Annotated in this window: 48 protein-coding genes, 1 tRNA gene and 2 pseudogenes (1 of these 51 cut by a window edge); 15 read left to right on the top strand and 36 right to left on the bottom strand. The window is 70.9% G+C overall.

What is annotated here, in order from left to right; all coding sequences use genetic code 11:
* Window positions 1-51: 51 nt before the first annotated feature.
* Window positions 52-693, top strand: a complete 642-nt coding sequence (locus tag IE273_RS34635) for a response regulator (protein WP_189819078.1) — start codon at window positions 52-54, stop codon at window positions 691-693.
* A 126-nt stretch (window positions 694-819) separates the two neighbouring features.
* On the top strand, window positions 820-2,640 hold the full coding sequence (locus IE273_RS34630) for a glycoside hydrolase family 18 chitinase (protein WP_189819077.1): 1,821 nt from the start codon (window positions 820-822) through the stop codon (window positions 2,638-2,640).
* A gap of 14 nt (window positions 2,641-2,654) precedes the next feature.
* On the opposite strand, the gene IE273_RS34625 is transcribed toward IE273_RS34630, so the two are convergent.
* The 25 genes and pseudogenes from IE273_RS34625 to IE273_RS34500 all read right to left on the bottom strand — a co-directional run.
* On the bottom strand, window positions 2,655-3,101 hold the full coding sequence (locus IE273_RS34625; RefSeq protein WP_189819076.1) for a DUF2550 domain-containing protein: 447 nt from the start codon (window positions 3,099-3,101) through the stop codon (window positions 2,655-2,657).
* Between the two features lie 151 nt (window positions 3,102-3,252).
* Window positions 3,253-3,627, bottom strand: a complete 375-nt coding sequence (locus IE273_RS34620; protein ID WP_189819075.1) for a F0F1 ATP synthase subunit epsilon — start codon at window positions 3,625-3,627, stop codon at window positions 3,253-3,255.
* A 119-nt stretch (window positions 3,628-3,746) separates the two neighbouring features.
* Complete coding sequence (gene atpD, locus IE273_RS34615; RefSeq protein WP_189819074.1) at window positions 3,747-5,183, bottom strand: F0F1 ATP synthase subunit beta; 1,437 nt, start codon at window positions 5,181-5,183, stop codon at window positions 3,747-3,749.
* The gene (locus IE273_RS34610; RefSeq protein ID WP_014675013.1) at window positions 5,184-6,101 is read right to left on the bottom strand and encodes a F0F1 ATP synthase subunit gamma; all 918 of its coding nucleotides are present in this window, start codon (window positions 6,099-6,101) and stop codon (window positions 5,184-5,186) included. It abuts the gene before it with no gap.
* A 21-nt stretch (window positions 6,102-6,122) separates the two neighbouring features.
* Window positions 6,123-7,715: a F0F1 ATP synthase subunit alpha gene (gene atpA, locus IE273_RS34605; protein WP_103812605.1), complete on the bottom strand. Its 1,593-nt coding sequence runs from the start codon at window positions 7,713-7,715 to the stop codon at window positions 6,123-6,125.
* Between the two features lie 132 nt (window positions 7,716-7,847).
* The gene (locus IE273_RS34600) at window positions 7,848-8,663 is read right to left on the bottom strand and encodes a F0F1 ATP synthase subunit delta (protein ID WP_189819073.1); all 816 of its coding nucleotides are present in this window, start codon (window positions 8,661-8,663) and stop codon (window positions 7,848-7,850) included.
* A complete protein-coding gene (locus tag IE273_RS34595) occupies window positions 8,660-9,208 on the bottom strand; it encodes a F0F1 ATP synthase subunit B (RefSeq protein ID WP_189819072.1) in 549 nt (182 codons plus the stop codon). Before IE273_RS34595 ends, IE273_RS34600 begins: the two co-directional genes overlap by 4 nt.
* Window positions 9,209-9,247: 39 nt before the next feature.
* Window positions 9,248-9,493 carry an ATP synthase F0 subunit C gene (gene atpE / locus IE273_RS34590; protein ID WP_014675009.1) on the bottom strand — a complete coding sequence of 82 codons (246 nt, stop codon included), beginning with the start codon at window positions 9,491-9,493 and terminating at the stop codon, window positions 9,248-9,250.
* Window positions 9,494-9,570: 77 nt separating this feature from the next.
* Window positions 9,571-10,389 (bottom strand): F0F1 ATP synthase subunit A, encoded by an 819-nt coding sequence (gene atpB / locus IE273_RS34585; protein WP_494487335.1) that lies wholly within the window; start codon window positions 10,387-10,389, stop codon window positions 9,571-9,573.
* A 225-nt stretch (window positions 10,390-10,614) separates the two neighbouring features.
* Complete coding sequence (locus IE273_RS34580) at window positions 10,615-11,052, bottom strand: Cg1360 family ATP-synthase-associated protein (RefSeq protein WP_014675007.1); 438 nt, start codon at window positions 11,050-11,052, stop codon at window positions 10,615-10,617.
* Window positions 11,053-11,353: 301 nt separating this feature from the next.
* Complete coding sequence (locus tag IE273_RS34575; protein ID WP_014675006.1) at window positions 11,354-12,679, bottom strand: MraY family glycosyltransferase; 1,326 nt, start codon at window positions 12,677-12,679, stop codon at window positions 11,354-11,356.
* A 128-nt stretch (window positions 12,680-12,807) separates the two neighbouring features.
* Window positions 12,808-14,046, bottom strand: coding sequence for a serine hydroxymethyltransferase (glyA, locus tag IE273_RS34570; RefSeq protein ID WP_189819071.1), 1,239 nt, complete (start codon window positions 14,044-14,046; stop codon window positions 12,808-12,810).
* An 85-nt stretch (window positions 14,047-14,131) separates the two neighbouring features.
* Window positions 14,132-14,809 carry an arsenate reductase/protein-tyrosine-phosphatase family protein gene (locus IE273_RS34565; protein ID WP_058081908.1) on the bottom strand — a complete coding sequence of 226 codons (678 nt, stop codon included), beginning with the start codon at window positions 14,807-14,809 and terminating at the stop codon, window positions 14,132-14,134.
* Window positions 14,806-15,453: an L-threonylcarbamoyladenylate synthase gene (locus IE273_RS34560; RefSeq protein WP_014675003.1), complete on the bottom strand. Its 648-nt coding sequence runs from the start codon at window positions 15,451-15,453 to the stop codon at window positions 14,806-14,808. Before IE273_RS34560 ends, IE273_RS34565 begins: the two co-directional genes overlap by 4 nt.
* A 52-nt stretch (window positions 15,454-15,505) precedes the next feature.
* Complete coding sequence (gene prmC, locus IE273_RS34555; protein WP_189819070.1) at window positions 15,506-16,351, bottom strand: peptide chain release factor N(5)-glutamine methyltransferase; 846 nt, start codon at window positions 16,349-16,351, stop codon at window positions 15,506-15,508.
* Window positions 16,352-16,396: 45 nt separating this feature from the next.
* Window positions 16,397-17,464, bottom strand: a complete 1,068-nt coding sequence (gene prfA, locus IE273_RS34550) for a peptide chain release factor 1 (protein ID WP_189819069.1) — start codon at window positions 17,462-17,464, stop codon at window positions 16,397-16,399.
* Window positions 17,465-17,569: 105 nt separating this feature from the next.
* On the bottom strand, window positions 17,570-17,794 hold the full coding sequence (gene rpmE, locus IE273_RS34545) for a 50S ribosomal protein L31 (protein ID WP_014675000.1): 225 nt from the start codon (window positions 17,792-17,794) through the stop codon (window positions 17,570-17,572).
* Between the two features lie 207 nt (window positions 17,795-18,001).
* Window positions 18,002-19,135: an LCP family protein gene (locus IE273_RS34540; protein WP_189819068.1), complete on the bottom strand. Its 1,134-nt coding sequence runs from the start codon at window positions 19,133-19,135 to the stop codon at window positions 18,002-18,004.
* 339 nt (window positions 19,136-19,474) lie between these two features.
* Window positions 19,475-21,487: a transcription termination factor Rho gene (gene rho / locus IE273_RS34535; protein WP_189819067.1), complete on the bottom strand. Its 2,013-nt coding sequence runs from the start codon at window positions 21,485-21,487 to the stop codon at window positions 19,475-19,477.
* Window positions 21,488-21,908: 421 nt separating this feature from the next.
* Entirely contained in the window at window positions 21,909-22,826 is a 918-nt protein-coding gene (gene thrB, locus IE273_RS34530; RefSeq protein ID WP_189819066.1) for a homoserine kinase, read from the bottom strand.
* A gap of 378 nt (window positions 22,827-23,204) precedes the next feature.
* Window positions 23,205-24,263: a threonine synthase gene (gene thrC / locus IE273_RS34525; RefSeq protein WP_189819065.1), complete on the bottom strand. Its 1,059-nt coding sequence runs from the start codon at window positions 24,261-24,263 to the stop codon at window positions 23,205-23,207.
* Between the two features lie 6 nt (window positions 24,264-24,269).
* Complete coding sequence (locus IE273_RS34520; protein WP_041665996.1) at window positions 24,270-25,559, bottom strand: homoserine dehydrogenase; 1,290 nt, start codon at window positions 25,557-25,559, stop codon at window positions 24,270-24,272.
* Window positions 25,560-25,718: 159 nt separating this feature from the next.
* Window positions 25,719-27,110: a diaminopimelate decarboxylase gene (gene lysA / locus IE273_RS34515; RefSeq protein ID WP_189819064.1), complete on the bottom strand. Its 1,392-nt coding sequence runs from the start codon at window positions 27,108-27,110 to the stop codon at window positions 25,719-25,721.
* A 53-nt stretch (window positions 27,111-27,163) separates the two neighbouring features.
* On the bottom strand, window positions 27,164-28,477 hold the full coding sequence (gene nrtL, locus IE273_RS34510; RefSeq protein WP_189819063.1) for an ArgS-related anticodon-binding protein NrtL: 1,314 nt from the start codon (window positions 28,475-28,477) through the stop codon (window positions 27,164-27,166).
* A gap of 506 nt (window positions 28,478-28,983) precedes the next feature.
* Window positions 28,984-29,502 (bottom strand): annotated as a pseudogene (locus tag IE273_RS34500) (response regulator); the annotation flags it as partial.
* A 111-nt stretch (window positions 29,503-29,613) separates the two neighbouring features.
* Between IE273_RS34500 and IE273_RS34495 the strand changes: the two are divergent.
* Window positions 29,614-29,685 (top strand) — tRNA-Arg (locus IE273_RS34495).
* A 221-nt stretch (window positions 29,686-29,906) separates the two neighbouring features.
* Here the strand turns inward: IE273_RS34495 and IE273_RS34490 are convergent.
* Window positions 29,907-30,329: a hypothetical protein gene (locus tag IE273_RS34490; RefSeq protein ID WP_189819062.1), complete on the bottom strand. Its 423-nt coding sequence runs from the start codon at window positions 30,327-30,329 to the stop codon at window positions 29,907-29,909.
* Window positions 30,330-30,462: 133 nt separating this feature from the next.
* Window positions 30,463-30,624 (bottom strand): annotated as a pseudogene (locus tag IE273_RS44050) (ATP-binding protein); the annotation flags it as partial.
* Window positions 30,625-30,774: 150 nt separating this feature from the next.
* Here IE273_RS44050 and IE273_RS34485 point away from each other — a divergent pair.
* Both IE273_RS34485 and IE273_RS34480 read left to right on the top strand, forming a co-directional pair.
* A complete protein-coding gene (locus tag IE273_RS34485) occupies window positions 30,775-31,275 on the top strand; it encodes a hypothetical protein (protein ID WP_229887839.1) in 501 nt (166 codons plus the stop codon).
* A 202-nt stretch (window positions 31,276-31,477) separates the two neighbouring features.
* The gene (locus IE273_RS34480; protein ID WP_229887838.1) at window positions 31,478-31,948 is read left to right on the top strand and encodes a GNAT family N-acetyltransferase; all 471 of its coding nucleotides are present in this window, start codon (window positions 31,478-31,480) and stop codon (window positions 31,946-31,948) included.
* A gap of 220 nt (window positions 31,949-32,168) precedes the next feature.
* Here the strand turns inward: IE273_RS34480 and ku are convergent, their stop codons facing one another.
* Window positions 32,169-33,224 carry a non-homologous end joining protein Ku gene (gene ku / locus IE273_RS34475; RefSeq protein ID WP_189819061.1) on the bottom strand — a complete coding sequence of 352 codons (1,056 nt, stop codon included), beginning with the start codon at window positions 33,222-33,224 and terminating at the stop codon, window positions 32,169-32,171.
* A 54-nt stretch (window positions 33,225-33,278) separates the two neighbouring features.
* On the opposite strand from ku, the gene ligD reads away from it, so the two are divergent.
* Window positions 33,279-34,166, top strand: coding sequence for a non-homologous end-joining DNA ligase (gene ligD, locus IE273_RS34470; RefSeq protein ID WP_189819060.1), 888 nt, complete (start codon window positions 33,279-33,281; stop codon window positions 34,164-34,166).
* A gap of 386 nt (window positions 34,167-34,552) precedes the next feature.
* On the opposite strand, the gene IE273_RS34465 is transcribed toward ligD, so the two are convergent.
* Window positions 34,553-35,356: a nuclease-related domain-containing protein gene (locus IE273_RS34465; RefSeq protein ID WP_189819059.1), complete on the bottom strand. Its 804-nt coding sequence runs from the start codon at window positions 35,354-35,356 to the stop codon at window positions 34,553-34,555.
* Between the two features lie 100 nt (window positions 35,357-35,456).
* On the opposite strand from IE273_RS34465, the gene IE273_RS34460 reads away from it, so the two are divergent.
* The 5 genes from IE273_RS34460 (at window position 35,457) to IE273_RS34440 (ending at window position 41,026) form a co-directional block, all read left to right on the top strand.
* Window positions 35,457-35,963, top strand: a complete 507-nt coding sequence (locus IE273_RS34460; protein WP_189819058.1) for a protein-tyrosine phosphatase family protein — start codon at window positions 35,457-35,459, stop codon at window positions 35,961-35,963.
* 91 nt (window positions 35,964-36,054) lie between these two features.
* Window positions 36,055-36,780 (top strand): hypothetical protein, encoded by a 726-nt coding sequence (locus IE273_RS34455; protein WP_189819057.1) that lies wholly within the window; start codon window positions 36,055-36,057, stop codon window positions 36,778-36,780.
* Complete coding sequence (locus IE273_RS34450; RefSeq protein ID WP_189819056.1) at window positions 36,780-38,024, top strand: ATP-binding protein; 1,245 nt, start codon at window positions 36,780-36,782, stop codon at window positions 38,022-38,024. Before IE273_RS34455 ends, IE273_RS34450 begins: the two co-directional genes overlap by 1 nt.
* Before the next feature lie 150 nt (window positions 38,025-38,174).
* Window positions 38,175-39,536, top strand: coding sequence for an FtsW/RodA/SpoVE family cell cycle protein (locus IE273_RS34445; RefSeq protein WP_189819055.1), 1,362 nt, complete (start codon window positions 38,175-38,177; stop codon window positions 39,534-39,536).
* A 32-nt stretch (window positions 39,537-39,568) separates the two neighbouring features.
* Complete coding sequence (locus IE273_RS34440; protein WP_189819087.1) at window positions 39,569-41,026, top strand: penicillin-binding transpeptidase domain-containing protein; 1,458 nt, start codon at window positions 39,569-39,571, stop codon at window positions 41,024-41,026.
* A 45-nt stretch (window positions 41,027-41,071) separates the two neighbouring features.
* On the opposite strand, the gene IE273_RS34435 is transcribed toward IE273_RS34440, so the two are convergent.
* Both IE273_RS34435 and IE273_RS34430 read right to left on the bottom strand, forming a co-directional pair.
* The gene (locus tag IE273_RS34435; protein WP_373309436.1) at window positions 41,072-41,893 is read right to left on the bottom strand and encodes a hypothetical protein; all 822 of its coding nucleotides are present in this window, start codon (window positions 41,891-41,893) and stop codon (window positions 41,072-41,074) included.
* Between the two features lie 59 nt (window positions 41,894-41,952).
* Entirely contained in the window at window positions 41,953-43,062 is a 1,110-nt protein-coding gene (locus IE273_RS34430; RefSeq protein WP_189819053.1) for a ferritin-like domain-containing protein, read from the bottom strand.
* Between the two features lie 124 nt (window positions 43,063-43,186).
* Here IE273_RS34430 and IE273_RS34425 point away from each other — a divergent pair, with 124 nt between their 5' ends.
* The 4 genes from IE273_RS34425 (at window position 43,187) to IE273_RS34410 (ending at window position 46,416) form a co-directional block, all read left to right on the top strand.
* Complete coding sequence (locus IE273_RS34425; protein ID WP_189819052.1) at window positions 43,187-44,125, top strand: AurF N-oxygenase family protein; 939 nt, start codon at window positions 43,187-43,189, stop codon at window positions 44,123-44,125.
* A gap of 126 nt (window positions 44,126-44,251) precedes the next feature.
* Window positions 44,252-44,902: a TetR/AcrR family transcriptional regulator gene (locus tag IE273_RS34420; RefSeq protein ID WP_189819051.1), complete on the top strand. Its 651-nt coding sequence runs from the start codon at window positions 44,252-44,254 to the stop codon at window positions 44,900-44,902.
* A gap of 10 nt (window positions 44,903-44,912) precedes the next feature.
* The gene (locus IE273_RS34415) at window positions 44,913-45,215 is read left to right on the top strand and encodes a DUF8847 domain-containing protein (protein WP_506005276.1); all 303 of its coding nucleotides are present in this window, start codon (window positions 44,913-44,915) and stop codon (window positions 45,213-45,215) included.
* Between the two features lie 112 nt (window positions 45,216-45,327).
* Complete coding sequence (locus tag IE273_RS34410) at window positions 45,328-46,416, top strand: C40 family peptidase (protein WP_229887836.1); 1,089 nt, start codon at window positions 45,328-45,330, stop codon at window positions 46,414-46,416.
* On the opposite strand, the gene IE273_RS34405 is transcribed toward IE273_RS34410, so the two are convergent.
* The 5 genes in view from IE273_RS34405 to IE273_RS34385 are tightly spaced (at most 41 nt apart) and all read right to left on the bottom strand, a layout consistent with a single transcriptional unit that may run on beyond the window.
* Complete coding sequence (locus IE273_RS34405; protein ID WP_189819049.1) at window positions 46,389-47,642, bottom strand: styrene monooxygenase/indole monooxygenase family protein; 1,254 nt, start codon at window positions 47,640-47,642, stop codon at window positions 46,389-46,391. The genes IE273_RS34410 and IE273_RS34405 overlap by 28 nt on opposite strands.
* Window positions 47,643-47,683: 41 nt before the next feature.
* Window positions 47,684-48,340: a GTP-binding protein gene (locus IE273_RS34400; RefSeq protein ID WP_189819048.1), complete on the bottom strand. Its 657-nt coding sequence runs from the start codon at window positions 48,338-48,340 to the stop codon at window positions 47,684-47,686.
* The gene (locus IE273_RS34395) at window positions 48,321-48,746 is read right to left on the bottom strand and encodes a DUF742 domain-containing protein (protein ID WP_189819047.1); all 426 of its coding nucleotides are present in this window, start codon (window positions 48,744-48,746) and stop codon (window positions 48,321-48,323) included. The genes IE273_RS34400 and IE273_RS34395 overlap by 20 nt, the downstream gene beginning before the upstream one ends.
* Window positions 48,743-49,246: a roadblock/LC7 domain-containing protein gene (locus tag IE273_RS34390; protein WP_189819046.1), complete on the bottom strand. Its 504-nt coding sequence runs from the start codon at window positions 49,244-49,246 to the stop codon at window positions 48,743-48,745. Before IE273_RS34390 ends, IE273_RS34395 begins: the two co-directional genes overlap by 4 nt.
* Window positions 49,243-49,449 carry the 3' portion of a sensor histidine kinase gene (locus tag IE273_RS34385; RefSeq protein WP_189819045.1) on the bottom strand. It continues 2,643 nt past the right edge of the window, so only the last 207 of its 2,850 coding nucleotides appear in the window; the start codon falls outside the window, past its right edge; the stop codon is at window positions 49,243-49,245. Before IE273_RS34385 ends, IE273_RS34390 begins: the two co-directional genes overlap by 4 nt.

The raw sequence follows: 49,449 nt of genomic DNA, 5'->3' as shown, positions 1-49,449 counted from the left end.
CATCAGCCACACCCGGTCCTTCCGGACCGCCAACATTCTTAAGGACCCCGCATGATCCGTGTCCTGGTCGCCGAGGACCAGTCCGCCGTCCGCGCCGGGCTCGTCCTGATCCTGCGCAGCGCGCCGGACATCGAGGTGGTCGGCGAGGCGGCGGACGGCGAGCAGGCGGTCGAGCTGACCCGCGGCCTCGGTCCGGATCTGGTCCTGATGGACGTGCAGATGCCCCGGCTGGACGGGGTGTCCGCGACCCGGCGGATCGTCGCCGAGCGGCTGGCGGACGTGCTCGTGCTGACCACCTTCGACCTCGACGAGTACGTCTTCGGGGCGCTGCGGGCGGGCGCGGCCGGGTTCCTGCTGAAGAACGCCGAGGCGGGGCAGCTGCTGGAGGCGGTGCGGACGGTGGCGCGCGGTGAGGGGATCGTCGCCCCGGCGGTGACCCGGCGGCTGATCGCCGAGTTCGCCGCGGCCCCGGCGCGGGAGGCGGAGGCCGACCCGGCCGTGCTGGAGGGGCTCACCCGGCGGGAGCGGGAGGTGCTGCGCTGTATCGGCGAGGGCCTGTCGAACGCGGAGATCGCGGCCCGGCTGGACATGGCAGAGGGCACGGTGAAGACGCACGTCAGCCGGTTGCTGGCCAAGCTGGGGCTGCGCAGCCGGGTGCAAGCGGCGGTGCTCGCCAGGGAGTTGGGGGTCTAGCGCGGCTTGCCACAGGAATGGTCCAGACCTATTGACGGGTGGTCCAGACCTTTCTACCCTCGCAGCACCGTGGGCGTGAAGGCTCAGTCATGCCCCTGACACCCCCGATGACGAGGGAGGCGCAGCATGCGCTTCAGACACAGAGCCGCGGCAGGGTTCGCGACCCTGTTGCTCCCCCTGGCCGGCCTGGTCGGACTCGCGAGCCCCGCCCAGGCGGCGGCCAACGCGACGGCCGGCTTCACCAAGACGAGCGACTGGGGCACCGGCTTCGGTGGTCAGTGGACCATCAAGAACACCGGTACCAGCAGCATCAGTTCCTGGACCGTCGAGTGGGACTTCCCCTCCGGCACGTCCGTCACCTCCGCCTGGGACGCGGACGTCACCGGCTCCGGCACCCACTGGACCGCGAAGAACAAGTCCTACAACGGCACCCTCGCCCCGGGCGCCTCCGTCTCCTTCGGCTTCAACGGCGCGGGCTCCGGCTCCCCGTCCAACTGCAAGCTGAACGGCGACAGTTGCGACGGCACGACGGTCCCCGGCGACGCGGCCCCCTCCGCCCCCGGCACCCCCACCGCCTCCTCGGTCACCGACACCTCGGTGAAGCTCTCCTGGAGCGCGGCCACCGACGACAAGGGCGTCAAGAACTACGACGTCCTGCGCGACGGCTCCAAGGTCGCCACGGTCACCACCACGTCGTACACCGACACGGGCCTGACCGCCGGCACCGACTACTCCTACACCGTGCAGGCCCGTGACACCGCCGACCAGACCGGCCCGGCCAGCGGCGCGGTCAAGGTGCACACCACCGGCGGCGGCACCACTCCCCCGCCCACCGGCGACAAGGTCAAGCTCGGCTACTTCACCGAGTGGGGCATCTACGGCCGCAACTACAACGTCAAGAACCTGGTGACGTCCGGCTCCGCGGCCAAGATCACACACATCAACTACGCCTTCGGCAACGTCACCGGCGGCAAGTGCGCGATCGGCGACTCCTACGCCGACTACGACAAGGCCTTCACCGCCGACCAGTCGGTCAGCGGCGTCGCCGACACCTGGGACCAGCCGCTGCGCGGCAACTTCAACCAGCTGCGGCAGCTGAAGGCCAAGTACCCGAACATCAAGGTGCTGTGGTCCTTCGGCGGCTGGACCTGGTCCGGCGGCTTCGCGGACGCGGCCAAGAACCCGGCCGCCTTCGCCCAGTCCTGCTACGACCTGGTCGAGGACCCGCGCTGGGCCGATGTCTTCGACGGCATCGACATCGACTGGGAGTACCCGAACGCCTGCGGTCTGACCTGTGACACCAGCGGGGCCGCGGCCTTCAAGAACGTGATGTCCGCGCTGCGCGCCAAGTTCGGCTCGAACAACCTGGTCACCGCGGCCACCACCGCCGACGGCTCGGCCGGCGGCAAGATCGAGGCCGCGGACTACGCGGGCGCCGCCCAGTACGTCGACTGGTACAACGTGATGACGTACGACTTCTTCGGCGCCTGGGACGCCAAGGGCCCCACCGCCCCCCACTCCCCGCTCACCTCGTACGACGGCATCCCGAAGGCGGGCTTCACCACCGCCGACGCGATGGCCAAGTTCAAGGCGATCGGCGTGCCCGCGAAGAAGCTGCTCATCGGCATCGGTTTCTACGGCCGCGGCTGGACCGGCGTCACCCAGGACGCCCCGGGCGGCACGGCCACCGGCCCGGCGACCGGCACCTACGAGCAGGGCATCGAGGACTACAAGGTCCTCAAGACGTCCTGCCCGGCCACCGGCACCGTCGCCGGCACCGCCTACGCGCACTGCGGCAGCAACTGGTGGTCGTACGACACCCCCGCCACCATCGCCTCGAAGATGGCGTGGGCCAAGAACCAGGGCCTCGGCGGCGCGTTCTTCTGGGAGTTCAGCGGCGACACCAGCAACGGTGAACTGGTGAACGCGATCAGCAGCAACCTGTAAGAGCGAACAGAGCACTAAGCGACATTGACGCGCTGACCCGGCGGGGCTGCCTCCAGCCACGCGAGGAAACCGGTCAGCGCGTCTTCGCTCATGGCGAGTTCCAGGCGCGTGCCCCGGTGCGTACAGGCCAGCACCACCGCGTCGGACAGCAGCGCCAGCTCCTCCTCGCCCTCGGGCAGCCGGCGCCCGGCCACCTCGATCTGACCGCGCTCCAGGACGCGGCGGGGGCGGGGGGCGTAGGAGAAGACCCGGTACCACTCGATCCGGTCGCCGTTGTAGCGGGCGACACCGTAGGACCAGCCCTTGCCGCCCGAGTCCGGATTCTCGGGCAGGTCCCAGCGCAGCGAACAGTCGAAGGTGCCACCGGAGCGCTGGATGAGCCTGCGGCGCAGCCCGAACAGGAACAGTCCCACCACCACGAGCGCGACCACGATCCCGCACACAGTCAGAGCGAGGACCATCGGCACCGACCTCCTCGTCTCCTAGGTAGAACTGCTTCTACGACTGAGTAATGAAACGGAAAAAACACCCACATCTGCCTCAGCCGCGACCGGCACCGGATTGCTCCGGGCCGGCCGCGGCTGAGTGACGTCAACGTACGGCGCGGCTGGTTCAGCGCGCCGTCGCAGCACGCAGTCGGACGTCCGCGCGGCGCTCGGCGACGGCGTCGCCCTCCGCCTTCGCACGCTCCAGTTCCCGCTCCGTGCGCTGGACATCGATCTCGTCCGACAGCTCGGCGATCTCGGCCAGCAGGGACAGCTTGTTGTCCGCGAACGAGACGAAACCGCCGTGCACCGCGGCGACGACCGTTCCACCTTCACTCGTACGGATGGTCACCGGGCCCGACTCCAGCACACCGAGCAGCGGCTGGTGACCGGGCATGACGCCGATGTCGCCGGACGTGGTGCGCGCGACGACCAGGGTGGCCTCGCCGGACCAGACCTGGCGGTCGGCGGCGACCAGCTCGACGTGCAGCTCAGCAGCCAAGGGTGGCTCCTCGGGTCACCACCCGGCAGGGGTGCCGGGTGTTGGGGTCAATTCTAGTGGGCGTGAGTGAGGGGGCGGGACGTACCCCGCCCCCTCACGACTCAGGCGAGTGCCCGAAGTCAGGAGACGCCCAGCTCCTTCGCGTTCTTCTTGAGGTCCTCAAGACCACCGCACATGAAGAACGCCTGCTCGGGGAAGTGGTCGTACTCGCCGTCGCAGATCGCGTTGAACGCGGCGATCGACTCGTCGAGCGGCACGTCCGAGCCGTCCACGCCGGTGAACTGCTTGGCGACGTGGGTGTTCTGGGACAGGAAGCGCTCCACACGACGGGCACGGTGGACGACGAGCTTGTCCTCCTCGCCGAGCTCGTCGATACCGAGGATCGCGATGATGTCCTGGAGGTCCTTGTACTTCTGCAGGATCGTCTTCACGCGCATGGCAGCGCTGTAGTGGTCCTGCGAGATGTAGCGCGGGTCCAGGATCCGGGACGTGGAGTCCAGCGGGTCCACGGCCGGGTAGATGCCCTTCTCGGAGATCGGACGGGACAGAACCGTCGTCGCGTCGAGGTGGGCGAAGGTGGTGGCCGGGGCCGGGTCGGTCAGGTCGTCGGCGGGGACGTAGATCGCCTGCATCGAGGTGATCGAGTGACCGCGGGTCGAGGTGATGCGCTCCTGGAGGAGGCCCATCTCGTCGGCCAGGTTCGGCTGGTAACCCACCGCGGACGGCATACGGCCGAGCAGCGTGGAGACCTCGGAACCGGCCTGCGTGAAGCGGAAGATGTTGTCGATGAAGAACAGCACGTCCTGCTTCTGGACGTCACGGAAGTACTCGGCCATGGTGAGGCCGGCCAGCGCGACGCGCAGACGGGTGCCCGGCGGCTCGTCCATCTGACCGAAGACCAGCGCGGTCTTGTCGATGACGCCCGAGTCGGACATCTCCTCGATCAGGTCGTTGCCCTCACGGGTGCGCTCACCGACACCGGCGAACACGGAGACACCGTCGTGGTTGTTGGCGACACGGTAGATCATCTCCTGGATGAGCACCGTCTTGCCGACGCCGGCGCCGCCGAACAGACCGATCTTGCCGCCCTTGACGTACGGGGTCAGCAGGTCGATGACCTTGACGCCGGTCTCGAACATCTCGGTCTTCGACTCAAGCTCGTCGAAGTTCGGGGCCTTGCGGTGGATGGACCAGCGCTCGCCCTCGTACTGCTCGTCGACGTTCAGCACCTCACCGAGGGTGTTGAACACCTTGCCCTTGGTGAAGTCACCGACCGGGACGGTGATGCCGTCGCCGGTGTCGACGACCGGGGCCTGGCGGACCAGACCGTCGGTCGGCTGCATGGAGATGGTGCGGACCAGGCCGTCACCCAGGTGCTGGGCGACCTCCAGGGTCAGCGTCTTCTTCTCGCCCGCGTTGGCCGGGTCGGCGACCTCGACGTGGAGGGCGTTGTAGATGTCCGGCATCGCGTCGACGGGGAACTCCACGTCGACGACCGGGCCGATGACCCGGGCGACGCGGCCCGTAGCCGTCGCGGTCTCAACAGTGGTGGTCATTTATCGGTCACTCCCCGCGGTCGCGTCGGCCAGGGCGCTCGCGCCACCGACGATCTCGCTGATTTCCTGGGTGATTTCGGCCTGGCGGGCCGCGTTGGCAAGACGGGAGAGCGTGTTGATCAGCTCGCCCGCGTTGTCGGTGGCCGACTTCATCGCGCGCCGCGTGGCGGCGTGCTTCGAAGCGGCCGACTGGAGCAGCGCGTTGTAGATACGGCTCTCCACGTAGCGCGGCAGCAGGGCGTCGAGGACGTCCTCCGCCGAGGGCTCGAAGTCGTACAGCGGGAGGATCTCGCCCTTGGGGTGAGCCTCCTCGGCGACCTCTTCGAGGCGCAGCGGCAGCAGCCGGGCGTCGAGCGCCGTCTGCGTCATCATCGAGACGAACTCGGTGAAGACGATGTGGAGTTCGTCCACGCCGCCCTCGGCCGTCTCCTTCTCGATGGCCTCGATCAGCGGCGCCGCCACCTTCTTGGCGTCCGCGTACGTGGGCTCGTCGGTGAAGCCGCTCCACGACTCCGCGATCTTGCGCTCACGGAAGTTGTAGTGGGCCACACCGCGCCGGCCGACGATGTACGTGTCGACCTGCTTGCCCTCGCGCTCCAGGCGCTCGGTCAGCTGCTCCGCCGCCTTGATGGCGTTGGAGTTGAAGGCGCCGGCCAGACCGCGGTCGCTCGTGAGGAGCAGGACCGCGGCACGGGTCGGGTTCTCCGTCTCCGTGGTGAGCGGATGCTTGGTGTTCGAACCCGTACCGACCGCCGTGACCGCGCGCGTGAGCTCCTGCGCGTACGGCGTGGAGGCCGCCACCTTGCGCTGCGCCTTGACGACGCGCGAGGCGGCGATCATCTCCATCGCCTTGGTGATCTTCTTGGTCGCGCTGACGGATCGGATGCGACGCTTGTAGACCCGGAGCTGGGCTCCCATGAGTCAGGTCCCTTCCTTACGTCACTTGGCGGCAGCGGCAGGAACGTCCTCGCCGAGCAGCTTGCCGTCGCTCGTCTCGAACTGCTTCTTGAACTCCGCCACGGCGTCGTCGATCGCCTGGATCGTGTCGTCCGACATCTTGGCGCCCTCGCGGATGGAGGTGAGCAGGCCCTGGTGCTTCCGGTGCAGGAAGTCCAGCAGCTCCTTCTCGAAGCGGCGGATGTCGGCGACCGGTACGTCGTCCATGCGGCCGTTGGTGCCGGCCCAGACGGAGACGACCTGGTCCTCGGTGGCCATCGGCTGGTACTGGTCCTGCTTCAGCAGCTCGACCATGCGCTGACCGCGCTCCAGCTGGGCCTTCGAGGCCGCGTCCAGGTCGGAACCGAAGGCGGCGAACGCCTCCAGCTCACGGAACTGGGCGAGGTCCACACGGAGGCGGCCGGAGACCTGGCGCATCGCCTTGTGCTGCGCGGAACCACCGACTCGGGAGACGGAGATACCGACGTTCAGCGCGGGGCGCTGACCGGCGTTGAACAGGTCCGACTCCAGGAAGCACTGGCCGTCGGTGATGGAGATGACGTTGGTCGGGATGAACGCCGAGACGTCGTTGGCCTTGGTCTCGACGATCGGCAGACCGGTCATCGAACCGGCACCCATGTCGTCGGAGAGCTTGGCGCAGCGCTCCAGCAGCCGGGAGTGCAGGTAGAAGACGTCACCCGGGTAGGCCTCACGGCCCGGCGGGCGGCGCAGCAGCAGCGACACGGCACGGTAGGCGTCGGCCTGCTTCGACAGGTCGTCGAAGATGATCAGGACGTGCTTGCCCTGGTACATCCAGTGCTGGCCGATGGCCGAACCGGTGTACGGCGCCAGGTACTTGAAGCCGGCCGGGTCGGACGCCGGGGCGGCGACGATGGTCGTGTACTCCAGCGCGCCGTTCTCCTCCAGCGCGCGGCGCACGCCGGCGATGGTGGAGCCCTTCTGGCCGATGGCGACGTAGATGCAGCGGACCTGCTTCTTCGGGTCGCCCGAGCGCCAGTTGTCACGCTGGTTGATGATCGTGTCGACGGCCAGGGCGGTCTTGCCGGTCTGGCGGTCGCCGATGATCAGCTGACGCTGACCACGGCCGATCGGGGTCATCGCGTCGACGGCCTTGTAACCCGTCTCCATCGGCTCGTGCACCGACTTGCGCTGCATGACCGTGGGGGCCTGCAGCTCAAGGGCGCGGCGGCCGTCGGTCTCGATCTCGCCGAGGCCGTCGATCGGGTTGCCGAGCGGATCGACGACACGGCCGAGGTAGCCCTCGCCGACCGCGACGGAGAGGACCTCACCGGTGCGCGTGACCGGCTGACCCTCCTCGATGCCGCTGAACTCACCGAGGACGATGGCACCGATCTCGCGCTCTTCCAGGTTCAGCGCGAGGCCGAGGGTGCCGTCCTCGAACTTCAGCAGTTCGTTGGCCATGGCCGAGGGCAGGCCCTCGACCTTCGCGATGCCGTCGCCGGCAAGGGTGACCGTACCGACCTCCTCGCGCGAGGCCGCGTCCGGCTTGTACGACTGGACGAAGTTCTCCAGCGCGTCCCGGATCTCCTCCGGCCGGATCGTGAGCTCCGCCATCTGGGTTCCCTGCTCTCCTTGTTGGGCCCGAAGTTTCACTTTGGGGGTCTGGGGGCGACCCCCAGGAATCCTCTGCACGGCCCAACCAGGGCCGTAAGTACGTACTGCTCTTCTCGAAATATCGAGTTGCTGCTAGCTCGCCATGCGGCGGGCGGCCTCGTCCAGCCGGTCCGCGAGGGAGCCGTTGATGACCTCGTCACCGACCTGCACCCGGATCCCGCCGACGACCTCGGGGTCGACGTCGAGGTTGAGGTGCATCCGACGTCCGTAGAGCTTGGTCAGGGCGGCACCGAGGCGCTCGCGCTGCCCGTCGCTCAGCGGCACCGCCGAGGTGACGACGGCGACCATGCGGTTCCGGCGCTCGGCGGCGAGCTTGGACAGGGACTCCAGTCCCGTCTCCAGGCTACGTCCACGCGGCGCGGTCGCGAGGCGCGTCACCAGCCGCTCGGTGACCGGCTTGGCCCGTCCGCCCAGGAGCCGGTGCAGCAGCTCGGTCTTGGCCGAAGTACCGGCGGCACGGTTGGTGAGCGCGGCGCGCAGCCCGGTGTTGGAGGAGACGATCCGGCCGAACCGGAACAGCTCGTCCTCGACGTCGTCGAGGGTGCCCGTCTTCTCCGCGGCCGTGAGGTCGGCGATGTTCGCCAGCTCCTCCAGCGCGTCCACCAGGTCGCGGGGCTGCGACCAGCGGGACCGGGCCAGTCCGGACACCAGGTCGGCGGCGGAGCCACTGACCTGGCCGCCGATCAGGCGCTGGACCAGCTGCGCCTTCGCCTCCCCGGGCTGCGCCGGGTCGGTGAGGACCCGGCGCAGGCCGGCCTCGCGGTCGAGCAGCGCGGTGACGGCCGCCAGCTCGTCCGCGAGCTTCGCGGCGTCGACGGACGTGGAGTCCGTCAGCGCGTCGAGACGCTCACGTGCGGCTGCCAGGGCCTCGCGGCTCGCTCCGTTCATCGCGCGGCCTCGGCCTTCTCCTCAAGCTCGTCGAGGAAGCGGTCGATCACACGGCTCTGGCGGGCGTGGTCCTCAAGGGACTCGCCGACGAGCTTGCCGGCCAGTTCGGTGGCGAGCTTGCCGACGTCCTGACGCAGCGCGGACGCGGCGACCTTGCGGTCGGCCTCGATCTGGGCGTGGCCGGCGGTGACGATCTCCTCGCGCTGGCGCTGGCCTTCGGCCCGCATCTCGGCGATGAGGGCGGCACCCTGCTCCTGCGCCTCCTGGCGCAGGCGCGCGGCCTCGTGCCGGGCCTCGGCGAGCTGGGCCTTGTACTGCTCAAGGACGCTCTGGGCCTCGACCTTCATGGCGTCGGCCTCTTCGATGCCGCCTTCGATCGCCGCGCGACGCTCCTCCAGAACCTTGTTGATGTTCGGAAGCAGCTTCTTCCAGAAGAAGAAGAACACGATGGCGAAGGCGATGGTGCCGACGAGCAGCTCGGGACCCGGAGGAACGAGCGGGTTCTGCTCCTCCTCGGCCGCGAGTGCAACCAGGTTGGCGATCACATCAGTGCCTTTCGTCGATTCGTGTCGGGTAAGCGCTGATTACTTACCGAACACGAACGGCATAACGATGCCGATGAGGGCGAGCGCCTCACAGAAGGCGAAGCCCAGGATCTGGTTGGCGCGGATCAGACCGGCGGCCTCGGGCTGACGGGCCAGGGCCTGGGTGCCGTTACCGAAGATGATGCCGACGCCGATGCCGGGGCCGATCGCGGCGAGGCCGTAACCGATGGAGCCGACGGAGCCGTGGACGCCGGTTTCAGCAGCAAGGGTCTGGAGAGCGGACATGCCGGTTCTTCCTTCTCTTTCATGGACCGGTGGGGGTTGGCCACCGGACGACTGGGGGTTGGGGGCGGTGGTACGACTCAGTGGTGCTCGGCGAGAGCGCCCTGAATGTAGGAGCAGGCCAGCAGGACGAAGACGTACGCCTGGACGGCCTGGACGAAGAGCTCGAAGCAGATCATGGCCATCGTCATCACGAAGGAGACGCCGGCGGCCGGGACCATCCAGCTGTTCAGCAGGTACCAGGAGGCGACGGTGAACATCACCAGCATCAGGTGACCGGCGAACATGTTGGCGAACAGTCGCACCGCGTGCGTGAACGGGCGGACCAGCAGGTTCGAGAAGAACTCGATGACCATGACCAGCGGCAGCACCGGGCCGAGCGACTTGTCGTAGCCGGTGACGTTCTTGAAGAAGCCGACGAAGCCGTGCTTCTTGAAGGTCAGCGCGACCCAGGTGACGTAGACGATCGCGGCGAGCACCGCCGGGTAGGCGATGATCGAGGAGACCGGGAACTGCGCGAGCGGGACCACGGACCACACGTTCATGATCCAGATGAAGAAGAAGAGGGAGACCATGAGCGGCACCCACTTCTCGCCCTCGCGCTTGCCGAGGGTCTCGTACACGATGCCGCGGCGGACGAAGTCGTAGCCTGCCTCGCCGATCATCTGGAGCTTGCCCGGGACGACCTTGGCTTTGCCGAAGGCGGCCCAGAAGAAGGCGACGACGAGCACGCTGGTGACGAGCGCGAGCAGCATCACCTTGTTGAACTCGAAGCCGCCGACCGTGGCGAGCGGCTTGAACAGGAAGGAGTGCAGGCCCGGAGCCGGGAAGCCACACCCGTTGTCGGACATGATCCGACAACTCCAGTCGAAGGCGAGCTGGGTCTGGTCAGCACTCACCGCGGGCTCCTTCGGCGTGACGCATGGGTTCGGCAACCTCGTTGTGTCGGCGCGGCACATGGCCGCGGATCGGCACCGGACTGGTGTTACGGATGTGGGGGCGGCTGGGGGGCATCGAGCCTCGCGATCGAGCAGGCGTCAGCTCAGATGCCCGCGCCCGCGATGCCGCAGTTGGCACCGGACGATAGCAGGAGATCTCACAAGCCTTTATCCCGCCCCTACCCCTCACGGCTTCCGCCCTGTCTTCTCGGGCTTCTCACTCTTCGCGGAGTCCGGGTCGATGTAGAAGATCTTGGCCTTCATGTGCGCGCGTGCCTGCGCGGCCATCCACACGACGGTCGCGACGACGAGCGACACGGCGAACGTCTTCGCGTTGAAGAGCGAGGTGTCCTTGAAGACGGCGACGAAGATCAGGAGGAGCAGCAGCTGGGCGACGTAGAGCAGCAGCCCCATCGCCTGGAAGAGCTGCGGGAGCGTTTTTGCCGTCCACTGGAGCACGTAGAGGCCGATTCCCATGAACAGGATGGCCAACACCGTGCCGACGACCGCGCCGAGCGCGCCCTTGCCCCCCGCGACCGCGGCGCTCACGGCGACGGCGATCACGCCGGCAGCCGCCGTGGGCACGGCGATCTGCGCAAGGTTCCGGACGTCATTGGACGGCATGGCGGCAACTCCGCTTTTCACAGGGGGCAGGGTGTCGTCATGGACGAGCGTAGTCCCGGGCTGAGTGATCGAGACCTCACACCAATGGACCGTCGCACTCGGGTCCTTCGGTTCTATCCGGGGTTCTCGTGAACCGTATCACAAACTATTTGATGAGGTCTTTACCTGGTGGGTGTGCTCGCTGTCACACATGAGAGTGACAGTGCGCGTCTGTGCAAAAACCGTGCCCACTTGTCTGGTATTAGGGGCGTTTGCTCCCCCACGAGTTGGCAATGCTCTAGTCAGATTCTTACCTTGGCCGTCAACGGCGATCGAGGAATCGTGACCTGGCGCCGATCGCGGTCGCCCCGTTGACGCCCGAGACACCGGCCGTGACCGGGGTCCGCTCCTCGCCGCCCGGAGCCTCCGCTTCCGTGCCGGTGGCGGCCTCCGCCGCCGCGGTGGCCTCGGGAGCCCGGCGCCGCCTGCGGTACCGCGGCGGCACGAACCGCTGGGCCCACACCGGCACGCGCGGGGTGAAGCGCGGGAGCAGCAGCAGGACCAGGCCGACCGCGCTCAGGAAGACCACGCCCAGCACGATCCACATCGACGCCGAGTTGACCGAGTACGCCAGCGCGCCGAAGCCGATCAGCGCCGACCAGAAGTACATGATCAGCACGGCCCGGCTGTGCGAGTGGCCGATCTCCAGCAGACGGTGGTGCAGATGGCCGCGGTCGGCGGCGAACGGCGACTGACCGCGCCAGGTGCGGCGCACGATCGCCAGCACCAGGTCGGCGGCCGGTACGGCGATGATCGTCAGCGGCAGCAGCAGCGGGATGTACACCGGGACCGTCTGGTGGACCGCCGCCTTCTCCGAACCCGCGTACAGGTTCAGCGCGTCCGGGTCCACCTGGCCGGTGATCGAGATCGCGCCGGCCGACAGCACCAGGCCGATGAGCATCGACCCCGAGTCGCCCATGAAGATCCGCGCCGGGTGCATGTTGTGCGGCAGGAAGCCCAGGCACATACCCATCAGGATCGCCGCGAACAGGGTGCCGGGGGCGGCGGCCTCGATGCCGTACGAGTACCAGATCCGGTACGCGTACAGGAAGAACGCGCCCGCCGCGATGCACACCATGCCGGCCGCGAGGCCGTCCAGGCCGTCCACGAAGTTCACCGCGTTGATCGTGATGACCACCAGGGCCACCGTCAGCAGCGTGCCCTGCCACTGGGTCAGGGCGACGTTGCCGACGCCCGGGATGGGCAGCCACAGGATCGTCAGACCCTGCATGACCATCACGCCCGCGGCGATCATCTGACCGCCCAGCTTGATCAGCGCGTCGATCTCGAACTTGTCGTCCAGGACACCGATCAGCCAGATCAGGGCCGCGCCGGAGAGCAGCGCCCGCGGCTCGTTGGACTTCGCGAAGACCTCGTTGAGGTTGGTCAGGTGGTCGGCGACCAGCAGACCCGCGCACAGCCCGAAGAACATCGCGATACCGCCGAGGCGCGGAGTGGGTTCCCGGTGCACGTCCCGGGCACGGATCTCCGGCATCGCCCCGGCCACGATCGCGAACTTCCGTACCGGTCCCGTCAGGAGGTACGTCACCGCAGCCGTGATGCAGAGCGTCAGCAGGTATTCACGCACGGGCTTCCCCACAGGTCTCGCTGGCCATCACAGCCCCACACCCTAGCGACGGACGCATACGGATGAGGACTTCCGGGTAGCGACGATGGTTGCACGAGTGGCTGTGCACCCCCGTCGGCTACCCCGGTTCAGCCGGGATACGGCGGAAACTGGCCGGTGAGCGCGCGCGCCTCCTCCCGCGCCGCGACCGGCTCCGTCTCGCCGCGCAGCACGGCCGCCAGCAGCGCCGCGATCCGCACCATCTCCGGCTCGCCCATGCCCTGGGTGGTCACCGCGGCCGTGCCCAGGCGCAGCCCGCGGCCGTCGCCGTGCGGCAGCGCGCAGCAGTCCAGCACCAGGCCGGCCGCCAGCAGCCGGCCGCGCGCGGTGCGGCCGTCCACGCCGAGCGGGGCGGGGTCGGCGGTGATCAGGTGGGTGTCCGTGCCGCCGGTGGTGACGGCCAGCCCCTCCGCGGCCAGATGACCGGCCAGCACGCGCGCGTTGGCGACCACCTGGTGGGCGTACACGGTGAACGCCGGGGTCGCCGCCTCGCCGAACGCGACGGCCTTGGCGGCGATGGTGTGCATCTGGGCGCCGCTCTGGGTGAAGGGGAAGACGGCCCGGTCCACGCGCTCGGCAAGCTCCGGGCCGCACAGGATCATCCCGCCGCGCGGACCGCGCAGCACCTTGTGCGTGGTCGCGCACACGATGTCCGCGTACGGCACCGGATTCGGTGCCGCTCCCCCGGCGACCAGGCCGATCGGATGCGCGGCGTCGGCGATCAGATAGGCCCCGACCTCGTCGGCGACCTCGCGGAAGAAGGCGTAGTCCAGGTGCCGGGGGTAGGCGATGGAGCCGCACACGATCGCCTTGGGCCGGTGGTTGCGGGCCAGGTGGCGCACCTGGTCGTGGTCGATCAGCCCGGTCTCGGCGTCGACGCCGTAGCCGACGAAGTCGAACCAGCGGCCGGAGAAGTTCGCCGGGGAGCCGTGGGTGAGGTGGCCGCCGTAGGGCAGGCCGAGGGCGAGGACGGTGTCACCGGGGCGCAGCAGGGCCGCGTAGGCGGCCAGGACGGCCGAGGAACCGGAGTGGGACTGGACATTGGCGTGCGCGGCGCCGAACAGGGCCTTGGCCCGGTCGATGGCCGCGCGTTCGGCGACGTCGACGAGCTCGCAGCCGCCGTGGTGCCGGGCGCCGGGGTAGCCCTCGGCGTACTTGTTGGCGAGCGCGGAGCCGAGGGCGGCGAGCACGGCCGGGGAGCAGAAGTTCTCGGCGGCGATCAGCTGGAGCGTGGTCGACTGCCTCTCCAGCTCGGCCAGGAGGATCTCGGCCATGGCCGGGTCCTGCCGGCGCAGGACGTCGGTCTCAAGGGAATGGGTGACCGACATGGCGGGCTCCCGGGGCGGTCGGCGGTGACGTATCCCCAATGTAGGCCGGGCAGGTGCGGGACGCCCGGTATTGCGGCCGCGCGCCCTACGTCCGTGCCGCGACCCCGGTCAGCGCCGTCACCACCGGGTCCAGGGCGTCCCGTATCTCGTCGCCGATCGACCGGAAGAAGGTGAGCGGGGCGCCGTACGGGTCGTACACCTCGTCGGCCTCCGCGGTCGGGGCCAGCAGCCAGCCGCGCAGTGCCGCCGCCGCGCGCACCAGCGCCCGGGCCCGCATGACCACGCCGTCCTCCAGGGGCGGCAGGGTGGCCGGATCTATCGCCCGGACCAGGCGGGTGAACTCCTTCAGGGTGAAGGTGCGCAGGCCCGCCGAATGGCCCATGGAGATGACCTGGGCGCGGTGGTCGCGGGTGGCGGTCAGCACCAGATCCGCCCTGATCACGTGCTCGTCCAGCAGCTCCCGGCCGACGAACCCGGAGGCGTCCGCCCCGAACTCGGCCAGCACGGTCTCCGCGTGGGACTCCATGGGCGCGCCCTCGTGGCCCCAGGTCCCGGCGCTCTCCACGATCAGCCCGCCACCGAGTACGCCGAGCCGCTCCGCGACGAAGTGGCGGGTCAGCCGCTCGGTGATGGGCGAGCGGCACACATTGCCGGTGCTGACGTGGAGGATGCGGAAGGTGTCGCGGGGGAACCCGAACGTCGTCGTCTCCTCCGCGCTGTAGCCCCCGCCGCCTATGCCACGCCCCGCTTCAGGGGCCGTCAATTCGCCACCTCAAGGTCGGGTACGACCTTGCGCAGCTCCTCCGCGGAGAGCGCGCCCGCGCGCAGCAGCACCGGCACCTCGCGGGAGACGTCCACGATGGACGACGGCACGTTGCCCGGGGTGGGGCCGCCGTCGAGGTAGACGGAGACGGAGTCGCCGAGCATCTCCTGCGCGGCGTCGCAGTCCTCCGGCGCCGGGTGGCCGGTGAGGTTCGCCGAGGAGACGGCCATCGGGCCGACCTCGGTGAGCAGTTCGATGGCGACCGGGTGCAGCGGCATGCGGACGGCGACCGTGCCGCGGGTGTCGCCGAGGTCCCACTGGAGGGACGGCTGGTGCTTGGCGACGAGCGTGAGGGCACCCGGCCAGAACGCGTCGACCAGCTCCCAGGCCAGCTCGGAGAAGTCCGTGACGAGGCCGTGCAGGGTGTTCGGGGAGCCGATGAGGACAGGGGTGGGCATGTTGCGGCCCCGGCCCTTGGCGGCGAGCAGGTCGGCGACGGCCTCCGAGGAGAACGCGTCGGCGCCGATGCCGTACACCGTGTCGGTCGGCAGGACCACCAGCTCGCCCCGGCGGACGGCGGACGCGGCCTCGCGCAGACCCGTCACACGGTCGGTCGCGTCGTTGGTGTCGTATCGCCGTGCCATGTCTAGCTGGCCTCCTCGTACACGTACTGCGGGGTTGAGAACTGGGGGGTGCTCACGGCAGCGCCTTGCGGGCGGTGGCGAACCGCGGGCGGTTGTTGAGGTCGGGGTGATCGGCCGCGTCGGCCCAGCCCCGCTCCTCGGTGAAGATCCACGGCACCTGGCCGCCCTGGGTGTCGGCGTGCTCGATCACGACGACCCCGCCCGGGCGCAGCAGCCGGTGCGCGGTGCGTTCGATGCCCCGGATGAGGTCCAGGCCGTCCTCGCCGGAGAACAGCGCCATCTCCGGGTCGTAGTCACGGGCCTCCGGGGCGACGTACTCCCACTCGGTGAGCGGGATGTACGGCGGGTTGGAGATGACCAGGTCGACCTGGCCGTCGAGGTCCGGGAAGGCGGTCAGCGCGTCGCCCTGGCGCAGGTCGACGCGGGAGCCGGCCATGTTCTTGCGGGTCCACACCAGGGCGTCCTCGGACAGCTCCACGGCGTGCACGCGCGAGCGCGGGACCTCCTGGGCGAGGGCCAGCGCGATGGCGCCGGAGCCGGTGCACAGGTCGACGATGCCGGGCTCGACCACGTCCATGGCACGCACGGCGTCTATGGCCCAGCCGACCACCGACTCGGTCTCCGGCCGGGGCACGAACACCCCCGGCCCGACCTGGAGCTCCAGGTACCGGAAGTAGGCCCGCCCGGTGATGTGCTGGAGCGGCTCGCGCTGCTCGCGCCGGGCGATGACCTCCCAGTACCGGGCGTCGAAGTCGGCGTCCTTCACGGAGTGCAGTTCGCCGCGCTTCACGCCGTGCACGAACGCGGCCAGCTCCTCCGCGTCGGTGCGCGGCGAGGGCACGCCGGCGTCGGCCAGCCGCTGGGTGGCCTGGGCCACCTCTGCGAGCAGCAGGTTCACGCGAGTCCTCCGTGTCGTACTCGTGCTCGTGCGTGCGGACGGCTCTCAGGCGGCGGCGAGCTTCGCCGCCGAGTCGGCGTCGACACAGGCCTGGATGACGGCGTCGAGGTCGCCGTCCAGGACCTGGACCAGGTTGTACGCCTTGAAGCCGACGCGGTGGTCCGAGATGCGGTTCTCCGGGAAGTTGTAGGTGCGGATCTTCTCGGAGCGGTCGACGGTGCGGACCTGGCTGCGGCGGGCGTCGGCCGCCTCCCTCTCCGCCTCCTCCTGCGCCATGGCGAGCAGCCTGGAGCGCAGGATACGCATCGCCTGCTCCTTGTTCTGCAACTGGCTCTTCTCGTTCTGGCAGGAGGCGACGACTCCGGTCGGGATGTGCGTGATGCGCACGGCGGAGTCGGTGGTGTTGACGGACTGGCCGCCCGGGCCGGAGGACCGGTAGACGTCGATGCGGAGGTCGTTGGGGTTGATCTCCACGTCCACCTCCTCGGCCTCTGGGGTCACGAGGACACCGGCGGCGGAGGTGTGGATACGGCCCTGGGACTCGGTGGCCGGGACCCGCTGCACGCGGTGCACCCCGCCCTCGTACTTCAGCCGGGCCCACACGCCCTGGCCGGGCTCGATCTGCCCGCGGGCCTTCACCGCGACCTGGACGTCCTTGTAGCCGCCCAGCTCGGACTCGGTGGCGTCGATGATCTCGGTCTTCCAGCCGACGCGCTCGGCGTAGCGCAGGTACATGCGCAGCAGGTCGCCCGCGAACAGCGCCGACTCGTCGCCGCCGGCACCCGCCTTGATCTCCAGGATGACGTCCTTGTCGTCACTGGGGTCGCGCGGGACGAGCAGCAGGCGCAGCTTGTCGGTCAGCTCCTCGCGCCGCTTCTCCAGGTCCTTGACCTCGGCCGCGAAGTCGGGGTCGTCGGCGGCCAGCTCGCGCGCGGTCTCGATGTCGTCGCCGTGCTGCTTCCAGGAGCGGTACGTGGCGACGATCGGGGTCAGCTCGGCGTAGCGCTTGTTCAGCTTGCGCGCGTTCGCCTGGTCGGCGTGGACCGACGGATCGGCGAGCTTCTTCTCCAGGTCGGCGTGCTCGGCGACGAGTTCCTCGACGGCCTCGAACATCTTGGGCTCCTGTACTGCGGTGGTGGGAAGGGCGGGCGACCAAAAACGCCGGTCCCGGGCACACCCCCGCGAGGGCGTGACCGTGGACCGGCGAAATGGGGCTCGCTACTTCTTGGAGCCGGCGGCAGCCTTGCCGAAGCGGGCCTCGAAGCGGGCCACACGGCCACCGGTGTCGAGGATCTTCTGCTTGCCCGTGTAGAACGGGTGGCACTCGGAGCAGACCTCGGCCCGGATGGTGCCGGACTCGATGGTGCTGCGCGTGGTGAACGACGCGCCGCAGGTGCAGCTGACCTGCGTCTCGACGTACGCGGGGTGGATGTCGCGCTTCAAGGTGTCTCCTAGGTTTCGGGAGGGCGCCGGGTCGCTGCCGCGGGATGCGGAGGCGTGAACCGGAACCGACGTACCAGTCTGCCAGGACTGGGGCCATCCCCCAAAACCAGGGGTGCGGTTGTTCTATTCCGGCTCAGGTGAGGGGTGGGTCCGCCCAGGGGTGAGCCGCTTGATCACCGCACGGTGAGCCGCTTGATCACCGCACCCCTAACCGGCGCTGACGACGCCCTTGGCCTCGCCCGTGGCCGTGCCTTCCGTGGCCGACTTCGGAATGGGGCGGTCGTTCTTCAGGGCGTTCCAGACCAGTTGGGCCTTGGTCTTGGCCAGGAGGACGCGGTTGGGGTTGGCCGGGTCGTACTGGACCGGCATCGTCACCATCTTCATGTGGGACGAGCCGATGCCCTTCAGGCCGCCGGCGAAGTCGATCAGGGAGTTGACCGAGCCGAGGTCGGAGTCGGTGGTGACGGCCTTGGTGGCGGTGTCGGCGAGGTCGTACAGCTTCTTCGGGTTCGTGAGGACGCCGACGTGCTTGACCTGGTCGATCAGGGCCTTGACGAACGCCTGCTGGAGCTGGATGCGGCCCAGGTCGGAGCCGTCGCCCACGCCGTGCCGGGTGCGGACCAGGCCGAGGGCCTGCTCACCGTTCAGGGAGTGGGTGCCGGCCTTGAGCTTCAGGTGGCTCTGCCGGTCGTCGATGTCCTTGGTGGTGGTGACCTGGACCCCGCCGAGGTCGTCGATGAGCTTCTGGAAGCCCTGGAAGTCGACCTCGAGGTAGTGGTCCATGCGGACGCCGCTGATGGACTCGACGGTCTTGACCGCGCAGGCCGCGCCGCCGGTGGAGTACGCCTCGTTGAACATCACGCCGGACGCGGCGGGGTGGGTGGTGCCCTTGGTGTCGGTGCACTGGGGCCGGTCCACCAGGGTGTCCCGGGGTATGGAGACCACGCTGGCCCGCTTGTGGCCCTCGTACAGGTGCACGATCATCGCCGTGTCGGAGCGGGCGCTGCCGTCGTCCGTGCCGCCGCCGAGCTTCTTGTTCGTGCCGGAGCGGGTGTCCGAGCCGAGGACCAGGATGTTCTCGGAGCCGTTGTCGACCTTCGAGGGCCGGTCGGTGCCGAGGGCCTGGTTGATGTCGACGCTGTGCAGGTTGCCGTTGAGCTTGAAGTACAGGTACCCGGCGCCGGACCCGCCCAGCACCACCACGCCGGCCGCCGTCCAGGCGGTCGCGCGCAGGGCCCTGCGTCCCGTGCTGGGCGCCTTGCGGCGGCGGCCCTTGGCCCGGCGGCGCGAGGTCGTGCCCGGCTCTGTCATGGCGGGCTGAGGCGTACTCTCGGCGGCCACGTCGCTCCTAGGTCTCGTAGGTCGGTTACCCCCTGAGGTCAGGGTCAGGCGCGGTCGTCACCGCTCCATCGTCACTCCGCCTGGTCAGACGGGGAAACTCGGGAAAGGGTTGCACGACGCACAGTGCCCACCGCGTACGGCGACGGACACTGTGCGTAGTCGTTCCATCCGTGGATATGGCGCTCACCTGCGGGTTCGAGGCCGGAGATCGTCCGCCCGGAAACCGGCGCCCACCGGGACCCTTGTGGCAAAGATCTCGCTTGCGGCCCCCATGCCAGAGGCCCGCCCCCGTCACGGTGGACGGGGGCGGGCCTCTGTTCTGTTCCCTGGGACGAACCGTCAGTCGCCGTTGCCGGGCGTCGGCGTCGTCTTCTGGATCTGCATCAGGAACTCGACGTTCGACTTGGTCTGCTTCATCTTGTCGAGAAGCAGCTCGATCGCCTGCTGCTGGTCCAGCGCGTGCAGCACCCGGCGCAGCTTCCAGACGATGCCCAGCTCCTCGGCGCCGAGCAGGATCTCTTCCTTACGGGTGCCGGACGCGTCGACGTCCACCGCCGGGAAGATGCGCTTGTCGGCGAGCTTCCGGTCGAGCTTGAGCTCCATGTTGCCGGTGCCCTTGAACTCCTCGAAGATCACCTCGTCCATGCGGGACCCGGTGTCCACGAGAGCCGTGGCCAGGATGGTCAGCGAGCCGCCGTCCTCGATGTTGCGCGCCGCACCGAAGAACCGCTTCGGCGGGTAGAGCGCGGTCGAGTCGACACCACCGGACAGGATGCGGCCGGAGGCGGGCGCCGCCAGGTTGTAGGCGCGGCCCAGACGCGTGATCGAGTCGAGCAGCACGACCACGTCGTGGCCCAGCTCCACCAGTCGCTTGGCCCGCTCGATGGCCAGCTCGGCGACGGTCGTGTGGTCCTCGGCCGGACGGTCGAAGGTCGAGGAGATGACCTCGCCCTTGACCGACCGCTGCATGTCGGTGACCTCTTCCGGACGCTCGTCGACGAGGACGACCATCAGGTGGCACTCGGGGTTGTTGTGCGTGATCGCGTTGGCGATCGCCTGCATGATCATGGTCTTACCGGTCTTCGGCGGGGCCACGATCAGACCGCGCTGGCCCTTACCGATCGGCGAGACCAGGTCGATGATCCGGGTGGTGAGCACACCCGGGTCGGTCTCCAGGCGGAGCCGGTCCTGCGGGTAGAGCGGGGTCAGCTTGTTGAACTCCGGGCGGCCACGGCCGTGTTCGGGCGCCATGCCGTTGACGGAGTCCAGGCGGACCAGCGCGTTGAACTTCTCGCGGCGCTCGCCCTCCTTCGGCTGGCGGACGGCACCGGTGACGTGGTCGCCCTTGCGCAGGCCGTTCTTGCGGACCTGGGCGAGGGAGACGTACACGTCGTTCGGGCCGGGCAGGTAGCCGGAGGTCCGGATGAAGGCGTAGTTGTCGAGGATGTCCAGGATGCCCGCGACCGGGATCAGGACGTCGTCCTCGGCGAGCTGCGGCTCGGCGATCTCGTCACGGCCACGGCGGCCACGGCGGTCGCGGTAGCGGCCACGACGGCCGCGACGGCCGCCCTCGAAGTCGTCGTCGTCCTGCGGACCGGTGTTGCGGTCCTGACGGCCGCCGCCCTGCTGCTGGCCCTGCTGCTGCCGGTCCTGGCGGTCCTGCCGGTCCTGCCGACCGCCGCCCTGGCCCTGCTGGTCGTCGCCCTTGTTGCGGCGGTCGCGGTCCCGGCCGCGCTCGCGGCGGTCGCGGCGGCCACGGCCATCGCCGTCGGCGTCGCCCCTGGCCTCGCCCTGCGGCTGCGCGGACGTCTCGGCCCTGGGCTCGCCCTTGGCCTCGGCGGCGACGGTCTCGGCGCCGCCCGCGGCCGGGCTGCCCGCCTCGGCGGTGGCGCGACGGCGACGGCGCTCGGCCGGGGCGTCGTCGGAGGCCGGCTGGCCGGGGATCTCGATCTGCTGCTGGGCCACGGCCTTCTCGGCGGGGGCCTCGGTCTTGGCCTCCGCCTTCTTCGCCGTGCTCTCGCCGTTCTCGGCGGACTCGCCGGTGCGGGCCTTGGAGGTGGCCCGGCGCTTCGGCTTGGTCTCGGTGGCGGTGTCGGCCTTGGCGGCGGGGGCACCCCCGGCGGCCTGCGCCTCCTTGATGACCTCGATCAGCTGGCTCTTGCGCATCCGCGCGGTGCCCCTGATCCCGAGGCCCGAGGCAACCTGCTGCAGCTCGGCCAGCACCATGCCCTCAAGGCCGGTACCGCGGCGCCGCCGGGAGCCGGCACCGGTGGCAGGCGCGGAGGCGTCCGTGGCGGGCGCGGCAGCGGTCTCCTCGACACGTGCGCCCATCAGATCGGTGGTGTCGCTCACGAAGGGTCCTTCCCTGGAGCGGACGTCGGCCTGTCTGGCTCGGCGACCGGTTGTGCTGTCCGGCTACGGTCCTGTCTTCTGTGGACCGTGCCGGGGCGGTGGTCCGCCAAAGCGGCGGAAGAAATGTGCGGTGATGGCGCTTCCGCGAGCCGTGGCACCCAGTGTCACGTGGCGTGGTAGCACCGATTCCGAAGCTCCCCCGGAGGGGGTACCCTCACCGGCGGCCCGCTCAGTGCTCGCATACGACGTACTGCCCAGGTACGACGCAAGGAACACGGAGTGGCGCGGGAGGTTCCCGGAAGAATGTCTGTCCCGGACGGGGACACGAGGCACCTCGCCATGGTGGGGTCGGGTGCAGACTTGAGATTAACACTACCGGATCCAACAAACATTCCCCCTCTCCAAATCCGGCAACCGTGTGTCAGGTCGCAAGCGGCAGCACGCTCGCTCCCTGGACGTCCAGGTCCAGCCGGTTGGCGGCCCATCCCTCACCCGCGAGGTGGGAGACCTTGTCGGCACTGTCCGCGTCGGCGAGCGCCATGACGGTGGGCCCGGCGCCCGAGATGACGGCCGGGATGCCGTCGGCCCGCAGCCGCTCCACCAGCGCGGCGCTCTCCGGCATGGCCGGCGCGCGGTACTCCTGGTGCAGACGGTCCTCGGTGGCGGGCAGCAGCAGCTCGGGGCGCCTGGTCAGGGCCTCGACGAGCAGGGCGGCGCGGCCCGCGTTGGCGGCGGCGTCGACGTGCGGCACGGAGCGCGGGAGCAGACCGCGCGCGGTCTCGGTCAGGACCGGCTTCCCGGGCACGAAAACCACCGGAACGATGGAATGGTGCGGCTGCATCCTGATGGCCCGGGCGGCACCGGCCTCCATCCAGGACAGGGTGAAGCCGCCGAGCAGACAGGCGGCCACGTTGTCCGGGTGGCCTTCGATCTCGGTGGCCAGCTCCAGCAGCGCCGCGTCGTCCAGACGGGCCTCGCCGCCTATGGTCACCGCGCGGGCGGCGACGATGCCGGCGCAGATGGCGGCGGAGGAGGAGCCGAGGCCCCGGCCGTGCGGGATGCGGTTGGCGCAGACGATCTCCAGGCCCCGGGGCTGCCCGCCCAGCAGGTCGAAGGCGGTGCGCAGGGAGCGGACGAGGAGGTGGCTCTCGTCCCGCGGCAGGGTCTCGCTGCCCTCTCCCGCGATGTCGATGTGCAGCCCGGAGTCGGCCACCCGGACGACCACGTCGTCGTACAGCCCCAGCGCGAGGCCCAGGGCGTCGAAGCCCGGACCGAGGTTGGCGCTGGTGGCGGGAACGCGCACCCGGACGGCGGCGGCGCGGAACGCTGGACCGGCCATCGCTCGTTGACTCTCCTTGAGCTGCGTGACTGTCGAAGACATTCGATACGTACGGGAGACCCTCAGGCCGCGCGGCCGGCGCGGCGCCGCCCATGTGCGAGGGCATGTGCCACGGGCGGGGTTCGGTACAGCCTATCGAAGGAAGGTTCTGTGGCGACATAGGGCGCACAGGAGGCGCACGATGCGTGTCGTATGCCCTCTGTGCACCCTGTCAGGGATTTCCCGGACCCCGAGCGCCCGGACCCGGCGCTCGGGCTCGGGCGCCGGTGCGCTCGGGCTCAGGCACCTCGGTGCTCCGGCTCGGGCACCCGGGCCCTCAAGCCCCGGTCCGGGCTCCGGCTCCGGTTGGTTCCGGCTCCCGGCTCCGGCTCCCGGCGCTCAGGCCAGGCCGAGGCGCTCGGCCGCGGTGGCCGCGTCGACCGGGACGGTGACCGGCTGCGGGGCACCGGCGACGGCCCAGTCGGGGTCCTTCAGGCCGTTGCCGGTGACGGTGCACACGATGCGCTGGCCCGGGTCCACCTTGCCCTGCTCGGCGGCCTTGAGCAGACCGGCCACGGAGGCGGCGGAGGCGGGCTCCACGAAGACGCCCTCCTGCGCGGCCAACAGGCGGTAGGCGCGCAGGATCTCACGGTCCGTCACCTCGTCGATGGCACCGCCGGACTCGTCCCGCGCGGCCAGGGCGTGGTTCCAGGACGCGGGGTTGCCGATGCGGATGGCGGTGGCGATGGTCGACGGGTCCTTGACGACCTCGCCCCGCACGATCGGGGCACTGCCGGACGCCTGGAAGCCCCACATACGAGGAGTCCTGCCGGAGACGCCGTCGGCGGCGTACTCCTTGTAACCCTTCCAGTAGGCCGTGATGTTGCCCGCGTTGCCGACCGGCAGGACGTGGATGTCGGGCGCGTCGCCGAGCATGTCCACGATCTCGAAGGCAGCCGTCTTCTGGCCCTCGATGCGCACCGGGTTGACCGAATTCACCAGCGCCACGGGGTAGTTCTCGCTCAGCGCGCGCGCCAGGGTGAGGCAGTCGTCGAAGTTGCCGTCGACCTGGAGGATCTTCGCGCCGTGCACGAGGGCCTGGCCCATCTTGCCGAGGGCGATCTTGCCCTGCGGCACGAGCACGGCGGAGACCATGCCGGCCCGCACGGCGTACGCGGCGGCGGAGGCGGACGTGTTGCCCGTGGAGGCGCAGATGACGGCCTTCGCCCCCTCCTCCTTGGCCTTGCTGATGGCCATGGTCATACCGCGGTCCTTGAAGGACCCGGTGGGGTTGGCTCCCTCCACCTTCAGGTGGACCTCACAGCCCGTGCGCTCGGAGAGCACCTGCGCGGGCACGAGGGGCGTGCCGCCCTCACGGAGCGTCACGACCGGCGTGGTGTCGGAAACCGGCAGCCTGTCCCGGTACTCCTCGATGATTCCGCGCCACTGGTGGGTCATTGCTGGTTACTCTCCTTCAACCCGCATGATGCTGGCGACACCCCGCACGGTGTCGAGCTTGCGCAGTGCCTCGACGGTCCCGGAGAGGGAGGCGTCGAAGGCCCGGTGGGTGACGACGACGAGGGAGGCCTCGCCGTCCTTGCCCTGCTGCCGAACGGTGTCGATCGACACGCCGTGCTCGGCGAAGACGGTGGCGACCTGGGCGAGCACGCCCGGTTTGTCGGCCACGTCAAGGCTGATGTGGTACCGGGTGACGACGTCGCCCATCGGGGAGACGGTCAGGTCGGCGTACGCCGACTCGCCCGGCCCGGTGGCGCCGTTCAGCCGGTTGCGGCAGACGGCGACCAGGTCGCCGAGCACGGCCGAGGCGGTGGGCGAACCGCCGGCGCCCGGGCCGTAGAACATCAGCTGCCCAGCGGCGTCGCTCTCCACGAAGACGGCGTTGTAGGCGCCGCGCACGGAGGCGAGCGGGTGGCTGAGCGGGATCATCGCGGGGTGCACGCGCGCGGTGACGGACGTACCGTCCGCGGACCGCTCGCAGATGGCGAGCAGCTTGATGGTGCAGCCCATCTCCTTGGCGGAGCGGAAGTCGGCGGCGGTGACCTCGGTCATGCCCTCGCGGTAGACGTCGTCGAGGCGCACGCGCGTGTGGAAGGCGATCCCGGCGAGGATGGCGGCCTTGGCGGCGGCGTCGAACCCTTCGACGTCGGCGGTCGGGTCGGCCTCGGCGTACCCGAGGGCGGTGGCCTCGTCGAGGGCCTCCTGGTACCCGGCGCCGGTCGAGTCCATCTTGTCGAGGATGAAGTTGGTCGTGCCGTTGACGATGCCGAGCACGCGGTTGACCTTGTCACCGGCGAGGGACTCGCGCAGCGGGCGGATCAGCGGGATGGCACCGGCGACGGCGGCCTCGTAGTAGAGGTCGCGGCCGTGCGCCCCGGCGGCGGCGTGCAGGGCGGCCCCGTCCTGGGCGAGCAGGGCCTTGTTGGCGGAGACGACGGAGGCGCCGTGCTCGAAGGCGGTGGTGATGAGGGACCGGGCGGGCTCGATCCCGCCGATGACCTCGACCACCACGTCGATGTCGCCGCGTTTGACGAGGGCGGTGGCGTCGGTGGTGACGAGGGAGGGGTCGATGCCCTCACGCACCTTGGCGGGCCGCCGTACGGCCACGCCCGCGAGCTCCACGGGCGCCCCGATCCTCGCGGCGAGGTCGTCGGCGTGCGTCGTCATGATGCGCGCCACCTCTGAGCCGACCACTCCACAGCCCAGCAGCGCCACCTTCAGCGGACGCGTACGCATCATCCGACCTCGTTTCCTCTTACCGTCTACGGTTGGACCAGTCTCACTCACCGGACGGGAGTTTCTACCCTTCGTCCGGATCGTGAGACATCTATTTCATTTGTACGAGACCGCAAGACCGCAGATCTTCCGGCCCCTGCCACGGGGCGGCCGTCCGGGTCACCCGACGTCGAGACGCAGGAGGTCCTCCTCCGTCTCCCGGCGGACGATCACCCGCGCCTCGCCGTCCCGCACGGCGACGACGGGCGGGCGCAGCACGTGGTTGTAGTTGCTGGCCATGGACCGGCAGTACGCCCCCGTGGCCGGTACGGCGATCAGGTCGCCCGGCGCCAGGTCCGAGGGCAGGAACGCGTCCTTGACCACGATGTCCCCGCTCTCGCAGTGCTTGCCGACGACACGGGCCAGCATCGGCTCGGCGTCGGACGCGCGGGACACGAGGGCGACGCTGTACTCGGCGTCGTACAGCGCGGTCCGGATGTTGTCCGACATGCCGCCGTCGACGGAGACGTACGTGCGCAGCCCGTCGAGCGGCTTGACCGTGCCGACCTCGTACAGCGTGAAGGCGGTCGGGCCGACGATGGCGCGCCCGGGCTCGACGGAGATCCGGGGCGTGCGCAGCCGGGCGGCCTCGCACTCCCGCGTGACGATCTCGGTGAGCGCCTTGGCGATCTCGTGCGGCTCCCGGGGGTCGTCGTCGCTGGTGTAGGCGATCCCGAGCCCGCCCCCCAGGTCGATCTCCGGCAGTTCGACCCCGTGCTCGTCCCGGATGTCCTTGAGCAGCCCGACGACACGGTGGGCGGCGACCTCGAAGCCCGACATGTCGAAGATCTGCGACCCGATGTGGGAGTGGATCCCGATCAGCTCCAGCCCGTCGAGCTGAAGGGCCCGCCGTACGGCCTCGGCGGCCTGCCCCCCGGCGAGCGGAATCCCGAACTTCTGGTCCTCGTGGGCGGTGGCGATGAACTCGTGGGTGTGCGCCTCGACTCCCACGGTGATCCGGATCTGGACCTTCTGCCGCTTGCCGAGCGACTGCGCGACATGGGCGACCCGCACGATCTCCTGGAAGGAGTCGAGCACGATCCGCCCGACACCGGCCTCGACGGCCCGGGTGATCTCCGCGACGGACTTGTTGTTGCCGTGGAAGGCGATGCGCTCGGCGGGCATCCCGGCGGACAGCGCGGTGGCCAGCTCGCCACCGGAACACACGTCCAGGTTGAGGCCCTCCTCGTTCAGCCACCGCACGACGGCCCGGGAGAGGAAGGCCTTCCCGGCGTAGAAGACATCGGCGTCCGGCCCGAACGCGGTGCGCCAGGCACGCGCGCGGGACCGGAAGTCGGCCTCGTCGAGGACGTAGGCGGGGGTGCCGAACTCCTCGGCGAGCCGGCTGACCGGGATCCCGCCGACGGTGACCACGCCGTCGTCGCCGCGCGTGACGGTCTGGGCCCACACCTTCTGGTCCAGGACGTTGAGGTCGGCGGGCGGCGCGGAGTAGTGCCCCTCGGGCAGGACGTCGGCGTGGCGGGGCCCGGCGGGGTGGGCGGAACGGCTCATGACGTGACTCTCAGACTCTCTGTCTCTCTCCGGGGCGCGTCTGCTCGCGCGCCTCAGAGGTGTTCGGGTGCGTCGATGCCGAGCAGGGACAGGCCGCCGGCCAGCACCGTCCCGGCAGCTTCGGCGAGGGCCAGCCGGGCGCGGTGGGCGGCCGAGGGTTTCTCCTCGCCGACGGGAAGCACGCAGGGCAACAGAGGCAGCACGGCATCGGCGACGGTGACGAGATGCCGGGCAAGCCGATCCGGGGCACGACGGGTGGCGGCCACGGCGAGGATGCGGGGGTGGGCGGCTAGGGGGGTGAGGAGGGGGGTGGGGGTGTCCGGGTGCGGGCGGAGGGGGGTGGGGCTTGCGGATGTGGGGATGGGGGTGTCCGCGTGCGGGCCGAGGGGGATGGCGTCGGCGGGGGTGGGGGGTACGGAGGGGGCGGTGCCGGTGTTCAGGGGGTTGAGGGGGCCGGGGCCGGGGCCGGCGTGCGCGGGGCCGTGGCTGACGAGGGGGCTGGCATCGGCGTGCGCGAGAGTGCCGAGGAGGCTGTGGCCACCGGCGCTCGCGCAGGTCCCGAAGGGGTCGCCGGCGGCCTCCGCGGAAACGCCCGGACGGCGTCCACCACTCCGCGCATAGGTGCCGGAGATCCCGGCGCCGGGCTGCGGGACGAGTCCGATCGGGCCGGGCTCGGCGGAGAAGCCGAGGCGGGCGGCGTTGCGGCTGAGGGCACGGATGCGGGCGTGGGCGTACCGCACGCGGAACAGCGGATTGCTCTCCCGCTGGATCAGGTGATCGGCGGTGATCCGGGGCCGGTCGTGCGGGGCGGGGTGGAGGAGGGCCCACCGGGCGGCGTCGGGCCCGAGCGGGGCGGGGTCCTCCGGCGCGGGCACGGGCCGCAGATTGACGGGCTCGCCGTGCTCGACGGTGGCGCGCCCGCCCTGGGTGTCCACGAGGCGTACGACGGCGTCGGCGACGACCTCGGCCCGCACCTCGTACGGCACGCGGAGCGCGACGACCTGTCCGGCGAGGGCGTCTCCGTAGCCGTACCGGGTGCCCTTCTCCCGGATCTCCCGGACCAGCCCGGCGACGGGATCGACCTGCTCGTCGAGGCTGATGTTGAGGAACCCGGGCCCGGTGACGACGACGTCCCGGACGCCCTCGGTCCCGGCGAGCCGGGCGCGCAGGATCTCGGCGACCCGCAGCGCCGGCTGCCCGGCCGGCCGGGCGAGCTGGAGCGCGATGGTGGTGGCGAAGTCCCCGCACCCTCCGGGCCCCGGCTCGGTCACCACGGCCCGCTCGGGCACGGTCACGCTCAGCTCCCCGTCATCGACAGCGCGACGCACCGCGTGCAGCACGGTGCGGGAGAGCTCGACGGGGGTCACGGGACAAGCGTAGGGGAGGAAGGGGGTGGGTATGCGAGGCGGTTATCACTACCCGGTCACCCCCACCCCCGGCCGACCTACCCTCCGAAGGGCCTCCCACCCGGCACACCGTCGGAGAGACCACCGTCCCGGGAGCCGCGACCGTCGAGCAGCGCGGGATCCGTGACGCTCCTGGAATCCTCGGAGGGCGCGGGACGAGGGGGGACTGGGTGAGTGGGGGTGACGCCTTGGGCGGGAGCGACTCCGTGAGCGTAGGTGGTGTCGTGAGCGAAGGCGGCTCCACGAGTGGAGGGGCCGTCGGGGGCAGAGGGGGCGTCGGGAGCGGTTGCGGCTAGATGAGCGGAGGGGACGTCGGGAGCGGAAGCGGCTCCATGAGCAGGAGAGCCCCCATCACGATCGACCTCTCCCTCACCACCCCCACCCCGATCTCCGCCACCGGGACTTCCCGCACCGGACCTTCCCTCACCGGGACTTCCGTCACCCGGGCTTCCCGCACTGGGACCACCCCCACGGCGATCTCCCCCGGAGCCCCCAAATCCCCCAGGCCACCCAGGCCCCCCAGACCCCACAAGACCTTCATGCCCCCCAGGCCCGATCCGCCGCTCCATGAGCTGCTTCACGAGCCGTACGAGCTCAGCCGGCTCGAAGGGCTTGGCGAGGAAGGCGTCCACGCCGACATCGAGGCCGGTCTCGACCTCGTACTGCGAACACGCGCTGATGATGGCGAGGGGCAGGTGGTGCGTACGGGGATCGGCCCGGAGGCGGGCGGCGGTGCGGAGCCCGTCCAGCCGGGGCATGACGACGTCGAGCGTCACGACGTCGGGCCGCACCTCGTGCACCACGTCCAGACACTCGGCACCATCGGCCGCGGTCACGACCTCAAGCCCTTCCAGTTCGAGGTTGACCCTGATCAGCTGCCGGATGACCTTGTTGTCGTCCACAACAAGCACCCGACCCGAAGCGCCTGGCACAAGTCGAGAGTAGGTCCGGACCGGCCACCGCGTCCGGGTTTTCCCCACTTCCACCCCGTACAGGGGACCCGCCGACCCCCACCCGGGGAAACGGGTTCCTGATCACCCCGCCGGACCTGCTAATGTTCTACCCGTCGCCGCAAGCGAGAGCTAAGCGCCCGACACGCCCCCGTAGCTCAGGGGATAGAGCAACGGCCTCCGGAGCCGTGTGCGCAGGTTCGAATCCTGCCGGGGGCACCCTGCATGAGGTGCCCAAAGACCCCGTCACCAGCGGAAACGCTGAGGCCGGGGTCTTCGCGTATGTGCAGGCATATGCCGCTCGGAGCGGGCGTATGACGGGGTCTGTGGACGAGGCGTGGACGGGATCTTGGAGCGTTCTCCCAGGTGAGCCCGCAAAACGATATGGCCCCGGACCCGGGACAGGTGTGGGGCCACAGCGCAAGGCGGTACCGACTCCCCTAGTCGGCGGTGACCCCCCAGTAGGCGATCTGCGCGGGCCTGCCGTCGCGGTAGAGCACTGTGCAGTTCCCCCGGGCGCGGCGTGGGAAATCCAACCGCTCGGAGTCGAGCGCGGCGTCCCACTCCTCGTAGGTGGGCCGACCGTGAGGAGCCCACGCTCGCACCTCGTCATCGGTCAGCGGCCGCATGAACGGACCGTCATCGGTGTCCGCGGCCTCGATCATGAGAGGGAAGTCCAATACGGAGCCCGTACCGCCGGTGAAGATGTACTCGTGCCACTCCGGGTCGCGCCACAGTTCCTCGACGGACCGCCCCTCGAAGCCGTGGTTGTCCCGCGCCAGCTCGTCTTCCTGCTCCTGCCGGAACGCGGCCGCCAGATCACGCTGATAAGGGCCCGTATGTGTCCATGCGTTGCCACCCATCCGCGTCCCCTCTCCACTCGAACTGCTTGTTCAAGAGCGGAGCGTAAGAGACGGCACTGACAGGGCACCCCGCCCCGACGACGGTCACACCCTGGAAACCACCCACAGGCCCCGCAGGAAGGCCGGCAGCAGCTCGCCCGTGTGCGTCATCGGCGTCCGGCCGGCGCAGGCGAACGTTCGCCGGGAATCCGGGGTTGTGCACCTCTACGCGCAGCGAGGTGCCGTCCTTGAACCACTCCACCCGTACGCACCATTGCTCGTCGGACCACCCGTAGAGGATCGCGCCGGTCACCACAGCTCAGTCCTCACCGTTGCCCGAGGCTCGCGGGTTGCGCTGTAGGAGTCGCACCGCTTCGCAACAGCACTGACCCAGTGGCCCGGCGCACGGGTTCGTCCTCGGAACGCATCTGGTGCCGCCGTTACGGCATGGCCCAAGCTGGCCCGCATGGATTGGTTGCCACTGCTCTCCACCCTGGTCGGGGCCGCGATCGGTATCGTCGCTCCTCTCATCGCCGATCGGAATCGGTGGAAGCGCGAGGATGCCAAAGAAGCCGTTCGGCTGCGGCTCGACGTCTACACGCAGTACACGACCACCGTGAAGGTCCTCGGTGAGACCCTGCGGGCCCTCGCCAAGCGCGAGTACCCGTCCGACGGCGAGCGGGCACTCGCGCTGCGGGAAGCCTTTCGGGAGTCCGGCATAGCCATCGCTTCGGAACGGATGTGGCTCATCGCGCCCCAACCCGTCGTGAAGGCCTCCAACAGTGTGTTCCACTGCCTTCGGAGCATCTGTGACGGCTACGTCGACGGCACCGCCGCCGGCAGTCCCGAGGACCGCGCTCGCTGGGAGGCACGCGGCAAAGCAGCCGCCGAGACGCGCAAGCTCATGCGTGAAGACCTCGGCGTCGGCCCGCTCACCGAACGCCACAGCCCCTTGCTCGACGACTAGAACTACCCCACGGCACAGTGACCTGCTTCTGCCCAGGTCAGAGCAGTTGTCCCGGAGCGGCCACCGCTCGGCGTGCCGGTCCCGCTCCGGATTCGCGGCCTCGCATACGCTGCCAGGGCGTCCGACCTGACGTCCTCGCCAGTGCGTGCACACGACCCCCCGGCCGGGCCGATGCGAGGAGCAGCCAAGGAAGGGGTGTGGCATGAGGCCTCCAGGCGTGCACCTGCGGGAGATCACCGACGACAACCGTGATGCCGTTCGTGCCCTCCGCGTCCGGCGTGATCAGAAGCAGTTCGTCGCCTCCGTGTCCAAGTCGCTCAAGCAGGCGGCACAGCATCCGGAGGCCAATCCCTGGTACCGCGCCGTGTACGTCGGCGACGAGCCGGTCGGCTTCGTGATGCTGTCGTGGAAGCCGCCGGCGGGTCCTTACGAAGGGCGGCACTTCATCTGGCGCCTCCTCGTCGACAAGCGGCACCAGCGGCGGGGGATCGGCCGGGAGACTCTCACACAGATCGCCGCCCTGGTTCGCGCGGACGGCGCCACCGAACTGCTGACCAGCTACGATCCCGGCGACGGTGAACCGTGGCCCTTCTACCAGAAGTTCGGGTTCGAGCCCACCGGGGACATCGACGATGGCGAGATCGTTCTGCGGCTCACCTTCCCCGCTCAGTAAGCCCGCACGGGAAGGCGCAGCAAGTTGGCGCGTGCGTACCTCGGTCTAATCGTTGGGCCCTGCCGCCCTGGTGTGCGGGTCTGACGAGGGGCGACATCTGGTCAGGTAGGCGATGCTGGCGCAACCCTGGGCAACTGAGAGACCGGCGCGAGGGCCGAGCCGTTGGGTGTGCCGAGGGTGCGGGAACCGCGCGGTCAGCCCTCACGGGCCCGCGCATCCCTCACGCCGTCCTCTTCCGTGACGCCGTCTTCTTCGTCGTCGCCTTCTTCGCCGCCGCGCTCTTCCCGGTCCCCGTGCTCTTCGCGGAAGCCGTGCTCTTGGCGCTCGCCGCCCTCTTCGTTCCCTCCGCCGTCTTGGCCGTCGACTTGCGGGCGGGTGCCGCCTTCTTCGCGGCGGCCGTCTTCTTCGTCGACGTCGACTTCTTGCCCTCCGTCTCCTTCGGCTCGGCCCGGCCCTGGCGCAGGGGTCTGACCTCGGCCTCCTCGCCGGGGGGCGGGGTGCCGCGGGACTCGCGGGCCGCTCGGACGCTGCTCTCCAGCGCGGCCATCAGGTCCAGCACCTTGCCGCCGGTGGCGGGCTCCGGGGTCTCGGGCGGGGCCTCGCCGGAGGCCTTCGCGGCGATGACCTCCTCCAGCGCCTCCCGGTACTCGTCGTGCAGGTCCTCCAGGTCGACCTCGCCGAGGGTGTCCATCAGGGCGTCGGCGAGGTCGAGTTCCTTGTCGCGGATGGTGACGGCGGTGTCGGGGGCGACGCCCTCCGGGGACCGGACCTCGTCCGGCCAGAGCAGGCCGTGCATGGCGATGGCGTCGCCGACCACGCGGAGCATGCCGAGGCGTTCCCGGCCGCGCAGGGCGTACTTGGCGATGGCGACCTTGTTGCTGCGTTTGAGGGCCTCGCGCAGGAGGGTGTACGGCTTGGCGGCGGGGGCTCCGCCGGCGGCCAGGTAGTAGGCCGCGCCCATCTGGAGCGGGTCGATCCGCTCGGCCGGGACGAAGGCGACGATGTCGATGGTGCGGGCGGTCGGGATCGGGAGGTGGGAGAGGTCCTCGTCGGTGATCGGGATGATCGAGCCGTCGGCGTCCTCGTACGCCTTGCCGATCTCGCCCTGGCTGACCTCGCGGTCCTCCAGTTCGCACACCTTGCGGTAGCGGATGCGGCCGTTGTCCTCGGTGTGGATCTGCCGGAAGGAGATGGCGTGGCTCTCCGTGGCGTTCACCAGCTTGATCGGGATGCTGACCAGCCCGAAGGAGATGGCGCCGTTCCATATCGATCGCACGTGCCGCACCCTTCCCTTTGCCGAATCTTCCGGTTCGTCTGGGATTGTCATCCTATGACGCCTATCACAGAGGTGGAGGGGCGCCGGGTCGCGCTCAGCAACCTGGAGAAGGTGCTGTATCCGGAGACCGGCTTCACCAAAGGGGAGCTGCTGCACTACTACGCGACCACCGCCACGGCCCTGCTGCCGCACCTGCGCGACCGGGCGGTGTCCTTCCTGCGCTATCCGGACGGGCCCGAAGGGCAGCTCTTCTTCACGAAGAACGTGCCGCCGGGTACGCCCGAGTGGGTCACGACGGCCGAGGTCCCGCGGTCGTCGGCGGACAGCCCGGCCCGGATGGTCGTGGTGCAGGACCTGCCGAGCCTGGTCTGGGCGGCGAACCTCGTCACCGAGTTCCACACCCACCAGTGGCTGGTGCGGTCCCCGCAGGAGGCGGACCGGCTGGTCTTCGACCTCGATCCGGGCGCGCCCGCGACGATCGTGCACTGCTGCGAGGTCGCCCTGTGGCTGCGGGAGCGGCTCGCGGCGGACGGGATCATGGCGTACCCGAAGACGGCGGGGTCGAAGGGGCTGCATCTGCTGGCGGCGGTGCGCGGGAGTTCCTCCGAGGGGACCTCCGAGTACGCGAAGGCGCTGGCGGTGGAGGCCGAGCGGGCGATGCCCCGGCTGGTGGTGCACCGGATGACGAAGAGCCTGCGGCCGGGGAAGGTGTTCGTCGACTGGAGCCAGAACGCGGCGCGCAAGACCACGGCCACCCCGTACACCGTGCGCGCCCGCCGCCTCCCCCTGGTGTCCGCGCCGGTGACCTGGGAGGAGGTGGCCGACTGCCGGAGCCCCGGGCAGCTGGAGATCCACGCGGAGGACATGGCGCCGCGCTTGCAGGACCACGGGGACCTGATGGAGCCGTTGCTGGACCGGCGGTCGGCGGCCCCGTTGCCGTAACGGCACGCCAGCCCGTGCGGGCCGCCCCCGCCGGAGATCCCGGGCCATCCGTGCAGCGCTTCCACGTCCCCCGGCGTGAGCACCCCGCCCAGCCGGGCCAGGCCCGCCGGCCCCATGTCCGCCAGGACCCGCACCCCACGCGGGCCACCCTCACTACAGCCAGCGCCTCCACGCCCCCGGCATAGGCACCCCGGCCCGCCGGCCCCGCGTCCGCCATGATCCGCACCCCACGCCGGCCGCCCTCACTACAGCCAGCGCCTCCACGCCCCCGGCATAGGCACCCCGACCCGCCGGCCCCGCGCCCACCATGACCCGCACCCCCCGCGGGCCGCCCTCACTCAGCCGGCGCCTCCACGCCCCCGGCTCAGGGGCCCCACCCAGCGTCGCTACAGCCTCCCCCACGTCTTCCGGTCCCGGGCCATCCCGTGCAGCGCCTCCACGTCCCCCGGCTTGAGCACCCCGCCCAGCCGGGCCAGGCCCGCCAGCTCCGTGTCCGTCATGATCCGCAGGCCGCGCGGCCGGGCCGTCACGGTCACCTCGGACGGGCCGACGAGGGCCAGCAGCGGGCGGACCTCGGCGGTCAGGGCGTAGGAGGCGCGGTCGGCGTCGGCGCGCAGCCGGCGCAGCAGCGGGTCGGCCTCGCGGCGGCCCAGGGTGACCATGGGGTCGGCGACCAGGACCCGGCTCTTGCGGGCGTACAGGGCGTGGACGGCGTACAGACCGCCAGGGCCGATCACCAGGTGGTGGATGCGGTCGCCGCCGGGCAGGGGGAGGGAGTGCAGGGTGTGCCAGCCGGCCCCCTCCAGGCCGTCCAGGGCCTCGCCGACGGTCTGCTCGGCGGTCAGGGCGCGCCGGCGCGGGTCGGGGCGCAGCCGGTGGACGGGGCCGGGGTCGCGGTCGAGGGCGACGAGCAGGGCCTCGCCGGGGCGGTTGGGGGCCAGGTCGTCGTCCGGGTGCAGGGTCAGCCGGGCGAGTTCGGCGGGGGTCGGGACCGGGGGCGGGCCTATGGTCACCGGGCCGGTCAGGAAGGGCTTCAGGGCGTGGAGCACATCGTCCCTGCTGTCCTCGCCGAGCAGGTTGACCCGGCCTGTCTCACGGTCGTACCAGGCGATATTGCTGCCGTCCTCGCGGCAGACGTACAGCCGCTCCCGGCCGTGCCGGAAGGCCGGCACCACGCGCAGTCCGCTCATCCGCCATCACCCCTCGACCATGGGAACAGGCGGGGTGCTCCCGGGGCAAGACCGGTTACCGTGGAGGGCGGCCCGGTGAGGGGGAGTTGGGGAGGCGCCGTTGCGGACCCGCGGAAAGCAGCCCGACGTACCGGCTCCGGACAGCCCGTGGAGCGAGATCGTGCCCGGCCTGTGGATGGGCGGGCACGAGTTCCGGGGCCGGTCCGGACGCCTGGAGTTCGCCGTCGTCCATGACGAGTTCGACGTGGTGCAGTCGTTGCTGCGGCTGCCGGGGTACGGCCCTGATCCGGGCGTGGAGCACCATGTGTGGCCGATCCCGGACGGTCCGCTGGACGGGACGCAGCTCGCCGGGGTGATCCGGCTGGCGCGCGCGGCGAACGAGGCGCTGGACGCCGGCCGCCGGGTGCTCGTGCGCTGTTACCACGGGTACAACCGCTCGGGGCTGGTGATCGCGCACGCCCTGGCGCAGCGCGGTGACTCCGCCGACCAGGCGATCCAGCTGATCCGGGCCCGGCGCTCGGCCTGGGCGCTGCACAACGAGCTGTTCGTGGAGTACCTGCGGGCGGGGCTGACGACCGCGCGGCTGCTGGAGGAGCTGGCCGAGTAGCCTCGCCGGGCGCCGGGCACGACCAGCCGGTCCCCTGCCCCGCTGCCGACCCCCGAAGCAGCGCAAGGCTCATTTCCGTCAGAATGTGACCATGCCAGTCCGCCGTCCCGCGCGCACCGCCCTCGCCGTGGCCGCCGTCGCCCTGCTCTCGGTGACCGCGGCGGCCTGCGGGGACACCGGTGAGCTGCGCGGCGCCGGGCCGACCCCCACCGCCGTCAGCCCCGCCAAGCTCTGGCCCGATCTGCGCCCGGCGTCCAGCCCGGCCTACCCGTACGACGTGGCGACCCGGGCGACCGTGCGGGGCGTCGCGGTCCCCGGTGACGACATCCGCGCGGTCGACCCGGTGGACGTCGTGGAGGCGGAGCTGAAGGCGCACCCCGACGACTACGGGTCGAAGGGCGCCTACCACGGGACCGTGGACCGGATGAAGGAGTGCGGGCCGGGCGGGGACCGGGCCCGGTGCCCGCTGCTGAAGCCGTACTACCGGGACCTCACCGGGGACGGCCGGGCCGATCTGACGCTCGGCTTCCGGCTGTACCCGACCAACCAGACGGCCGTACGGGTCTACACCGTCGAGCGGCACAGGCTGGTGCAGGTGCTGGCGGACAACGACGCGATCATCGGGGTGGAGCTGGCCGGCCGGGCGCTGATCGAACGCTCGCCGGCCGACATCTCCGGCTACGAGTACCGCACCACCTGGCTGTGGGACCCGGGGCAGCGCGCGATGGTGTTCTCCCGCGACGAGTACCTGCACGTCGGCGACGGCAGGCACAGCAAGACGCCGTCCCCGTCGCCCTCTCCCGCGCAGAGCCCGTGATGAGGCTCGCGCTCCCCCAGTGGGCCGGGACCCTCGCCGTCAAGGCCGCCGCGTTCATCACGGTGATGTGCTGCGCGCTGGCCGCGCTGCTCGGCGTGCTGGTGCATGTGTCGGTGCGGAACCAGACCGTCGGCCAGGCCCGTGACCTGGCGCTGTCCCGGCTCGCGGACGCCACCGAGGCGTACGAGGCCGGGGACACGTTGCTGCCGGGCGCCGGCGTGGACCCGCAGGGGCTGCCGGCGTCGCTGCGGACGCTGGCGCTGGCCGGGAAGCGCGGCACGATGGTCGCCTCGCACCAGGGGCGCCCGACCATGTGGGCGGCGGGACCGGCGGCCGGACACCGGGCGCTGGCCGTGGAGGTCGACTACTCGCAGCAGTCCCGCACCATCGCCGGTCTCGACCAGTCGATCCTGTGGTCGTCGGGGCTGGCGATCGGCGCGACCGTGCTGGTCGGCGTGTTCGCGGTGACCCGGGTGACCCGGCGGCTGCACGGCACCGCGCGGGTGGCCCGGCGGATCAGCGCGGGTGACCTGGACGCCCGGGTGGACGACCCCCGGACGAAGGACCCGACCCGCCCGCAGGACGAGGTGGCGGCGGTGGCCGCGGCACTGGACTCGATGGCGGCGAGCTTGCAGGGCAAGCTGCTGAGCGAGCAGCGATTCACCGCGGATGTCGCGCACGAGCTGCGCACTCCGCTGACGGGGCTGCACGCGGCGGCGGAGTTGTTGCCTCCGGGGCGGCCGACGGAGCTGGTCCGGGACCGGGTGGCGGCGCTGCGCACGCTGACCGAGGACCTGCTGGAGATCTCGCGGCTGGACACCGGGCGGGAGCGGCTGGAGGTCGACACGGAGGAGCTGGGCGCGCTGGTCGGGCGGGTGGTGCGGGCGTCCGGTACGGAGACGGAGGTGCGGATCCTGCGGGACGCGCGGGTGGAGACCGACCGGCGGCGGCTGGAGCGGGTGCTGGGGAACCTGGTGGCCAACGCGCACAGGCACGGGGCGCCTCCGGTGGTGCTGACCGTGGACGGGCCCGTGGTGACCGTGCGGGATCACGGGGGCGGGTATCCGGGGTACCTCGTCGCGCACGGGCCGCAGCGGTTCCGTACGGAGGGCGGTGCCACGGGGCACGGGCTGGGGCTCACCATCGCGGTGGGGCAGGCGGAGGTGCTGGGGGCGCGGCTCTCCTTCGCCAACGCGGTGGACGGGGGCGCGGTGGCGACGTTGACGTTGCCCGTGGCCGAGTAGAGCTCGGGGCCGCCGGTGGTTTCCGGGCCTCCGCCGTGTGTGGTTGCTCGCGCACGCGACGGAGCCGCATGTCGACGCGGCCCCGCGCTCCTTCGGGGGCGCGGCCCCGCCCTCCCCACACAAGACGCCCCATTTAGGTAGGTTCCGGGCATGACGAAGGCCGGAACCACCCTGGCGGCGGCTCCCGCTCCCGCGCGTGCCGTGCGCCTCACCCGGCGCCGGGGCGTCGAGCTGTCCCTGCTCGTGCTGGCCGTCCTGCTGTCCGTGTACGGCTACTGCGCGGTGGGGCTGGCGCGGGCCGGTACCGTGCCGCCCGGTGCCGTCGGTTACGGCGCCGGGCTCGGCGTGCTCGCCCTGTTCGCCCATGTCGCGGTCCGTGTCCGGGCGCCGTACGCCGATCCGCTGCCGCTGCCCATCGGCGTGCTGCTCAACGGGCTCGGGCTGGTCCTGATCTACCGGCTGGACCTGGAGACACCGGGTGACCGGGCGGCCCCTACGCAGCTGGTGTGGTCCACGCTGGGGGTGGGTCTGTTCATCGCCGTCGTGCTGGTGCTGCGCGACCACCGGGTGCTCCAGCGGTACGCGTACGTCTGTGTGGTGGCCGCCCTGGTGCTGCTGGCGCTGCCGATCCTGTTCCCGCCGGTCAACGGGGCCCGGATCTGGATCCGGATCGCCGGGTTCTCCATCCAGCCGGGCGAGTTCGCGAAGGTGCTGCTCGCGGTGTTCTTCGCCGCCTACCTGGCCGCCAACCGCAGCGCGCTCGCGTACACCGGGCGCCGGCTGTGGCGGTTGCAGTTCCCGACCGGGCGGGTGCTCGGGCCGATCCTGACGATCTGGCTGGTGAGCGTGGGCGTGCTGGTGCTGGAGCGGGACCTCGGGACCTCGCTGCTGTTCTTCGGGCTGTTCGTGGTGCTGCTGTACGTGGCGACCGGGCGGACCGGCTGGATCGCGGTCGGGCTGCTGCTGGCCGTGCTCGGCGCGTTCGCCGTGGGGCGCCTGGAACCGCATGTGGGCGCGCGGATCGAGGACTGGCTGCACCCGTTCGCCACCATCGAGGCCGGGCAGGGTCCCAACCAGCTCTCCCAGTCGCTGTTCGCCTTCGCCGCCGGCGGGTTCCTCGGCACCGGGCTCGGGCTCGGCCACTCCATCCTGATCGGCTTCGCCGCCAAGTCGGACTTCATCCTGGCGACCGCCGGCGAGGAGCTGGGCCTGGCGGGTCTGGCGGGGATCGTGCTGCTGTACGCCCTGCTGGTGGAGCGCGGCTACCGGGCGGGGCTGGCGCTGCGCGAGCCGTTCGGCCGGCTGCTCGCGGTCGGGCTCGCCTCGATCGTGGCGTTGCAGGTGTTCGTGATCGCGGGCGGGGTCACCGGGCTGATCCCGCTGACCGGCATGGCGATGCCGTTCCTCGCCCAGGGCGGCTCGTCGGTGGTCACCAACTGGGCGATCGTGGCGCTGCTGGTCCGGGTGAGCGATTCGGCGCGCAGCCAGTACGACGGCCGGGAGGCGCGGTGACCGAGTACGGCCTTCCCGACGGCGGGCGCCCGATGGGGAAGTACATCCGGCACGCCTGCGTGTTCTGCGCGCTGCTGCTGGCGGCCCTGCTGGCCAACGCGACCCGGGTGCAGGTCGTGCGGTCCGAGGATTACAACGGCAGTCCGGCGAACCGCCGGGCCGCGATCGCCCGGTACCAGGTGCCGCGCGGGAACATCCTGGTGGACGGCGAGCCGGTCACCGGGTCCGTGGACACCGGCGAGCAGCTCCGCTACGAACGCACCTACGGCAACGGCCCGTTGTACGCGCCGGTCACCGGCTTCTCCTCGCAGAAGTACGGCACCACGTACCTGGAGCACGCCGCGGACGGGGTGCTCTCCGGCACCGACCCGATGCTCGCGCCGCTGCCGCTGTGGAGCGACGTGGCGCGGGCGCCGAACCGCGGCGGGGATGTCGTCACGACCCTGAACCGGCAGGCGCAGGAGGCCGCGTTCCGGGGGCTCGCCGGGCGGAAGGGCGCGGTGGCCGCGATCGAGCCGGCCACGGGCCGGGTGCTGGCGCTGGTGAGCAGCCCGTCGTACGACCCCTCGGAGCTGTCCGGCAACAGCGAGGCGGTGACGTCGGCGTGGGCGCGGCTCAACCAGGACCCGGAGAAGCCGATGCTCAACCGGGCGGTGCGGCAGACCTATCCGCCGGGGTCGACGTTCAAGGTGGTCACCGCGGCGGCGGCGCTGGACGCGGGCGTGGTGACCGACCTGGACGGGCGCACCGACTCCCCCGACCCCTACCGGCTGCCCGGCACCACGACCCGGCTGACCAACGAGGGCGACGGCTGCCGGGACGCCTCGGTGCGGGACGCCTTCGAGTGGTCCTGCAACACGGTCTTCGCCAAGCTGGGCGTGGACGTGGGGGTGCGGGACATGGCGGCCACGGCCCAGGCGTTCGGGTTCAACGACACCGGGGTGCGCATCCCCTTCGCCGTGGCGCCCAGCACCTTCGACACACGGGTGGACAAGGCGCAGCTCGCGCTGTCCTCGATCGGGCAGTACAACACGCGGGCCACGCCGTTGCAGATGGCGATGGTCGCGGCGGCGGTCGCGGACGGCGGCCTGCTGCGTCCGCCGTACCTGGTGGAGCGGACCACCCGGCACGGCGGCGAGCCGGTCTCGGGCAGCGCGGCCCGGCCGGGGCGGCAGGTGATGCGACCGTCCACGGCGGCCCTGATGAAGGAGCTGATGGCCGGCGTGGTGCAGGACGGCACCGGCACCAACGCGGCCATCCCCGGCGCGCTGGTCGGCGGCAAGACCGGCACCGCCCAGCACGGCGTCGGCAACGCCGGGGTGCCCTACGCCTGGTTCGTCTCCTGGGCGCAGGCCGAGGACGCCCCGGAGCCGCAGGTGGCGGTCGCGGTGGTGGTGGAGGACGCCTCGGCGGACCGGGGCGAGATCAGCGGCGGCGGGGACGCGGCGCCGATCGCGCGGGAGGTGATGCGGGCGGTGCTGGGGCGGTGAGGGGCCGGCAGGCCGGCCCCCGCGTCTCCGAGCGGACCGTGAGGGTCAGCCGATCGGCCGGCGCATCTCCGAGCGGATCGTGAGGGTCTTGCGCGCGAACGCCTCCAGGTCGACGTCCGAGGGGTCCTGGTCCATGGCCGCCGTGGCCACCTCGGCGACCGTGGCCCCGGTGTTGCCGTCGGCCCAGGCGCACACCGGCACCGTGATCTTCGTGCCGAGATGCTCCTCGGTCATCACCTCGCAGCTGATGGTGACGCCGTCCAGCTCGAACTCCTTCGGCGGTACGGCGATCGTCGCGCTGTCGCCCTCGCCGGCGCCCTTCATCATGTTCTTGCGGGCCTCTTCGGCGTTCTTGAACCGGCCGTACATGCCGGACACCACCAGGGTGCCCTTGGCCTCGTCGCCGCCGGGGCTGTAGGTGCCGACCACGCCGTGGATGTCCTTGGCGTCCCAGGCCCCGTCGGCCTCCTCACTGATCTTCTTGCCCTCGGACCCGGAGAGGTCGTCGACGAGTGCGTACGTCCCGTCGAGCAGCTTGCCGGGCAGGGTCAGCTTGTGCTCCGCCGCGGGGAAACCGCTCTCGGCCACCATCCCGAGCACGATGAGCAGCACCACGACGGCCGCGACGACACCGCCCACGATGCCGAGCACCAGCCCGACCCGCCGCTTCTTCGGGGGCGGGGCCATCGGCGGCACGCCCCAGCCGGGGTACGGCTGCTGCTGCGGGTAGGGCTGCTGGGCCGGGTACGGCTGCTGCTGGGGATAGGGCTGCTGGGGCGGGTACGGCGAGCCGTACGGACCCGGAGGCTGCTGACCGTAAGGCGGCTGCTGGCCGTAGGGGCCGGGATTCTGCGGCGGTGGAGGCATGGACACGCCAGCACGCTACTGCACCCGGGTGACGGACCGGCACCGCGTTCCGCGCCCGGTCAGTCCTCCGCCGCCCCCGACTCGATCGCCGTCTCCACCTCGGCCACCCGTTCCCGCTCCTCGGCGGCGAAGCGCTCGGCGTCCAGCCGCTCGGCCAACTCCTCGTCCTGGGCCATCAGCAGGTCCAGGTCGGAGTCGCCCAACTCCAGCACGCCCATGTCCACATAGGCCCGCTGGAGCCGCTCGCCCCACAGGCCGATGTCCTTGACGCACGGGACGATGCGGCTGAACAGCAGCTTCCGGAAGAGCCGGAGGAACTCGGACCGCTCGCTCAGCGCCTCCGCCTCGGCCTTGGGGATGCCGAAGTTCTCCAGCACCTCCACCCCGCGCAGCCGGTCGCGCATCAGGTAGCAGCCCTCGATGACGAACTCCTCGCGCTCGCGCAGTTCGGCGTCGGTGAGCTGCTGGTAGTAGTCGCGCAGCGCCATCCGGCCGAAGGCCACGTGCCGGGCCTCGTCCTGCATGACGTACGTGAGGATCTGCTTGGGCAGCGGCTTGTCCGTGGTGTCGCGGATCATGCCGAAGGCGGCCAGCGCCAGGCCCTCGATGAGCACCTGCATGCCGAGGTAGGGCATGTCCCAGCGGCTGTCGCGCAGGGTGTCGTCGAGCAGCGACCGGAGGTTGTCGTTGATCGGGTAGACGAGGCCCATCTTCTCGTGCAGGAACCGGCCGTAGATCTCGGCGTGCCGGGCCTCGTCCATGGTCTGGGTCGCGGAGTAGAACTTGGCGTCCAGGTCGGGCACCGACTCCACGATCCGCGCCGCGCAGATCATCGCGCCCTGCTCGCCGTGCAGGAACTGGCTGAACTGCCAGGAGGCGTAGTGCCGGCGCAGCTCGCCCTTGTCCCTGAGCGAGAGCTTGTCCCAGTACGGGGTGCCGTACAGGGACATCGCCTCGTCGGGCGTGCCGAGGGCGTCGTACGGGTCGACCTCCAGGTCCCAGTCGATCCGCGTCCGCCCGTCCCACTGCTTGTCCTTGCCCTTCTGGTACAGGGCGAGGAGGCGGTCGCGGCCGTCGTCGTACTCCCAGCTGAACCGGGCCGCGCCGGCGGCGGGGACCTGCCAGGGGGAGTCTCCCGGCTCGTTGGCGTAGAGCTCATGGGTCGGCATACTCCGCAGGCTCACACGTAGACGCCGGGTCAACAAGTCATGCGCCAGGGATTGACGGGCCTTGCTGACAGGCAGTCTCATAAGAGGCAGGACGACTACCACCGGGTAACGAGGTGAGGGAGCCATGACGACCCTGACGGAAGCGGACGCGCTGGACGGGCTGCGCGACGCGCTCGGCCTGCTCAAGGACCGGGAACAGGTGGCCGAACGGCTGCTCGTCTCTTCCGCCAAGCACTCCTTCGACCCGGACGAGGAGCTGGACTGGGACGCGCCCTTCGAGGAGGGCAAGTGGTTCTGGCCGCCGGAGCTGGTGTCGCTGTACGACACGCCGATGTGGAAGCGGATGAGCGAGGAACAGCGCATCCTGCTCTCCCGGCACGAGGCCGCCGCGCTGGCCTCGCTCGGCATCTGGTTCGAGATCATCCTCATGCAGTTGCTCGTCCGGCACATCTACGACAAGGCGGCGACGAGCGCGCACGTGCGGTACGCCCTCACCGAGATCGAGGACGAGTGCCGGCACTCGAAGATGTTCGCCCGGCTCATCGCGCACGGCGGCACGCCCTGGTACCCGGTGAGCCGGGCCCACCAGAACCTCGGCCGCCTGTTCAAGACGATCTCCACCACCCCCGGTTCCTTCACCGCCACGCTGCTCGGCGAGGAGGTGCTGGACTGGATGCAGCGGCTGACGTTCCCCGACGAGCGGGTGCAGCCGCTGATCCGGGGGGTCACGCGGATCCACGTGGTGGAGGAGGCGCGGCACGTCCGGTACGCCCGTGAGGAGCTGCGGCGCCAGATGGTGACCGCGCCGAAGTGGTCCCAGGAGTTCACCCGGGTCACGTCGGGCGAGTTCGCCCGCGTCTTCTCGGTCGCCTTCGTCAACCCGGAGGTCTACACCAACGTCGGCCTGGACAAGCGGGAGGCGATGGCGCAGATGAAGGCCAGTGCGCACCGGCGGGAGGTCATGCAGACGGGCGCGAAGCGGCTGACGGACTTCCTGGACGACATCGGGGTGCTGCGGGGTGTGGGGCGGCGCCTGTGGAGGTCCTCCGGTCTCCTGGCCTAGCGAACCGCGCCGGCGGAAGGGGCGCGGGGTGCGTCGATATGCGGCTCCGCCGCACGGGCGCGGGCAACCACTGCCGACCGGCAGCTGGACGACGGCCGAAGCCGCGCGGCGATTAGGCTGCGGGGCATGACCCCGTCGGCCACCCCCGCATACCGTCGGCTCAGCGTCGAGGAGCGACGAAGTCAGCTTCTCGACGCCGCCCTCGGGCTCTTCGCGCACCGCGCGCCCGAGGACGTCTCCCTGGACGACGTGGCGGAGGCGGCCGGGGTGTCGCGCCCGCTGGTGTACCGGTACTTCCCCGGCGGCAAGCAGCAGCTCTACGAGGCCGCGCTGCGCTCCGCCGCCGAGGAACTGCGGCAGTGCTTCGACGAGCCCCGCGAGGGGCCCCTGCTGTCCCGGCTGTCCCGCGCCCTGGACCGCTACCTGGCCTTCGTGGACGAGCACGACACCGGCTTCAGCGCGCTGCTCCAGGGCGGCAGCGTGGTGGAGACCTCCCGCACCACCGCCATCGTGGACGGGGTGCGCCGGTCCGCCGCCGAGCACATCCACCAGCACCTCGGCGTCACCGATCCGGGCCCCCGGCTGCGCATGACCGTCCGGATGTGGATCACGGCCGTGGAGGCGGCCTCCCTGATCTGGCTGGACGAGGGCAAGCAGCCCCCGGTGGAGGAGCTGCGCGACTGGCTGGTGGAGCAGTTCCTGGCCGTCCTCACGGTCACCGCGGGCCGGGACCCGCAGACGGCCGCACTGGTCACCGCGCTGTCGGCGGATGGCTGAGACTGGACCCGTGAAGAGCCAGGACACCCCCTTCGAGGGCGGCCCCATGGACGGGCGCGTGCTGCCCGTCCTGGTCGGCCCCACCGGGCACCCCCCGAAGACGTACCGCATCCCCGTCCCGGACCCCCAGGGCGGCCCGCCCACGGTGCTGGTCTACCGCCGCGTGCCCCGCGGGCACAGCAGGCGGCTGGGGCTGATCCAGGGGTGGAAGTACCGGTACGACCCGGACGACAGGTCGGGCGGGAAGCTCCGCTGGCCCTGGTCCAGGCCGGACGCCACGCCGCCCGTCAAGCCGGACGACGCGAACGGGTGAAACCACTGCGCCGAACCGCGCACGCTTCGTACCCAGCCGGCACCGACACGTCTGATTATCGGGTTGCGCTGGGAAGTGGAGATTCCGCTTCCCTCGCAGCGGAGGTGATGACGTGTCAGGAAGGCTTCTGCGTCTGGCCTGTACGACGGCGGTGGCGGCCCAGGCCGTCCTCGCGCCCGTGCCCGCCGCGGCCACCCCGGACCCCCGGCGGTCCGTGGCCGAGCTGCTGACGGACCTTCAGCAGCTCTACCGGAAGACCGAGCAGGCCACCGAGACCTACAACGCCACGACCGTGGCGCTGGAGCGGCAGCGCGCCGAGGTGGCCCGGCTCGACGGCGAACTCGCCGGCGCCCGGCTCCTCCTGCGGGACAGCCGGACCGAGGCCGGGCGCCTGGCCCGGCAGCAGTACCAGAGCAGCGGCGGCCTCGGGCCGTACGTGCGCGTGCTCCTCGCGCCCGACCCGCAGCACGCGCTGGACGAGGGCCACGTCCTCGGCGAGCTGGCACGCCAACGGGCCCGTACGGTGGCCCGGCTCACCGCCGCGGAGCAGCGCAAGGACGCGCTGGCCCGCGCGGCCCGCAAGGCCCTGGACACCCAGCTCGGCCTGGCCGCCCGGCAGAAGCGGCAGCGCGACGACGTCCAGGGGAAACTCGCCGACGTGGAACGCCTGCTGGCCGGTCTCACCCCGGCCCAGCTCGCGGCCGTGGCCCGGCTGGAACAGCAGGGGGTCACCGCGGCCCAGCAGCGCCTGACCACCGCGGGCGCCCTGCCCGCCGACCGCGCGGCCACCCCGGCCGGCGACCGTGCCGTCCGCTACGCCATGGACCAGGTGGGCAAGCCGTACCAGTGGGGCGCGCAGGGCCCCGACGCGTACGACTGTTCGGGCCTGACGTCACAGGCCTGGTCCCATGCGGGGACACCGATCCCGCGCACCAGCCAGGAGCAGTGGGACCGGCTGCGCAGGGTCCCGCTGAACCAGCTCCGGCCGGGCGACCTGGTGGTGTACTTCCCGGAGGCGACGCACGTGGCGATGTACGTGGGCGGCGGGAAGGTCGTACAGGCGCCCAGACCGGGTGAGAAGGTCACGGTGTCACCGATCGCCAGCTATCCGGTCCTGGGCGCCGTGCGTCCCGGTACGGACGGGCGCGGTTGGTCCTCGCGGGGGCGAACCCGTCAGGCTCCGGCGACCGAGGCCAGATAGGCGGCCGTCTTCTCCGGGTCGTAGAAGAAGTTCTCGAAGTCGGCCGGATCGTTGAACCCGTTGGCGAATCGATTCGCCACGGGCTGCGACTGCCCGGCCGCGCCGATGAGGTTCAGGATATGCTCCGGCGGCGGCGCCAGCATCGCGTTCGTCCACTTGGTCACGTGCTGGGCGGTGGCCCAGTACCGGTCGAACGTCTGCCGCATCCACTCCTCGTCGAACGGCTTGTCACCGCGCTCCAGGATCGACGCGAGGTACGCGGCGGCGCACTTGGCCGCCGAGTTGGACCCCTGGCCGGTGATCGGGTCGTTGGCGACGACCACGTCGGCCACGCCCAGCACCAGGCCGCCCGAGGGCAGCCGGCCGATGGGGTTGCGGACGGTCGGGGCGTAGCGGCCGGACAGGGTGCCGCCCGCGTCCGTGAGTTCGGCCTTCGTGGCCCGCGCGTACTCCCAGGGCGTGAACCTCTCCATGAGTTCCAGGGTCAGGGAGAGGTGCGCCGCCGGGTCCTTGACGCCCTGGAAGACGTCGAGCGGGCCGCCGGGTACGCCCTCCCAGAACAGGATGTCGGCGCGGCCGGACGTGGTGAACGTCGGCATGACGAACAGCTCGCCGACCCCGGGGACCAGGTTGCAGCGGACCGCGTCGAACTCCGGGTGCTCCGGGCGCGGACCGAGCCCGTGGACGTACGCCACCGCCAGCGCCCGCTGCGGCTCGCTGTACGGGGAGCGCTCCGGGTCGCGGGCGAACATCGAGACCAGCTCGCCCTTGCCGGCCGCGACCAGGACGAGGTCGTAGGCGCGGGAGAAGTAGTCGAGGTCGCCGACCGCCGCGCCGTGGATGACCAGCTGGCCGCCGCGCTGGGCGAACGTCTCCATCCAGCCGGCCATCTTCACCCGCTGGTCCACCGACTGCGCGTACCCGTCGAGCCTGCCCACCCAGTCGATCGCCCGCTGGGTCGGGCCCGGGTCGTGCGAGCCGGGCGCGGCGACCGAGACACCGAGTCCTTCGATCTTCGGGGCCTGGGACTCCCAGAAGTTCAGCTGGAGATCGCGCTCGTGCTGGAGCGCGGTGTCGAACATGCACTGCGTCGACATGACCCGGCCGGAGCGGATCTCGTCCGCGGTCCGGTTCGACATCAGGGTGACCTCGTAGCCGTGCGACTGAAGGCCGAGGGCGAGCTGGAGGCCGGACTGGCCGGCCCCGACGACGAGTATCTTCCGCATGCGGGTGGTGCCTCCTACGGGATGAGGACGAGGGGTGAGGACTACTCCGGGGTTTCGTCCAGCGCGTGGCCCACCAGGGCCAGGAGGACCTCGATCCCCGAGATCCGCCGCCGCGCGTCCATGATCATGACAGGAATGTGCGCCGGTATCGTCAGCGCCTCCCGCACGTCCTCCGGTTCGAACCGCTCGCTGCCGTCGAAGTGGTTGACCGCGACGACGTACGGCAGTCCGCAGCTCTCGAAGTAGTCGAGGGCCGGGAAGCAGTCCTTCAGCCGGCGGGTGTCGGCCAGGACGACGGCGCCGATCGCGCCGCGCACCAGGTCGTCCCACATGAACCAGAACCGCTGCTGGCCCGGCGTGCCGAACAGGTAGAGCACCAGGTCGTCGTCGAGCGTGATGCGGCCGAAGTCCATGGCCACGGTGGTGGTGAGCTTGCCCGGCGTGGCGGACAGGTCGTCGGTGCCCTCGCTGGCCTCGGTCATCAGCGCCTCGGTCTGGAGGGGCGTGATCTCCGAGACGGAGGTGACGAGCGTGGTCTTGCCGACGCCGAAGCCGCCCGCCACCACGATCTTCGTCGCGATGGGGGCGCGCGTCCGGTCCGTCTGCCAGGACTTCAGGTCCTCGTCCGGTTCGGTGAACCCGGCGACGAGGGGGGTGCCCCCGAAGGAGGCGGCGGCGTCAGAGACGGCGGAGTCCACTCAGCACCCTTTCCAGCAGAGCGCGGTCCGGGCGGCCGGTGCCGTGACCGGTTCCGGTGCCGTACACACGGATCTTTCCCTGGTCCGCGAGATCGCTCAGGAGTACGCGGACCACGCCGAGCGGCATCTTCAGCAGCGCGGCGATCTCGGCCACCGTGCGCATACGGCGGCACAGTTCGACGATGGCCCTCATCTCCGGCATGACCCGGGTGGTGAGTGAGCCGTTCGTCAGTTCCTTGCGCTCCTCGGGGGCCTCCAGCGCCGCCACGAACGTCTCCACGAGGAGGACGTGGCCGAAGCGGGTACGGCCGCCGGTGAGCGAGTAGGGGCGGACTCGGGCGGGCTTGCGGTCGCCGCCGCGGACCGGGAGCTGTGTCTTGTCCGGTTTCTCGGGGGTGCCGGTCATCGGTCGCTCCCCGTCGACTCGGCTTCCAGGCTCTTGCGTAGTTCGCTGCGGAGCTCGGGCGTCAGGACGTGGCCGGCGCGGCCGACGAAGAGCGCCATGTGGTACGCCACGACGCTCATGTCGGACTCGGCGGAGCCGTGCACGCCGAGCAGCGAGCCGTCGCTGATCGACATCACGAACAGGCTGCCCTCCTCCATCGCGACCATCGTGTGCTTGACCCCGCCGAAATCCAGCAGCTTGGCGGCGCCGACGGTGAGGCTGCCGATACCGGAGACGATGGTGGCGAGGTCGGCGGCGGAGCCCCGGGGACCGGTCCGCTTGGTGTCACGGGACTGGCGGGCCTCCTCCGTGTGACCCGGGTCGGACGACAGCAGGAGCAGCCCGTCGGAGGAGACCACGGCGACGGACTGGATGCCGGGTACTTCCTCGACCAGGTTGGTCAGCAGCCAGTGCAGGTTGCGGGCTTCACTGCTCAGTCCGTAGGTAGTGGGCGCGGTCAACTGCTTGCCTCCTCGGCTGTGCCCCCCGTGGCTTCTTCGGCGTGTGCGTGGCTGGTCGGCCGCCGGTTGTCGGCCGTCTGCTCGGCGATCTCCGCCTCTACGTCGCGGTAGCCGGCTTGGGCGCCGGTGCGGAAACCGCCGAGCCTGCGGCGCAGGGCTTCGGCGTCGACGCTGGAGCTGCGCTGGCGGGGCGGGGTGGTGGG

The organism is Streptomyces olivaceoviridis (assembly GCF_014650115.1).
GTDB classification, from domain to species: Bacteria; Actinomycetota; Actinomycetes; order Streptomycetales; family Streptomycetaceae; genus Streptomyces; species Streptomyces olivaceoviridis.
The sequence above is the reverse complement of the archived record's forward strand: the minus strand, read 5'-3'. Positions and strand labels throughout refer to the sequence as shown.

Bases quoted from the DNA above. Each gene is read 5' to 3' on its own strand.
- IE273_RS34635 (WP_189819078.1), top strand. From the start codon at position 52: ATGATCCGTGTCCTGGTCGCCGAGGACCAGTCCGCCGTCCGCGCCGGG.
- IE273_RS34630 (WP_189819077.1), top strand. From the start codon at position 820: ATGCGCTTCAGACACAGAGCCGCGGCAGGGTTCGCGACCCTGTTGCTC.
- IE273_RS34625 (WP_189819076.1), bottom strand. From the start codon at position 3,101: ATGGTCCTCGCTCTGACTGTGTGCGGGATCGTGGTCGCGCTCGTGGTG.
- atpD (WP_189819074.1), bottom strand. From the start codon at position 5,183: ATGACCACCACTGTTGAGACCGCGACGGCTACGGGCCGCGTCGCCCGG.
- IE273_RS34610 (WP_014675013.1), bottom strand. From the start codon at position 6,101: ATGGGAGCCCAGCTCCGGGTCTACAAGCGTCGCATCCGATCCGTCAGC.
- atpA (WP_103812605.1), bottom strand. From the start codon at position 7,715: ATGGCGGAGCTCACGATCCGGCCGGAGGAGATCCGGGACGCGCTGGAG.
- IE273_RS34600 (WP_189819073.1), bottom strand. From the start codon at position 8,663: ATGAACGGAGCGAGCCGCGAGGCCCTGGCAGCCGCACGTGAGCGTCTC.
- atpE (WP_014675009.1), bottom strand. From the start codon at position 9,493: ATGTCCGCTCTCCAGACCCTTGCTGCTGAAACCGGCGTCCACGGCTCC.
- IE273_RS34580 (WP_014675007.1), bottom strand. From the start codon at position 11,052: ATGCCGTCCAATGACGTCCGGAACCTTGCGCAGATCGCCGTGCCCACG.
- glyA (WP_189819071.1), bottom strand. From the start codon at position 14,046: ATGTCGGTCACCCATTCCCTTGAGACCGACGTCCTGCGCCGGCAGGAC.
- IE273_RS34560 (WP_014675003.1), bottom strand. From the start codon at position 15,453: ATGGCACGGCGATACGACACCAACGACGCGACCGACCGTGTGACGGGT.
- prfA (WP_189819069.1), bottom strand. From the start codon at position 17,464: ATGTTCGAGGCCGTCGAGGAACTCGTCGCCGAGCACGCCGACCTGGAG.
- thrB (WP_189819066.1), bottom strand. From the start codon at position 22,826: ATGGCCGGTCCAGCGTTCCGCGCCGCCGCCGTCCGGGTGCGCGTTCCC.
- thrC (WP_189819065.1), bottom strand. From the start codon at position 24,263: ATGACCCACCAGTGGCGCGGAATCATCGAGGAGTACCGGGACAGGCTG.
- IE273_RS34520 (WP_041665996.1), bottom strand. From the start codon at position 25,559: ATGCGTACGCGTCCGCTGAAGGTGGCGCTGCTGGGCTGTGGAGTGGTC.
- lysA (WP_189819064.1), bottom strand. From the start codon at position 27,110: ATGAGCCGTTCCGCCCACCCCGCCGGGCCCCGCCACGCCGACGTCCTG.
- IE273_RS34490 (WP_189819062.1), bottom strand. From the start codon at position 30,329: ATGGGTGGCAACGCATGGACACATACGGGCCCTTATCAGCGTGATCTG.
- IE273_RS34485 (WP_229887839.1), top strand. From the start codon at position 30,775: ATGGATTGGTTGCCACTGCTCTCCACCCTGGTCGGGGCCGCGATCGGT.
- IE273_RS34480 (WP_229887838.1), top strand. From the start codon at position 31,478: ATGAGGCCTCCAGGCGTGCACCTGCGGGAGATCACCGACGACAACCGT.
- ligD (WP_189819060.1), top strand. From the start codon at position 33,279: ATGACGCCTATCACAGAGGTGGAGGGGCGCCGGGTCGCGCTCAGCAAC.
- IE273_RS34465 (WP_189819059.1), bottom strand. From the start codon at position 35,356: ATGAGCGGACTGCGCGTGGTGCCGGCCTTCCGGCACGGCCGGGAGCGG.
- IE273_RS34455 (WP_189819057.1), top strand. From the start codon at position 36,055: ATGCCAGTCCGCCGTCCCGCGCGCACCGCCCTCGCCGTGGCCGCCGTC.
- IE273_RS34450 (WP_189819056.1), top strand. From the start codon at position 36,780: ATGAGGCTCGCGCTCCCCCAGTGGGCCGGGACCCTCGCCGTCAAGGCC.
- IE273_RS34445 (WP_189819055.1), top strand. From the start codon at position 38,175: ATGACGAAGGCCGGAACCACCCTGGCGGCGGCTCCCGCTCCCGCGCGT.
- IE273_RS34440 (WP_189819087.1), top strand. From the start codon at position 39,569: ATGGGGAAGTACATCCGGCACGCCTGCGTGTTCTGCGCGCTGCTGCTG.
- IE273_RS34435 (WP_373309436.1), bottom strand. From the start codon at position 41,893: ATGCCTCCACCGCCGCAGAATCCCGGCCCCTACGGCCAGCAGCCGCCT.
- IE273_RS34430 (WP_189819053.1), bottom strand. From the start codon at position 43,062: ATGCCGACCCATGAGCTCTACGCCAACGAGCCGGGAGACTCCCCCTGG.
- IE273_RS34425 (WP_189819052.1), top strand. From the start codon at position 43,187: ATGACGACCCTGACGGAAGCGGACGCGCTGGACGGGCTGCGCGACGCG.
- IE273_RS34420 (WP_189819051.1), top strand. From the start codon at position 44,252: ATGACCCCGTCGGCCACCCCCGCATACCGTCGGCTCAGCGTCGAGGAG.
- IE273_RS34405 (WP_189819049.1), bottom strand. From the start codon at position 47,642: ATGCGGAAGATACTCGTCGTCGGGGCCGGCCAGTCCGGCCTCCAGCTC.
- IE273_RS34395 (WP_189819047.1), bottom strand. From the start codon at position 48,746: ATGACCGGCACCCCCGAGAAACCGGACAAGACACAGCTCCCGGTCCGC.